The sequence below is a fragment of the Streptomyces sp. NPDC058231 genome, assembly GCF_042882275.1.
Taxonomy (GTDB): Bacteria; Actinomycetota; Actinomycetes; order Streptomycetales; family Streptomycetaceae; genus Streptomyces.
On sequence record NZ_JBHVWN010000012.1, the window covers coordinates 1 to 55726 of the forward strand.

The 55726-nt window shown below is 69.2% G+C and carries 53 protein-coding genes and 3 pseudogenes (1 of these 56 cut by a window edge); 27 read left to right on the forward strand and 29 right to left on the reverse strand.

What is annotated here, in order from left to right:
- Positions 1-202: 202 nt before the first annotated feature.
- Positions 203-931 (reverse strand): glucose 1-dehydrogenase, encoded by a 729-nt coding sequence (locus tag ACFVXE_RS11255; RefSeq protein ID WP_389670787.1) that lies wholly within the window; start codon positions 929-931, stop codon positions 203-205.
- 240 nt (positions 932-1171) lie between these two features.
- Positions 1172-1573, reverse strand: coding sequence for a nuclear transport factor 2 family protein (locus ACFVXE_RS11260; protein ID WP_389670788.1), 402 nt, complete (start codon positions 1571-1573; stop codon positions 1172-1174).
- On the opposite strand from ACFVXE_RS11260, the gene ACFVXE_RS11265 reads away from it, so the two are divergent.
- Together ACFVXE_RS11265 and ACFVXE_RS11270 are read left to right on the forward strand one after the other, a co-directional pair.
- A complete protein-coding gene (locus ACFVXE_RS11265) occupies positions 1572-2339 on the forward strand; it encodes a TetR/AcrR family transcriptional regulator (protein WP_389670789.1) in 768 nt (255 codons plus the stop codon). The genes ACFVXE_RS11260 and ACFVXE_RS11265 overlap by 2 nt on opposite strands.
- 71 nt (positions 2340-2410) lie before the next feature.
- Positions 2411-2695 (forward strand): hypothetical protein, encoded by a 285-nt coding sequence (locus tag ACFVXE_RS11270; protein WP_389670790.1) that lies wholly within the window; start codon positions 2411-2413, stop codon positions 2693-2695.
- Between the two features lie 68 nt (positions 2696-2763).
- Here ACFVXE_RS11270 and ACFVXE_RS11275 read toward each other — a convergent pair whose 3' ends face one another.
- Complete coding sequence (locus ACFVXE_RS11275; protein ID WP_389670791.1) at positions 2764-3684, reverse strand: SDR family oxidoreductase; 921 nt, start codon at positions 3682-3684, stop codon at positions 2764-2766.
- Between the two features lie 81 nt (positions 3685-3765).
- Here ACFVXE_RS11275 and ACFVXE_RS11280 point away from each other — a divergent pair, with 81 nt between their 5' ends.
- Positions 3766-4332 (forward strand): TetR/AcrR family transcriptional regulator, encoded by a 567-nt coding sequence (locus ACFVXE_RS11280; RefSeq protein ID WP_389670792.1) that lies wholly within the window; start codon positions 3766-3768, stop codon positions 4330-4332.
- 163 nt (positions 4333-4495) lie between these two features.
- Positions 4496-4774, forward strand: coding sequence for a hypothetical protein (locus ACFVXE_RS11285; RefSeq protein WP_389670793.1), 279 nt, complete (start codon positions 4496-4498; stop codon positions 4772-4774).
- 594 nt (positions 4775-5368) lie between these two features.
- Here ACFVXE_RS11285 and ACFVXE_RS11290 read toward each other — a convergent pair.
- On the reverse strand, positions 5369-5680 hold the full coding sequence (locus ACFVXE_RS11290; protein WP_389670794.1) for a hypothetical protein: 312 nt from the start codon (positions 5678-5680) through the stop codon (positions 5369-5371).
- A 221-nt stretch (positions 5681-5901) separates the two neighbouring features.
- On the opposite strand from ACFVXE_RS11290, the pseudogene ACFVXE_RS11295 reads away from it, so the two are divergent.
- A pseudogene (locus ACFVXE_RS11295) lies at positions 5902-6023 on the forward strand (IS5/IS1182 family transposase); the annotation flags it as partial.
- 160 nt (positions 6024-6183) lie between these two features.
- On the opposite strand, the gene ACFVXE_RS11300 reads toward ACFVXE_RS11295, so the two are convergent.
- The 4 genes and pseudogenes from ACFVXE_RS11300 to ACFVXE_RS11315 all read right to left on the reverse strand — a co-directional run bounded on the left by ACFVXE_RS11300 (position 6184) and on the right by ACFVXE_RS11315 (position 8862).
- Positions 6184-6957 carry an SDR family NAD(P)-dependent oxidoreductase gene (locus ACFVXE_RS11300; RefSeq protein ID WP_389670795.1) on the reverse strand — a complete coding sequence of 258 codons (774 nt, stop codon included), beginning with the start codon at positions 6955-6957 and terminating at the stop codon, positions 6184-6186.
- A gap of 56 nt (positions 6958-7013) precedes the next feature.
- The gene (locus ACFVXE_RS11305) at positions 7014-7586 is read right to left on the reverse strand and encodes a TetR/AcrR family transcriptional regulator (RefSeq protein WP_389670796.1); all 573 of its coding nucleotides are present in this window, start codon (positions 7584-7586) and stop codon (positions 7014-7016) included.
- Between the two features lie 69 nt (positions 7587-7655).
- Positions 7656-7901: pseudogene (locus ACFVXE_RS11310) on the reverse strand (IS5/IS1182 family transposase); the annotation flags it as partial.
- Between the two features lie 58 nt (positions 7902-7959).
- Positions 7960-8862, reverse strand: coding sequence for a transposase family protein (locus ACFVXE_RS11315; RefSeq protein ID WP_389670797.1), 903 nt, complete (start codon positions 8860-8862; stop codon positions 7960-7962).
- Between the two features lie 319 nt (positions 8863-9181).
- Between ACFVXE_RS11315 and ACFVXE_RS11320 the strand changes: the two genes are divergently transcribed.
- Both ACFVXE_RS11320 and ACFVXE_RS11325 read left to right on the forward strand, forming a co-directional pair.
- On the forward strand, positions 9182-9829 hold the full coding sequence (locus ACFVXE_RS11320) for a hypothetical protein (protein ID WP_389670798.1): 648 nt from the start codon (positions 9182-9184) through the stop codon (positions 9827-9829).
- A complete protein-coding gene (locus tag ACFVXE_RS11325) occupies positions 9819-10454 on the forward strand; it encodes a hypothetical protein (protein WP_389670799.1) in 636 nt (211 codons plus the stop codon). The genes ACFVXE_RS11320 and ACFVXE_RS11325 overlap by 11 nt, the downstream gene beginning before the upstream one ends.
- On the opposite strand, the gene ACFVXE_RS11330 is transcribed toward ACFVXE_RS11325, so the two are convergent.
- From ACFVXE_RS11330 to ACFVXE_RS11350, 5 genes are all read right to left on the reverse strand, one after another.
- Complete coding sequence (locus ACFVXE_RS11330; protein WP_389670800.1) at positions 10344-11141, reverse strand: IS5 family transposase; 798 nt, start codon at positions 11139-11141, stop codon at positions 10344-10346. The two genes, ACFVXE_RS11325 and ACFVXE_RS11330, sit on opposite strands and share 111 nt — an antisense overlap.
- A 649-nt stretch (positions 11142-11790) precedes the next feature.
- Positions 11791-12390, reverse strand: coding sequence for a DUF6058 family natural product biosynthesis protein (locus ACFVXE_RS11335; protein ID WP_389670801.1), 600 nt, complete (start codon positions 12388-12390; stop codon positions 11791-11793).
- A gap of 170 nt (positions 12391-12560) precedes the next feature.
- Positions 12561-13340, reverse strand: a complete 780-nt coding sequence (locus tag ACFVXE_RS11340) for a GntR family transcriptional regulator (protein ID WP_389670802.1) — start codon at positions 13338-13340, stop codon at positions 12561-12563.
- A gap of 130 nt (positions 13341-13470) precedes the next feature.
- On the reverse strand, positions 13471-14637 hold the full coding sequence (locus ACFVXE_RS11345) for an acyl-CoA dehydrogenase family protein (protein WP_389670803.1): 1167 nt from the start codon (positions 14635-14637) through the stop codon (positions 13471-13473).
- Positions 14634-15869: a CaiB/BaiF CoA transferase family protein gene (locus tag ACFVXE_RS11350; protein WP_389670804.1), complete on the reverse strand. Its 1236-nt coding sequence runs from the start codon at positions 15867-15869 to the stop codon at positions 14634-14636. Before ACFVXE_RS11350 ends, ACFVXE_RS11345 begins: the two co-directional genes overlap by 4 nt.
- A 211-nt stretch (positions 15870-16080) precedes the next feature.
- Here ACFVXE_RS11350 and ACFVXE_RS11355 point away from each other — a divergent pair, with 211 nt between their 5' ends.
- The 5 genes from ACFVXE_RS11355 (at position 16081) to ACFVXE_RS11375 (ending at position 21385) form a co-directional block, all read left to right on the forward strand.
- Positions 16081-16965: a MaoC family dehydratase N-terminal domain-containing protein gene (locus ACFVXE_RS11355; protein ID WP_389670805.1), complete on the forward strand. Its 885-nt coding sequence runs from the start codon at positions 16081-16083 to the stop codon at positions 16963-16965.
- Positions 16962-17774 carry an HpcH/HpaI aldolase/citrate lyase family protein gene (locus ACFVXE_RS11360; RefSeq protein ID WP_389670806.1) on the forward strand — a complete coding sequence of 271 codons (813 nt, stop codon included), beginning with the start codon at positions 16962-16964 and terminating at the stop codon, positions 17772-17774. Before ACFVXE_RS11355 ends, ACFVXE_RS11360 begins: the two co-directional genes overlap by 4 nt.
- A 49-nt stretch (positions 17775-17823) precedes the next feature.
- Positions 17824-18807 carry an NADPH:quinone oxidoreductase family protein gene (locus tag ACFVXE_RS11365; RefSeq protein ID WP_389670807.1) on the forward strand — a complete coding sequence of 328 codons (984 nt, stop codon included), beginning with the start codon at positions 17824-17826 and terminating at the stop codon, positions 18805-18807.
- A 224-nt stretch (positions 18808-19031) separates the two neighbouring features.
- Positions 19032-20552: an AMP-binding protein gene (locus tag ACFVXE_RS11370; RefSeq protein WP_389670808.1), complete on the forward strand. Its 1521-nt coding sequence runs from the start codon at positions 19032-19034 to the stop codon at positions 20550-20552.
- A 68-nt stretch (positions 20553-20620) separates the two neighbouring features.
- Complete coding sequence (locus tag ACFVXE_RS11375; RefSeq protein WP_389670809.1) at positions 20621-21385, forward strand: crotonase/enoyl-CoA hydratase family protein; 765 nt, start codon at positions 20621-20623, stop codon at positions 21383-21385.
- 204 nt (positions 21386-21589) lie between these two features.
- On the opposite strand, the gene ACFVXE_RS11380 is transcribed toward ACFVXE_RS11375, so the two are convergent.
- Entirely contained in the window at positions 21590-21844 is a 255-nt protein-coding gene (locus ACFVXE_RS11380) for a hypothetical protein (RefSeq protein WP_389670810.1), read from the reverse strand.
- A 184-nt stretch (positions 21845-22028) separates the two neighbouring features.
- Here ACFVXE_RS11380 and ACFVXE_RS11385 point away from each other — a divergent pair, with 184 nt between their 5' ends.
- Both ACFVXE_RS11385 and ACFVXE_RS11390 read left to right on the forward strand, forming a co-directional pair.
- The gene (locus ACFVXE_RS11385) at positions 22029-24674 is read left to right on the forward strand and encodes a Tn3 family transposase (protein WP_389670811.1); all 2646 of its coding nucleotides are present in this window, start codon (positions 22029-22031) and stop codon (positions 24672-24674) included.
- Positions 24649-25062 (forward strand): Tn3 family transposase, encoded by a 414-nt coding sequence (locus ACFVXE_RS11390; RefSeq protein WP_389670812.1) that lies wholly within the window; start codon positions 24649-24651, stop codon positions 25060-25062. Before ACFVXE_RS11385 ends, ACFVXE_RS11390 begins: the two co-directional genes overlap by 26 nt.
- A 72-nt stretch (positions 25063-25134) precedes the next feature.
- Here the strand turns inward: ACFVXE_RS11390 and ACFVXE_RS11395 are convergent, their stop codons facing one another.
- Positions 25135-26472 carry an MFS transporter gene (locus tag ACFVXE_RS11395; protein WP_267007765.1) on the reverse strand — a complete coding sequence of 446 codons (1338 nt, stop codon included), beginning with the start codon at positions 26470-26472 and terminating at the stop codon, positions 25135-25137.
- Positions 26469-27134 (reverse strand): ArsR/SmtB family transcription factor, encoded by a 666-nt coding sequence (locus ACFVXE_RS11400; RefSeq protein WP_389670813.1) that lies wholly within the window; start codon positions 27132-27134, stop codon positions 26469-26471. Before ACFVXE_RS11400 ends, ACFVXE_RS11395 begins: the two co-directional genes overlap by 4 nt.
- A 300-nt stretch (positions 27135-27434) precedes the next feature.
- Between ACFVXE_RS11400 and ACFVXE_RS11405 the strand changes: the two genes are divergently transcribed.
- Positions 27435-28052 (forward strand): recombinase family protein, encoded by a 618-nt coding sequence (locus ACFVXE_RS11405; protein WP_328921257.1) that lies wholly within the window; start codon positions 27435-27437, stop codon positions 28050-28052.
- Positions 28053-28095: 43 nt separating this feature from the next.
- On the opposite strand, the gene ACFVXE_RS11410 is transcribed toward ACFVXE_RS11405, so the two are convergent.
- Together ACFVXE_RS11410 and ACFVXE_RS11415 are read right to left on the reverse strand one after the other, a co-directional pair.
- Positions 28096-28710, reverse strand: coding sequence for a recombinase family protein (locus ACFVXE_RS11410; RefSeq protein WP_389670814.1), 615 nt, complete (start codon positions 28708-28710; stop codon positions 28096-28098).
- A 392-nt stretch (positions 28711-29102) separates the two neighbouring features.
- Complete coding sequence (locus tag ACFVXE_RS11415) at positions 29103-30221, reverse strand: FAD-dependent oxidoreductase (RefSeq protein WP_389670815.1); 1119 nt, start codon at positions 30219-30221, stop codon at positions 29103-29105.
- 53 nt (positions 30222-30274) lie between these two features.
- Here ACFVXE_RS11415 and ACFVXE_RS11420 point away from each other — a divergent pair, with 53 nt between their 5' ends.
- Positions 30275-30967, forward strand: a complete 693-nt coding sequence (locus tag ACFVXE_RS11420; RefSeq protein ID WP_389670816.1) for a TetR/AcrR family transcriptional regulator — start codon at positions 30275-30277, stop codon at positions 30965-30967.
- Positions 30968-31049: 82 nt separating this feature from the next.
- Here ACFVXE_RS11420 and ACFVXE_RS11425 read toward each other — a convergent pair.
- Positions 31050-34264 (reverse strand): annotated as a pseudogene (locus ACFVXE_RS11425) (Tn3 family transposase).
- A 355-nt stretch (positions 34265-34619) separates the two neighbouring features.
- Between ACFVXE_RS11425 and ACFVXE_RS11430 the strand changes: the two are divergent.
- From ACFVXE_RS11430 to ACFVXE_RS11450, 5 genes are read left to right on the forward strand one after another with little or no spacing between them, the layout of a single operon-like run.
- A complete protein-coding gene (locus ACFVXE_RS11430; protein WP_389670817.1) occupies positions 34620-35351 on the forward strand; it encodes a hypothetical protein in 732 nt (243 codons plus the stop codon).
- Positions 35345-35737, forward strand: a complete 393-nt coding sequence (locus ACFVXE_RS11435; protein WP_389670818.1) for a tyrosine-type recombinase/integrase — start codon at positions 35345-35347, stop codon at positions 35735-35737. Before ACFVXE_RS11430 ends, ACFVXE_RS11435 begins: the two co-directional genes overlap by 7 nt.
- Positions 35737-36072, forward strand: coding sequence for a helix-turn-helix transcriptional regulator (locus ACFVXE_RS11440; RefSeq protein WP_307679748.1), 336 nt, complete (start codon positions 35737-35739; stop codon positions 36070-36072). The genes ACFVXE_RS11435 and ACFVXE_RS11440 overlap by 1 nt, the downstream gene beginning before the upstream one ends.
- Entirely contained in the window at positions 36069-37535 is a 1467-nt protein-coding gene (locus ACFVXE_RS11445) for a tyrosine-type recombinase/integrase (RefSeq protein ID WP_389670819.1), read from the forward strand. Before ACFVXE_RS11440 ends, ACFVXE_RS11445 begins: the two co-directional genes overlap by 4 nt.
- A 41-nt stretch (positions 37536-37576) precedes the next feature.
- On the forward strand, positions 37577-38086 hold the full coding sequence (locus ACFVXE_RS11450; protein WP_389670820.1) for a hypothetical protein: 510 nt from the start codon (positions 37577-37579) through the stop codon (positions 38084-38086).
- A gap of 69 nt (positions 38087-38155) precedes the next feature.
- Here ACFVXE_RS11450 and ACFVXE_RS11455 read toward each other — a convergent pair whose 3' ends face one another.
- From ACFVXE_RS11455 to ACFVXE_RS11470, 4 genes are all read right to left on the reverse strand, one after another.
- Positions 38156-38584 (reverse strand): hypothetical protein, encoded by a 429-nt coding sequence (locus ACFVXE_RS11455; RefSeq protein ID WP_389670821.1) that lies wholly within the window; start codon positions 38582-38584, stop codon positions 38156-38158.
- Positions 38585-39307: 723 nt separating this feature from the next.
- Complete coding sequence (locus tag ACFVXE_RS11460; RefSeq protein ID WP_389670822.1) at positions 39308-40516, reverse strand: cytochrome P450; 1209 nt, start codon at positions 40514-40516, stop codon at positions 39308-39310.
- A gap of 51 nt (positions 40517-40567) precedes the next feature.
- Positions 40568-41512, reverse strand: a complete 945-nt coding sequence (locus ACFVXE_RS11465; protein WP_389670823.1) for an NAD-dependent epimerase/dehydratase family protein — start codon at positions 41510-41512, stop codon at positions 40568-40570.
- Positions 41513-41562: 50 nt separating this feature from the next.
- Positions 41563-43002, reverse strand: a complete 1440-nt coding sequence (locus ACFVXE_RS11470) for an aldehyde dehydrogenase (RefSeq protein ID WP_389670824.1) — start codon at positions 43000-43002, stop codon at positions 41563-41565.
- A 224-nt stretch (positions 43003-43226) separates the two neighbouring features.
- On the opposite strand from ACFVXE_RS11470, the gene ACFVXE_RS11475 reads away from it, so the two are divergent.
- The 5 genes from ACFVXE_RS11475 to ACFVXE_RS11495 all read left to right on the forward strand — a co-directional run bounded on the left by ACFVXE_RS11475 (position 43227) and on the right by ACFVXE_RS11495 (position 48094).
- On the forward strand, positions 43227-44345 hold the full coding sequence (locus tag ACFVXE_RS11475) for a TIGR03857 family LLM class F420-dependent oxidoreductase (RefSeq protein WP_389670825.1): 1119 nt from the start codon (positions 43227-43229) through the stop codon (positions 44343-44345).
- Positions 44346-44430: 85 nt separating this feature from the next.
- Entirely contained in the window at positions 44431-45501 is a 1071-nt protein-coding gene (locus ACFVXE_RS11480; RefSeq protein WP_389670826.1) for a phosphotransferase family protein, read from the forward strand.
- Between the two features lie 126 nt (positions 45502-45627).
- The gene (locus tag ACFVXE_RS11485) at positions 45628-46269 is read left to right on the forward strand and encodes a PaaI family thioesterase (protein ID WP_389670931.1); all 642 of its coding nucleotides are present in this window, start codon (positions 45628-45630) and stop codon (positions 46267-46269) included.
- A complete protein-coding gene (locus ACFVXE_RS11490) occupies positions 46266-47207 on the forward strand; it encodes an LLM class flavin-dependent oxidoreductase (protein ID WP_389670827.1) in 942 nt (313 codons plus the stop codon). The genes ACFVXE_RS11485 and ACFVXE_RS11490 overlap by 4 nt, the downstream gene beginning before the upstream one ends.
- A 29-nt stretch (positions 47208-47236) precedes the next feature.
- Positions 47237-48094 (forward strand): 3-carboxyethylcatechol 2,3-dioxygenase, encoded by an 858-nt coding sequence (locus tag ACFVXE_RS11495; protein ID WP_389670828.1) that lies wholly within the window; start codon positions 47237-47239, stop codon positions 48092-48094.
- An 83-nt stretch (positions 48095-48177) separates the two neighbouring features.
- Here ACFVXE_RS11495 and ACFVXE_RS11500 read toward each other — a convergent pair whose 3' ends face one another.
- On the reverse strand, positions 48178-49701 hold the full coding sequence (locus tag ACFVXE_RS11500) for a class I adenylate-forming enzyme family protein (protein ID WP_389670829.1): 1524 nt from the start codon (positions 49699-49701) through the stop codon (positions 48178-48180).
- A 162-nt stretch (positions 49702-49863) separates the two neighbouring features.
- On the opposite strand from ACFVXE_RS11500, the gene ACFVXE_RS11505 reads away from it, so the two are divergent.
- Positions 49864-51261, forward strand: a complete 1398-nt coding sequence (locus ACFVXE_RS11505) for an MFS transporter (protein WP_389670830.1) — start codon at positions 49864-49866, stop codon at positions 51259-51261.
- Positions 51262-51333: 72 nt separating this feature from the next.
- Here the strand turns inward: ACFVXE_RS11505 and ACFVXE_RS11510 are convergent, their stop codons facing one another.
- From ACFVXE_RS11510 to ACFVXE_RS11530, 5 genes are all read right to left on the reverse strand, one after another.
- The gene (locus tag ACFVXE_RS11510; RefSeq protein WP_389670831.1) at positions 51334-51636 is read right to left on the reverse strand and encodes a hypothetical protein; all 303 of its coding nucleotides are present in this window, start codon (positions 51634-51636) and stop codon (positions 51334-51336) included.
- Positions 51630-53150, reverse strand: coding sequence for a class I adenylate-forming enzyme family protein (locus ACFVXE_RS11515; RefSeq protein WP_389670832.1), 1521 nt, complete (start codon positions 53148-53150; stop codon positions 51630-51632). Before ACFVXE_RS11515 ends, ACFVXE_RS11510 begins: the two co-directional genes overlap by 7 nt.
- A 64-nt stretch (positions 53151-53214) precedes the next feature.
- Positions 53215-53985, reverse strand: a complete 771-nt coding sequence (locus ACFVXE_RS11520; protein ID WP_389670833.1) for an SDR family NAD(P)-dependent oxidoreductase — start codon at positions 53983-53985, stop codon at positions 53215-53217.
- A gap of 158 nt (positions 53986-54143) precedes the next feature.
- A complete protein-coding gene (locus tag ACFVXE_RS11525) occupies positions 54144-55547 on the reverse strand; it encodes a TetR/AcrR family transcriptional regulator (protein ID WP_389670834.1) in 1404 nt (467 codons plus the stop codon).
- Positions 55548-55717: 170 nt separating this feature from the next.
- On the reverse strand, positions 55718-55726 hold the 3' end of the coding sequence (locus tag ACFVXE_RS11530; protein ID WP_389670835.1) for a MaoC/PaaZ C-terminal domain-containing protein. It continues 420 nt past the right edge of the window; only the last 9 of its 429 coding nucleotides appear in the window; the start codon falls outside the window, past its right edge; the stop codon is at positions 55718-55720.

Here is a 55726-nt window from a genome sequence, read left to right on the forward strand (position 1 = left end):
TCACGGCAAGTTGGTCACGGGTCTCGTCCAGGATGCGCATACCACAACAACGAGCCACCGAACGGGAAGCAACACCTTGATTCCCTGCAAGCCCTTAGATTCCTGTCTTTGGTAGTGGTGGCCTGATCTGGCAGCTCTGCGCCCGCAGGCAGTCACGACGATTCGGTGAGATATGCGGAAATTTCAGATTGCGCGCTTGAGTTTAGATTTGTGCTCTGCCGCCGTCGACGAAAAGTTCGATTCCCGTGACGAAACTGGAGTCATCCGAGGCCAGGAAAAGCGCCGCCTTGGCAACTTCGTCGGGGTCTCCCATGCGACCCATCGGAATGGTGGATACAATGTTCGCGATGGCGACTTGAGGCTGCGCGGCCACAAGCGGCGTTTCGATCGGGCCAGGGCTGAGGACATTGGACCGGATATGGCGATCCTTCAGCTCTACCGTCCATCCTCGAACGAAATTTCGGATGGCGGCCTTGCTTGCGCCGTAGACCGAGAACGCGGGAGTTCCCTTGACGCTCGCAACGGAGCCCGTGAGAATGATGGAGGCGCCATCATTCAAAAGTGGCAGGGCCTTTTGTACCGTGAAGAGCGCTCCCTTCACGTTAATGTTGAAAATTTTGTCGAAATGCTCTTCCGTGACGTCTTCCAGTGAAGCGAACTCGCCTACGCCGGCGTTGGCGAAAACGATATCGATTCGTCCCTTCTCTTTGACGGTCTCATAGAGGTGGTCAAGGTCTGTCAGTTCTGCGACGTCTCCCTGAACACCGCATACGTTGCCGCCGATTGCCTCCACCGCTTCATCGAGCTCTTTTCGGCGGCGGCCCGTGATGAAGACATGGGCGCCCTCTCTGGCGAAGAGCTTTGCTGTGGCCAGTCCGATCCCTGTGGTGCCGCCGGTGATGACCGCTACTTTTCCCTGCAGCTTGCCCATAGTCGCTACTCCCGCTAATGGTATAGACGGCTGATCGGACGACCCAGGTTCCTGGATGGTGCAATCATCTCAATTCGGAAGGATCAGGTCGAGTTGAATTTCCCACGGCCAACGGTGAATTAATCGCCAAGCGGCGGTCCTGCCCAAAGTCCTGGAACCTGCAAACTCCAGCCGTTCGGTGGGCAGCGTCGGCCAGGGGTGCCCAAGGAAATGGCCGAAGTGCTGGCCGGCGGGTGCCGGTCACCTGTCAGGTGGGAACTGGTCGCCGAACATCGGCAGGCCGCTGGCGGACTCGGCGCGGGTCGCCTCATCCTGCAGGACGTCCCAGTGCTCGGCGAGTTTGCCGTTCTCGATGCGCACCACGTCGGCCGCGACCGAGGCGGCGGGGCTGCCGGTGCCGGTGAAGCGGCCGTAGAGCATGACGTAGTCGCCTTCGGCGAGCGCGAGCTGGTGCTCGTAGCGCAGCGTGCCAGGCAGGGAGCGGATCAAGTCGAGCAAGCCCGCGCGCCCTGCTGCGATGTGCGCGCTGTGCTGGATGTAGTGCTTGGACCAGAAGTCTTCGGCGGCGGCGTAATCGCGGTGGTTGAACAGCGTGTCGAACGCTGTCAGCACCAGTGTCCTGTTCTCTTCAGGTGTAGCCATGTCGGCCTCCACGAGGCAACCGATGCGTCCCTATCGAGCCCGTCACAATGTCAATCAACATTGTTTCTACGCCGTCATGCCCGCGATGTCAATGACGACCGACATTGAGATCTTCAACCAGGCTCGCTACAGTCCTCGCAGGAGCTGGGCTTGGGGGAAGACAGTGGGCGTCTCGAAACAGAAGGCAGCGGAGAACCGAGAGGCGATCATCGCCGCCGCGGAGGGCCTGTTCCGCGAGCGCGGCGTCGATGCCGTCGGCCTCGTTGAGCTGATGAGCGCGGCCGGATTGACGCGCGGCGGCTTCTACAATCACTTCGTCTCGAAGGACGCGCTTGTCGACGCTGTCGTCGCCAAGGCCATGGCAGACGGGTTCGGCAACCTCGACGAAGCCATCACGGCATCCCAGGCCCACGGCAGCGACCCGCTCACAGAGCAAATCGACTGGTACCTGTCGCCTGAACACCGCGCCGACATCGAGCACGGCTGCCCCAACACGGGCTTCGCGGGCGATGCCCGCCGGCTGGACCCGGCCAGCCGCGCTCGTTACGCGAAGGGTCTGGCGGCCAATCTCGACCGTTTCACGCAGATCGTCCAAGCAGTCGGGCTCGACGGAGGCGAGCGGCGAGCGCGGGCCATCGCGCTGTTCAGCGAGATGGCGGGCGCCCTGCTGCTGTCACGCGCCGTCGCCGATGCTGACCCGGCTCTCTCTGACGAGATCCTCCGCAGCGCGCGCGCTGACCTGCGCAGCCGTACCGGTACCGCGTAGGGTCGTGGATCACCTTCCGACGTGGTGAGGCCACCCAATCGGGTGCGAGTTGGCTATGGATTCGGTTGCCGGTGTCAGCGGTCGTCGAGCCGACCGAGGTCTATCTGAGGAACCTGGTGTCCGTTGCCGGTCTGGTACCGGTGCTGCGTCTTGCCAAACGGGCGGGCTCAACGGGTTTCGTTCAAGAACGTGGCGGGGCGAACCCGGCGGCGCGACCTGCCGAGAGTGCAACCCGCCGGCTGAGCTTCGACCGGATCGCTGAAAAGGCGTTGCTCATCGAGGTCGTTCAGGATCGTGCCCGCCAGCGGTACGGAACCGACGTCATCAAGCTCGCCGGCCTGACAGCACCGCTGTAGGGCTGGGTTGGCGACGGTCGTAGGAAGCGTCGGCTGAGATCCTCCTCAGAGGGCGTCTTTGGGGCCGGTCAGGTGGTGGCGGGGGTGTGGAAGTAATGGCCCTTGGCGAGGTCTTCGAGCAGGCCGGGGTGGGTGGGCTGCCAACCGAGCAGTTCGCGGGTCAGGGTGTTCGACACCGGGACGTCGAGGCTCATGAAAGGGCTCAGCCAGGTGAAGTGCTCCTCCGCGGCCTCGGGGGCCACAGAGGTCACCGGTACGTCGAGGTGGTGGCCGATCACCTCGGCGATGTCGTGGAGCGCGACGCCCTCCTCCGCGACGCCGTGCAGCGCCGATCCGGCGGGCGCCTTCTCGACGGCCAGGCGGAACAGCCGTGCAATGTCGAGGCGGTGGACTGCCGGCCAGCGGTTTGTGCCGTCGCCGATGCAGGCGGAGACGTTCTTGGCGCAGGCGGTGGCGACCAGGTGCGGCACCCAGCCGTAGTCCCCCTCGCCGTGGACGGTCGGAGAGACCCGCACCACCGATGAGCGGACGCCGCGCGAGGCAAACGCGAGCGCGGCCTGGGCGGTGGCTGACCGAATCACATACGGCGAGCCGTCGATGGTGGGCGCATCCCGTTCGGTCACCGTGCGCCCCGTCGGGAAGCCGATGAAGCCGGTGGCGAGGACGAGGGGGCGATCGGTGCCTGCGAGCGCATCGCCGAAGGTGTCGACGACGCGGCGATCGACATCGGCGGCGCCCTGGTAATCGCCGGTGAACGCGCGCTCGCCATTGAAGGCGAGGTGGATCACCCCGTCCGACGCGGCAGCCGTGTCCCGCAGGACCTCAAGGTCGTCGAGGGTGCCACGGACGACCTCCACGCCAGCGGCGGTGAGTGCGGCGGCGGAGGCGTCGGAGCGGGCGAGCCCGACGACCTGGTGCCCCGCGTCGATGAGCTCGGGAACGACAGCGGAGCCGATGAAGCCGGACGCGCCGGTCACAAAGATGCGCATGAGAAACCCCAACACTTGACTTCAGTTACTGCAATCACCTTACATCTGATTGCAGTCACTGTAATCACGTAGGATCTACCCATGGGTAGATGGGAGCCGAACGCGCGCGGGCGCCTGGCGACAGCGGCGCTGGAGCTCTACAGCGAGCGCGGATACGAGCAGACGACCGTGGCGGAGATCGCCAAACGCGCCGGGCTCACGGAGCGGACCTTCTTCAATCACTACGCCGACAAGCGCGAGGTGCTGTTCGCCACCGCCGGCGAGTTTCAGGACCGGTTTGTGGGGGCGGTCTCCGGCGCCCTGAAGTCCGTAGCGCCGATCGACGCTCTGGCCGCGGGCCTTGACGCGATCGCCGGGATGCTCGCCGACCAACGCGACTTCGTGCGCACTCGACAGGCTGTGATCATGTCGAACCCCGAGCTCCAGGAGCGCGACCTGATCAAGCTCGCCTCGACCTCGGCCGCGCTTGCCGACACCCTGCGCCAGCACGGCGTTACGGAACCGGGCGCGAGCCTGGCCGCCGAGGCAGGGGTCGCCCTCTTCAAAGTCGGCTTCCATCGCTGGATCGCGGCGGACGAGGAACGCGAGCTGTCGCTGTTGATGCGGGAGGCAGTGGACGCACTCAAGGCCGTGACTGCGGGCGGTTAGGGGTTTCTCAGGGATTGCCGCGCGGGCGTGCACGTGAAGTCGTACACCGACCTCTGCACATGAGGACGTACGCGGACGGGAGTGGTGGGCTGACCATCGAGATCCTTGATGGACGGGTATCGGAGCTGGCTGGCCTTTGACGTGGCGTGTGGAGGTGGGCGCCATGGTGTCGTTGCCGCAGGAACTTCAGGAGCGTGAGGCTGCAGCCCGGCGGCGGGTTGCTGAACTCCAGGACGGTATCGAGGAGTTGACTCTCCCACTGGAGAAGATCCGGGAGGATCTGTCCCGGTTGGTGATCGTGTGGGAGGCCGTCGTGGAGGTGCTCACGGATCTGTCGGCCGCGGAGGCGGAGCCGGAGCCGGAGATGTCCGGGGAAGGCGCGGTGGTGACGAAGGGTGCGGCGGCGCCTCGTGGGGTGGGAGTGATGATGGTCCCGCCGTGACGGGAGGGACTGTCGGCGTCCGTTTTGCCGGATATGTACCGGGATGTCGTGGAGGTCGTGACGGACGCGCCGGGGTCGGTGCAGGGCCAAGCAGGTTGTGTCGCGGATCGGTTCGGAAGCGACGACGGGGAAGATCGAGGGGACCGGGGGGAGCTGAAGCGGCTGGTGGAGCGGGGCCGGCCGGACAAGGAGGCGCCGGGGCGCCCCGACGTCCTGATCATGCTCAGTTTCCCCGGCGTCGCCCCCGCATCCTTGGCACAGCCTCGCTGTGGCTGCCGAGTGGGGCTCGGCATGGAGCGCGCTCATGCTCCTGACTCACTGATTGCAGGTGTAGAAGGTGCAGAGGCGTAGATCGACGACTCCTGGCAGCCGCAGGATCTGCTCCTTGAGCCTGTCCTGGCTCTGGCCTTCCGTGAAGCTGTCGGGCATCCCCACGTCGAGCACGAGCTGGCCAGGTCGCCATTCCGTGACCTCAACCTGTGTGGCTCCGAAGTCCCACAGCTGTTCCTTGCGCTGATTGAAGTCCTGGTCGTGATACCGGCTGGTGGAGTCGAGTGTCGCGCGGTAGTGAGGGGGTGGCTCGTTCTCCGGGTCTCACGGTGCGAAGAGGATCAGCGCCGGGATCACCGCGGCCGCCGCAGCCACGCAGAGTGCGCCCAGTAACCATCGCGCTCCGGGACGGTTGCCGCCGTCCGCGTAGGCTGCGACGAGGAACAGCACAGCCGCGGGTAAGAACAGGAACATGCCCATGATTGCGCCGACCGTCGCCCAGGCCAGCAGCCCGGCTCCTACGACGAGGCAGGCTTGGGCAAATCCCTTGGGGTGGTCCAGCATCGCGACCGGGATGGCGGCGGCCGTCATGGCGATGATGACAAATCCAACAAAAGGCGTAAACAGTACGGTCATGCCTACGGCCGCTACGGTCGCCGCCACGGCCCACCCCGACTGTCGGACCAACACTCTCTGACGCTCTGTCATCCTGACCTCTTCGTCTTGAACGTGTTCAACTGAACGCGTTCAACTTAGAGGTCGCGCGGATAGGCGCGGTTGGGAGATGCCGGCAGCAGAACGGGCACAGCTCCGGTTGATCATGGAGTTGCGACGCTCTGTGGTCATTGAGGAGACCTGTGCCCGCGCTACCGTCGTGGGTGGAGCGCTCTGAGGCCAATTCGCGGGCCTGCTGCCCGAGTGGCCGGGGTACCACCCGGACCGTCCACTCGGCTGCCACCGCCGACGCATCAGTGACCGGCGGCCGCGCTCGGGTGTGCGTTGACCCACGGGCCGGAAACGCAGGCGCTGTTGTTCGCGAAGGGGTGCAGGTCTCGCTGGCGTCGAGTGGCCCCGGTTCGGTTGCTGTCGCCGGCTGTGGTGCGCTGTTCGAATGGAGTGGCAGTGCGGCTCAGGATGACTCAGTGCGGCCAGGGGGCGGTGCCGCCGTCGACGCCGAGGGTCATGCCGGTGACGTAGCTCGCGCGGTCGCTGAGGAGCCAGGCGGCGGCTTCGGCGATCTCGTCCGGTTGGCCAGGGCGGCCCAGGGCGGCGAGGGAGCTGAGGTGCTCGACGATGCTCGGGTCGCGCTGCTGCCAGGAGACCATCATCTCGGTCATCGTGGCGCCTGGCGCGATGGCGTTGACGCGGACACCGTCGCGGCCGTATTCGGCTGCGGCGGCGCGGCTCAAGGCGATGACGGCGGCCTTCGTTGCCCCGTACACGCTCTGCCCGGCAGCGCCGAAGGTGCCTCCGATGCTGCTGATGTTCACGATCGAGCCGCCAGCGGCGCCCTCCGCGGTCATCGCCTGCAGTTCGGCGCGCATCGCCAGCCACACGCCCTTGAAGTTGGTCTCGAGGACGGAGTCGAAGGTCTCGTCGGTGACCTCCGCGAGGCGGCCGCCGCCCTGGGTTCGGCCGGCATTGTTCAGGGCACCGTCGAGGCGCCCCCACCTCTCGACCGCGGCCGCGACGGCTCGTTGCAGTTCGCCGGCGTCGGTGGTGTCGGCCTGAACGGCGAGGACGTTGTCTCCACCGGCGGCGATGTCCTTTGCGACACGGTCGAGTTCGGCTTTGCGGCGGGCTGTGATGACGACGTTCGCGCCTTCGCGGGCGAACAGACGCGCGGCGGATTCGCCGATGCCGGAAGAGGCGCCGGTGATGAGGATGGTCTTGCCTGCGAGCAGATCGGTCATGGGTGTTGCTCCATCGTGCGGGTTCTCGCTCGGTCCAGGGCCGGATCGGCGAGGAGTCAGTTATGTGCCCGGTCCCCGACGAGCGCATGGATGAGCGCGTTGCGGACGACGGCGGACGTCGCGTCGTTGTCGGGGTTCGCGGCGACGGCGTGGGCGACACCGCGCAGGGCTGCGCGGAGCGCGTTCGTCGCCAGCGCTGCGGTGATCCCAGGCCGGAGGGCGCCTGCCTGCTCGAGCTCGTCGAAACCGGCGCGCAGCAGCGCGCCGCTTCGTTCGACCTGGCTAGGCAGCGGGCCCGATGTCGGGTACATCGCCGGGTAGAGACCCGGGTAGGCGAGCGCGAATGCGATGTGCGCGTCCCATCCTGCGGCGACGCGGGCACGCGGGTCCGCGTCATCCACCGGGGTAGCGGTGTCCTTGCGGTGGAGGTACTCCTCGAACGCCACGTCGACGACCGCGCGGATCAGTCCCGACCGGTCGCCGAAGTGGTGGTAAAGCGACGGGGCCTGTACACCTGCGGCGGTGCAGACCGCGCGCGTGGAGACCGCGTCGACACCGTCGCGTGTGGCGATCTCGAAGGCGGCGGCGAGCAGTCGCTCGCGGGCGCCACCGGCTGTATTCTGTAGCATTGCTACAATGTAGCACCGCTATAGAAACTTAGGTAACATGACTCCCGGTGCATGGCTATAAGCGTGCAGTCATGGTCGGCGGTTCGGGCGTTCGTCCCAGCGGTGAGTCGTCCATGCCCGCCGGATCAGACTGCGCACGGTGATGATCGCGTCGGCGAGGTCGAAGAATGCGTCGACGACGGTGGCGCGCCGCTCGTAGCAGCGGGCGAGCCGGTGGAAGGCGTTGGTGCGTTCCACGTGCCAACGCTGACTGGCCTGGATGGGCGCCTTCTCCCGCTTGTGCGCGATGTGGCCGTGCAGGCCGCGTTCGTTAACGAGCTTGGGATCGATTGGGTTCGGGGTGTGCTGGCCTGGCGGGTCGGCTGGTGGGTGATCAGCGAGCGGCCGTACGGGCGAGCGCCAGTTCGGTGCTGGTCTTGTGGCGGGTCGCCCTGCGGGCCGAGCGGTCGGAGACCAGACCGGCGATGGCGAGGTGGGTCTCGGCGTAGGTCTCGCGGCGGCTGGTGAATCGCTGGAGTGGCCGCCACTGCTTGTACTCGGCGTTGGTGTGCTCGACGCAGATTCGCTTCGAGGACTGGCGGCGGCGCTGTTCGCGCCAGGCATGGTGCTCGCCGTGCCGGGCGTCGTCCTTCGGCTTCTTGGGTGGGGCGTCGATCTGGCCGGGGAACTCGTTGGCGAGGCCCCGGTATCCCTCGTCGACCTTCGCTTTGACCTCGGGGTGCTGCCTGAACTGCTCAGCGATCCCTTCGGTGCGCACCGCGGTCTGGTCGTGCATGCGGCCGGGCCGCACCACCCCGCTGAACAGGGTGCGGCCCTGGCCGTCGCTGAAGGTGGTGGTCTTGATGGTGTTCTGCTTCTTCTTCCCGGACACGAAGGCCTTGCGGCCGGGACGGCTCGCGCGGGGGCGGCGGACCTGGACCTCGGTTCCGTCGATCCGCAACTCGACGCGCTCGGCGTCGGCGTAGGCGAACAGATCCTCCATCGTGCGCAGCCGCAGTCCGGGCCGGTCGGGGACGGCGAAGCCCCGGGCTGCCAGCAGTGGGCGGACCTCGCGGACCGAGCCGGAGACGGTGGAGCGGTCCACCCCGTAGAGCTCGGCGAGAGCCGCGTGCGGCAGACCCAGGCGCAGGTGCACCAGCGTGACCAGCAGCCGGTCGATGAACACCAGCCGCCGCTTCGGCCCGGCGCCTGCCGACCGACGCCGGTCTCCACCGCGCCGCTCACGCAGTGCCGATTCCCGTGCGGCCTCCCACCGCGGAGCAAGTTCTTCGAGCAACTCGCCGAAGTGTGCGCGGGAGATACCGGACAGGGCAGGATGGGAACAGCCCGCACGGGCCCAGGCAAGCGTCACAACTCGCCCAACCCGTGCGGCCCCTTCTGCGTCACGGTGTCGGCGTACGCGGCAAAGTGCTCGGCCAGGTACACGGAAACGTGCTCGGCTCAGTGGTGCCGACTGGGCCGCAGGAGGCACAGGTCGGTGGTCCCCAAATTCGGGTGACATTGCTCCTTTCCATAGGCATGATCGGCCAGTTGCTCTGACACATCTTCTTCGGGGGTCCGCCACGTCCATCGATCTCGAACTCGTAGCCCGGTTGATGCCGTGGTCGGCGGCTGACCCGGATGGGAACGCCTTCGAGTGGAACGACGAGGAGGAGGCGTGGCTCACCGCGCAGCTCGTCTTGATCGCGCCCGCGGTCGACGCTGAGCAGGGGGAGAAGTCCCGCTTCACGAGCGAGGCCACGAGGCTCCTGGTGTCCCGATACGGCCGGTGGGCCTGCGGCTGGGACTGGGAGGTCCGCAACGGCGGCGCCGTCACAGGCTGGTGCTGCTCTTCGCACTCGGTCGGGGATCCGGCGGAGACTGCAGCGCGGGTCGTGGCCTGTCTGCTGGAGTGGCGGGACTGGCTGGAGGACATGGCCAACCGGTTTGAGCGCCTTGCTCCGCCACCAGAGGCGGACGCGGAGGACCGCAGCTGGCACCTGGAGCGAGCAGCGATCCGCCTGGTAACAACGGTCGTGGACCACACTGGTGCCGAGTCGGGGTGGCACAATCTCTGCTGCGCTGTGCTGACCTGGTTTTTGTCCTCCGCCGGCCTGGGACCGGAGGATGCGCAGAGGGCGGTCGAAGCGGCGATCGGCGGCCGGTTCCGAAGCTGGTCCGCGCCCACCCGGACCGTGCTGGATACGGTGGGTCAGGACCTGGCGGTCAGTCTGACAGGCCGCAGGCCCTACCGTGACTGGTGACGCACTGACCGTGTGGTGCCAGGTCAGGCAGCAGGTCGACTGGGCGTCGGCGGCAACCGCGACCCCGGCATCCGTGCAGCCTGCCGTCGACGGGCTCGCCGCCTGGTTCGACGGCCCGGTCCGACACCGCGACCCTGACCGTGCCGACCGGCTCCTCGCCGCGATGGCCCTGTCCCGCACCGCGGCAGCACGAGGAGAACCGCTCACCCCCGCCCTGCTCGACGACTGGCAGCGGCTGGTCCTCGGCCTGCCCGACGTGCGCTACCGCCAGGGCGACGCCTTCGCCAAGGGCGGCCGGGAACGATACGGGCTGACGGGGCACACCTGGCGGGACTTCGCCGCCTGCCTGAGCCAGAGCACCGACCCCGCGGTCTCCTTGCCCGCCCGCGCGGCCAGGGCGTACCTGGACGTCGCCTTCTTCCACCCCTACCCGGACGGCAACGCCCGCCTGGCCCTGCTGGCCCTCGCACACATTCTGGAAGTAGCGGGAGTGCGCCTGGACCAAGTGGGTCCGCTACAGACCACCCGCTATGCGGACGATCAAGCCGGCGCAGCGGACCTCGCGGTCCTGATCGCCGTCCTGATCCGCGTCGCCCACCGTCGGGCAGCCGCAGCACCGCGCTGACAGAAGTCGCCGCGCATTCTTCTGTACGCGGCTGAGCACGTTTCCGTGTACGCCGACACACGGGTCCGCCGCCACCCTCACTAACGCTCCCAAGCTCGTAAGCACAGCGCGGGTCTTGTCCGAGTCGTAGCCGGCGTCCAGGTGCACGGTGACGTCGACGGGCAGCGTCCCCAGATCGTCCAGGCGGTCCAGGGTCGGGGCGAGCAGCGGGGAGTCGTGCCGGTTGGCTCCGGCCAGGACACGACCGAGCGGAATGCCGTACCCGTCCGTCATGCCCGAGCGTTTCAGGCCCCGTTTGCCGCGGTCGACCGGGGAACGCCCGGCCACTTCGCCGCCTCCGGGTGCCTTGGTGATGGAGCCGTCCACGGCGATCTGGTCGAGGACGAGGGCGACGATCCGGTCGCAGGACTCCAGCGCGATCTGCTTGAGCCGGGCGAAGACGCCCAGTCGTATCCACTCGTCGCGGCGGCTGCGGATCGTGGTGACCGAGCAGGTCGTGTCGGCGATCGCCTCATAAGAACAGCCGAAGCGCAGCAGCTGCAGCATCTTGTCGAAGACAATCCGGTCGCTGATGCGCCGGCGGTGGCAGCCGAGCGGATGGTCCGGGTGGTACTCCGCCCGCCCGGGCAGCAGGGCCGCGAATTGGTCCCAGAGCGGTTCGGTGAGCCATGATGGCAGCGCGGGCACAGGTCTCCTCAGTGATCACAGAGCGTCGTAACTCCATGATCACCGGGACCTGTGCCCGTTCTGCTGCCGGTGTCCCCAACGCGCCTGTCCGCGCGACCTCTCATCAAATGCGCGAGGCGCCTGGGTAGGGTTCGAGGGGGCGGCTCAAGCTTGACCGGCGCCCCAGGGGGCTGTTGGCGTCGACTGTCAACTGACAACCCCACAAGCGGGATCTCGCCCACCGCCCCAGGCGCTCACCCGTCATGTGAAGGGCGCAGTCACACCGGTCTCGTAGCGGGCGGTCGGAGAGTCGGACGGCCCGGCCCCGCGCCACCGAAACCCGTACGCGGCAAGCGGGGGCGACGAGCCAGCCGGCGGACCCGCAGGAAGCGCCCCCTGCCAGGCCACGCGGCCCTGGTAGGACTTGGTGAGGTGTACGCACTGGTGGCGTGTCTTGGTAGCCGTAGGCGCGTTGATGGTGTGTGACACCTGAGAAGATGGATCAAGTCCGGGAGGACCTGGAGGCTTTCACGGTGGAGACGTCCGGGGCCCTTGGGTGCAGCCGTCCGTGCCGGAGCACGCTTCGAACGCGGCCGCCTCGTCGAACGTCCCGAAGTCCGCGCGGCATGAATGGCCGCAATCGATGCCGGCCATCAGCCAGGGCCTCAGGTCACGCGCGCGGGAAGCGGGCGCGCATCGCATCGATGCATGTGTCCCGGGACGTGGGTCCGCCGAACCGGAGACGGTCATAGGCGCTGAACGCCGGTTCCAGCGAGTCGAGTTCATCGATCAGGGCGTGCAGCCGCTCCGCCCACTGCGCTGAACCGGCATCCGGCTCGTTCGCTGCGGCACTGATCGCGGTCGTCAGGTAATCCTTGCGCTGCATGGAGGCCGGGGTCACCGAGTGCAGGCACACGTACCGTCCGCTGAGATAGGCATTCCACTCCGCTTTCCCGCTGACAGGGTCGGTCCAGCGAGCGTTGAACCACGCTTCGAGCTGGTCTACGCCGCCCGCTTCGTCGGCGAGAGCGAACAGGTCGACCGGCACCATCTCTGCACCGTCGGAGCGCAGATATGCCGGAAGCGGCAGACGCTGCCCCAGCATCAGCCGGCGGACCACGTCGCTATCGCTGCCATGGACTGCGCACAGGTTCTCCAGGTCAATGAACTGCGCGCTGACATACGCGTCGTCGGCATCGGTCATGGGATGGTCGCCGTTTACCTCGCGGAACCGCTCGACGAGCTGCTGCTTCAGGTCTGTCTCCGACATTGGGTGGTCCTCCGGTGTCACCAGCGCAGGCCTCTCCCACACAGGATTCCGCAAGCTACCGGCCGAATGGTTCGGCACTCACCGAACCATCGAATGAATCAGGGTGCCCGAGACACCCTCGCCCTCAGACGTACGCCCGTCCCCCGACGGAGCGACCCGTTCTCGCCCCGTCAGTTCGTGTTGCGACGCAGCCGAACGCGGTACGAGTAGTGCTCCGGCAGGAAGTAGCTCACGGAGAGCTCGACCGGCACACCGGAAGGGGCGAGGTACAGCCGGTCGATACGCAGCAGGGGATGCCCCGTGTCGCAGCCTAGCCGCGCGGCCACCTCGGGGCCGGCCAGCGAGACCGTGACGGACTGCGCGGCCTCCGCGATGGGTTCGGGGAGGCGGCCTTCCAGGAGGCCGATCACCGTGGCCCGACTGTGCTTTCCCTCCTCCGTCACTTCGGGGTGGTTGGTCAGCAATTCCCCTACGTCCGGTGGAAGATAGACGATCGTCAGGCAGAACGGGACGTCCTCGTGCAGCCGTAGGAAGGCCAGCCGGTCCACCCGGTCGGACGCCAGACGCAGTCGTCCGGCCGCGTCGATGTCCACCTGGCGCCGCAGGGGTGACACCAAACGCATCGTGGTGTCGAGGGACAGCGCCATGAGGTCTTCGATCGAGCTGAACTGTCGCGAGTACTGCTCCTCCTGGGGCGCTGCGAACGTGCCCCGCCCGGGGACCCGGCGGACGAGTCCTTCGGACACCAGGTCCTGGAACGCGCGCCGCACGGTCTGGCGACTCAGCCCGCGGGAGGCGGCAAGCTCGGCCTCTGTGGGCAGGCGCACCCCCTCGGGGTACTCGTTCCGCCGGATCGCCTCGCGCAGCTCGTGGGCCAGGCGCACATAGGCGCTGTCCCGCACGCCGGTGCGCCGCGCCTGCGCCTGTTGTGGTTGTTCCGCCCGTGCCATGTCGCCTGCTCACCGCCCTGTCCGTGCCTGAGTCTAATGGCCGTACAGGTGCAGAGGACCAGGTGCCGAACCGCGGGGAGAGCACGGCCGGGACGCGGCCCGGCCCGAACCGGATCCCGACCACGACTCCTCAGGTCTCCAGGCCGCCGCGTGAGACGAGCTGGCCCGCGATCACGTTGCGCTGGATCTCGTTGGTGCCCTCACCGACGATCATCAGAGGGGCGTCGCGGAAGTACCGTTCGACGTCGAACTCGGTGGAATATCCGTAACCGCCGTGGATGCGCATGGCGGTGAGCGCGATCTGCATGGCAGTCTCGGAGGCGAAGAGTTTGGCCATGCCCGCCTCCATGTCCACGCGCCGCCCCGCGTCCGCCTCACGGGCGGCATGCAGGGTGAGCTGGCGGGCGGCGGTCAGCGACGTCGCCATGTCGGCGAGGTAGTTGCCGATCGACTGGTGTTCGTGGATCGGCCGGCCGAAGGTCTCCCGCTCCTGGGCGTAGCGCAGTGAGTCCTCGAAGGCGGCCCGACCGACCCCAAGGGCGCGTGCGGCCACCTGGAGGCGCCCGGTCTCCAAGCCCTTCATCATCTGGCCGAAGCCCTTGCCCTCCACACCTCCGAGCAGTGCGTGGCTGGGAGTGCGGTAGTCGTCGAAGACCAACTCGCAGCTCTCGACGCCCTTGTAGCCGAGCTTGGGAAGATCGCGGGAGACGGTGAGCCCGGGGCCGTGCTCGGCGAGCAGGATCGAGATGCCGCGGTGCTTCGGCTCGGCCGCGGGATCGGTCTTGCACAGCAGTGCGATCAACTGCGAGCGACGGGAGTTGGTGATCCATGTCTTGCTGCCGTTGACAACGTAATCGTCGCCCTCGCGCCGGGCCGTGGTGCGCAGCGCCTGGAGGTCCGAGCCTCCGCCCGGTTCGGTCAGGGCCATGGTCGCCCGGACCTCGCCGGTGGCCATCTTCGGCAGGTATCGGTTCTTCTGTTCCTCGGTGCCGAAGTGGAGCAGCAGCTTGGAGACGACCGTGTGCCCGCCCATGGCGCCGGCCAGGCTCATCCAGCCGCGCGCCAACTCCTCGGTGATCAGGACGTAGCAGGGGGTCGAGACGGGGGTGCCGCCGTACTCCTCGGGTATGGCGAGACCGAAGATCCCCAGGACCTTCATCTGCTCGATGAGGCCCTCGGGATAGGAATTGGCGTGCTCCAACTCCCGTGCGACGGGCCGGACCTCGCGGTCGACGAAGTCTCGTACGGTGCCGACGATCAACTGCTCGTCGGGGGAGAGGTTGTCCAGAGTGCTCACTGTTGCGCCGTCTCCTGGTCATGGTCCGTGGCGTCGATGACGCCCTGGCCGCGCAGCCGCTCGATGTCTGCGCGGGACCGGCCGAGGCCGGTGAGGATGTGCTCGGTGTGTGCTCCCGGAGCCGGTACCGGGTCCATGCGCGGGCTGACCCCGCTGAGGCCGGCCGGCGGGAGCAGCGCCCGCACCGGGCCGGGGGCTCCGGGCACGCTGATGTCGCGCCATCGGTCGCGCTCGGTCAGTGCGGGGTGGTCGAGGAACTCGGCGATGGAATTGACGCCGGCGTTCGCGACGCCGGCCTTGTCCAGTAGTGCCAGGGCGTCGTCGCTGTCCAGTTCGGCGAACCGGGCCGAGATGATCGCCTCGAGTTCGTCGCGGTGGGCGACACGGTCGGCGCCGGTGGCGAAGCGCGGGTCGGCGATCAGGTCGCCGCGGCCGAGGAGGGTGTCGCACAGCGCGATCCACTCCCTCTCGTTCTGAACCGACAGCAGGACGTCCTTGCCGTCGGCCGCGGTGAAGGGGCCGTACGGCGCGATGGTGGCGTGCCGGGCGCCGACGCGCGGGGGCTGGGTGCCGCCGTAGCGTGTGTAGTACGCGGGCTGGCTCATCCACTCGGCGAGCGCGTCGAAGAGGGACACCTCGACCGCGGGTGCACGGCCCGTGGTGGCACGGGTGTAGAGAGCGGAGAGGATGCCGCTGTATGCGTACATCCCGGCCGCGATGTCGGCGACCGAGATGCCGACGCGTGCGGGTTGCTCCGCCGTTCCCGTGATGGACAGCAGACCGGTCTGGCACTGGACGAGGAGGTCGTAGGCCTTGCGCCGCGACCATGATCCGCTCGTGCCGTAGCCGGTGATCGAGCAGGGGATCAGGGACGGGTGGCGAGCCTGCAGGTCCGTGGCGTCGAACCCCATGCGGTCGGCAGCGCCGGGTGCCAGGTTCTGGACGAACACGTCAGCTCCGGAGAGGAGTTCCTCCAGGATCTCCCGCCCGGCCTCCGACTTGAGGTCCAGCGAGAGGGACTCCTTGGAACGGTTGAGCCACACGAAGTAGCTGGCCTGGCCGTACACGGTCGTGTCATAGCGGCGGGCGAAGTCACCGCCGCCCGGACGTTCGACCTTGATGATCCGTGCGCCGAGGTCGGCCAGCTGGCGGGTGGCGAAAGGCGCGGCCACGGCCTGTTCGAGGCTGACGACCGTGATGCCTTCCAGGGGCAGAGGGTGTTGCCGGTCCATGCAGTCCCACCTTCTTCGGTGCCGATCGTCCGCAGGCTATTTGTACGGCCAAATGAGAAGGCCGTCAATGAGGTCATCCACGGTTCTTGGCTGTGCAGTTGATAGGTGCAGGTTGACGAGGAGTGAGTGAAGGGGGACGCTGTCCGGGATTTGTACGGCACAAGCTTCCCGAGTCGGACCGCCTCGAAGACTGGACGCAACGGAGACTGGCATGGCTGACCCTCGACCTCCCGCCTCGGGCCTCGCGCGCTGGCTCGACCCGTGGAGCCCGGCTCCTCTCACCGCTCAGGACGGGCTCGCCGCCGCACCCGTCGCCGCGCTGAGCAATGTGCTCGACCTCGACGCGACAGCCGCCGGCGAGGGGGAGGTGCTGCCGCCCCTCTGGCACTGGCTGCACTTCCTGGAGTGGCCTCCGCACCGGGAGCTGGGTGCTGACGGGCATCCCGCGCACGGGCATTTCCTGCCGCCGCTGCCCGACCGCCGGCGGATGTTCGCCGGCGGTCGGGCCCGGTTCGCGGCTCCGTTGCAGGTGGGTGCGCCCGCGCGGCGGACCAGTGACGTCGCCAAGGTCGAGATCAAGAGGGGGCGTACAGGCGAGATGGCCTTTGTGACGGTCCGTCATGAAATCAGCCAGCATGGTGAGATCTGCGTCACCGAGGAGCAGGACCTCGTCTACCGCAGCGGTGCGGACGAGCAGCGGCGCGCCGGGTTCGAGCTGGACCTCGGCGACGCCGAACCGGCGGACACTGCCTGGCAGTTCGCGCTGCGTCCCACGCCGGCCCTGCTGTTCCGCTACAGCGCGCTCACGGCGAACGCGCACCGCATCCACTACGACCTGCCGTACGCCCGCGACGACGAGGGGTATCCGGGCCTCGTGGTGCACGGGCCCCTGCTGGTCCAGCTCATGCTGGAACTCGCCCGCCGTAACGAACCGCGACGGCAGGTCCGCACGCTGTCGTACCGGCTGCGCAAGCCGGTTTTCGCCGGGGAGCACGTGCGTGTCCTCGGTGACCCGGAGCCCGGCGGGTCTGCGCGGCTGCGTATCGCGACCCGGCGCGACGCGCAGCACGCGAGCGCAGAGGTGGCCTTCGCGTGACGCTAACCTCGGCGCGCCTTGCGGCCGCCCGCGCTTTCCTGTTCGTACCGGGCCACCGGCCCGACCGCTTCGACAAGGCCGCGGCGGCCCACGCCGACACGGTGATCATCGATCTGGAGGACGCGGTTGCCGCCGCGGACAAGGACGCTGCCCGCCGAAGCGCCGGCGACTGGCTGGCAGGCGGGGGTCGGGCGATGATTCGCATCAACGCTCCCGGGACCCCCTGGTACACCGAGGACGTGGATCTTGTCACGTCATACGGCTGCCCCGTGGTGATCCCCAAGGCCGAGGATCCCGTCCTCATCGGACGCGTGGGCGCCGTCTGCGCGGTCGTGCCGCTCGTCGAGACGGCACTCGGAGTGGAGCGCGCCCTGGAAGTGTGCCGCGCGCCGGGCGTCGTACGTGCCGCCTTCGGCAGCGTCGACCTCGCCACCGAGCTCGGCGTCGACCACGACGACACCCTCGCCCTGGCGTACGCACGCACCCGGCTGGTCGTCGCCTGCGCCGCCGCCCGGATCGCCCCACCCGTCGACGGTGTCACCACCGCACTCGACGACGCCGGCGCGCTGGATCAGGACATCCGGCATGCCCGGCGGCTCGGTTTCGGGGGCAAGTTGTGCGTCCACCCCAGGCAAATTTCTCGCGTTCAGGACGGGTTCGCCCCGACAGCGGACCAACTGAGATGGGCACGCGCGGTGCTCGCGGCGGGCGAGGCGGTCTCCGCCGTGGACGGGGTGATGGTCGACAGACCCGTGCGCGAGCGCGCAAGGCGGCTCCTTGCGGCCGACGGCGAGCCCGTGCGGCCTTGACCCGTCGACCCTGCGTGGACCCTCCTGCCCTGACGGAAAGGCTCTTCCCGTGCGTGCTGTCGTCTGCCGGGCCTACGGGCCTCCGGAAAGTCTGGTCGTGCAGGAAGTGCCCGCACCCCGCCCAGGACCCGGAGAGGTGGTCGTCGCAGTGCGGGCGGCAGCAGTGAACTTCCCCGACGTGCTGATCGCCGCCGACCGCTATCAGGTGACGATGCCCCTGCCCTTCGTGCCCGGCAGCGAACTGTCGGGCAGGATCGTGGAGACGGGGCCCGGCACTACGGAACTGAGCCCGGGCGAGCGCGTCTACGCGTCGCTGCCGACCGGGGCGTTCGCCGAACGAGCCGTGGTGCCTGCCGCCTCGCTCACCCGAATTCCCGGCGGCATGTCCTTCGCGCAGGCGGCGGCGGCCGGGGTCACCTACCGCACCGCCCACCACGCGCTGCGGTCGATCGCGCGGGTGCGGCGCGGACAGTGGGTCCTGGTGCTCGGCGCCGCGGGCGGGGTCGGCTCCGCCGCGGTCGACCTGGCTCGCCACTTCGGAGCGCGCGTGGTGGCCGCTGCCTCTGGGCCGGAAAAACTGGCCCTGTGCCGGGCGCGTGGTGCCGAACACGCCCTGGACTACACGCAGCCCGGCCTGAAGACCCGTATCAAGGAGTGCACGGAGGGCGGCGCGGACATCGTCCTGGACCCCGTCGGAGGTCCGTACGCCGAGCAGGCTCTCCGCGGAATGCGGCGCGGCGGAACCTTCGTCACGCTCGGCTACGCGGCGGGTGACATCCCCACGATCCCGCTCAACCTCGTCCTGCTCAAGGGTGTGGCCATCCGCGGTCTCGAGGTGCGTACCTTCGCCCAGGACGCACCCGAGGAGTCCCGCCGCGACATGGCGGAACTGCACGCGCTGCTCGCGCAGGGGCGGATCGCCCCGCACATCGGCGCGCGGTACCCGTTGGAACGTGCCGCCGAGGCGCTGCGGCTCGTCGCGGACCGCTCGGCGCTCGGCAAGGTCGTGCTCGATGTGAGCGAGGACGACTGAACACGGTGACGCCGGCGGGGCGGATCGGCGCACCGGCGTCGACATAACCCTTCCCCGTTGAGTGACGTGAGAGTCAGAAAAATATTGAACGGTGAGGGCTGCACTCGCGTTTTCCGCGTTACGATCAGCAACGCATTCGTCAGATCGTAACGTTCGCCCTTGGGGGTGCGGCAGGCGTGGCGGGTGCGGCCATGTGGGAGGCAAGCGGGGAGACCGGAGGAAGCATGCACCTGACGGACATCGCTCGACGTCACCCGGACAATCCCGCAGTCGTCGCCGCAGCGACAGGGGATGTGCTGACCTACCGTGAGCTGGACGAGCGCTCGGTGCGCCTGGCCCGGCTGTTCGCCAACCGCGGCATCGGTCATGGTGACCACGCGGCGCTGCTCTTCGACAACGTTCCCGACTTCCACGTCGCGGCCTGGGCCTGCCAGCGTGCCGGCCTGCACTGGACCCCTGTCGACCGCCACCTGAACCCCGACGAGGCGGCCTACATCGTCCGCGACTGCGGAGCGCGACTACTCCTCGCGGCGCACGGGGTCGCCGAGTTGGCCGAGGCGGTCGCCGGAGGGGTGGACGCGGTGGAGACCCGGCTGTCCTTCGGCGGGCCCGTGCCCGGGTTCGAGCCGGAGCGTGAGGCCTCCGCCGGATTCCCCGCCGAACCGGCAGGCGACGAGCGCGAGGGCAGCCCCATGTTCTACTCCGCGGGCACAACCGGCCGGCCCAAGGGCATCCTGAGACAGCTCTCCGGCGAGCCCTTCGGCACCGGACTGCCCCTCGACCAGGCGCTGACGGGCCTGGCCGGACTGGGCCCCGGCACGGTGTATCTGTGCCCCGCACCGCTCTACCATGCGGCGCCGGCGGGCTGGACCCTCGCGACGATGCGCCACGGCGGCACGGTCGTCCTCATGGACCGCTTCGACGCCGAGCGGACCCTGCAACTCGTGGAGCGCCACCGGGTCACCCACGTTCAGTTCGTGCCGACGATGATGGTCCGCCTGCTCAAACTGTCTCCCGGGACACGCGCCCGGTACCGCACCGACAGTCTGCGCTCCGTGGTCCACGCGGCCGCGCCGTGCCCCGTCGAGGTCAAACGGGAGATGATCGACTGGCTCGGCCCGATCGTCCTGGAGTTCTACTCCGGCAGCGAGGGCAACTGCTTCTTCTCCATCGACTCCATGGACTGGCTCGCCCACCCCGGTTCCGTGGGCCGGGCCACGCTCGGGCGGGCCGTCGTGACGGATGACTCCGGCAGGGAGTTGCCGGTCGGCGAGGTGGGAACCCTGTGGTTCGAGGGCACCCCGGACTTCCGCTACCACAACGACCCCGGCCGGACTGCGAGCGCCCACGACACGAAGGGCCGCTCCACCCTCGGCGACCTGGGACGGATCGACGCCGACGGCTACCTCTACCTGGCCGACCGCCGGGTCGACCTGATCGTCAGCGGTGGTGTCAATATCTATCCGCGGGAGATCGAGGACGCGCTGACCATGCACTCCGCGGTCGCCGACGTCGCCGTGGTGGGCGCACCCGACCCCGAGTTCGGCCGTCGGGTGCGCGCGATCGTTCAGCCGGCCGATCCGTCGGCTGCCGGGCCGGGGCTGGAACGCGAGCTGATCGACTACTGCCGCGAGCGACTGGCCCCCTACAAGTGCCCGCGCTCCATCGAGTTCACCGAGCGGTTGCCGCGCACCCCCACCGGCAAGCTGCTGCGGCGACTGCTGTCCGACGGGCTCGCCGCCTGAGGCAGGTCCCACCGATCGGTCCGCCTGCCGGGCAGACCGTGAGCACACTGAGAGAGGAGCACGATTTCATGTCCGACGAGGTGCTGGTCGAGCACGCGGACGGCGTCACCGTGATCACCATCAACCGCCCCGACGCGAGGAATGCCGTGAACCGGGCGGTCAGCGAGGGTGCGGCGGCCGCGTTCGAGGAGTTCGAGGCGCGCAAGGACCTCACCGTGGCCGTCATCACCGGTGCGGGCGGCACCTTCTGCTCGGGGATGGACCTCAAGGCGTTCGTCGCCGGTGAGAATGTCATCCACGAGACCCGTGGCCTGGCCGGCATCACCCGGCAGCCCCCGCGCAAGCCCGTCATCGCCGCTGTGGAGGGCTACGCGCTCGCCGGCGGCTGCGAGGTGGTGCTCTCCTGCGACCTGGTGGTCGCCGCGGAAAACGCTCGGTTCGGGATCCCCGAGGTCAAGCGCGGCCTGGTGGCGGCCGGCGGCGGCCTGCTCCGACTGCCCCGGCGCATCCCGTACGCGGTGGCGATGGAGCTCGCGCTCACCGGCGACTTCCTCAACGCGCCCGACGCCCGCGCCTACGGCCTCGTCAACCGGATCACCCCGCCGGGCGGCGCGCTGGACGGCGCACGGGAACTCGCCGCTCGCATCGCGGCGAACGGTCCGCTCGCGGTCGCGGCCAGTAAGGAGATCCTCGCCCGGGCCGTCGACTGGCCCGCGGAAGAAGCGTTCGAACTCCAGGAACCCCTCATGCGCCCGGTGTTCGCCTCGGCCGACGCCCGGGAGGGCGCGGTCGCCTTCGCCGAGAAGCGCCCTCCCGTCTGGCGCGGAGAGTAGCACACCACCGGCCGGCGGGGAGTGTCATTCGACCGTGCGGCATTCCCCGCCGATCCGGTGCGCATGACGGGGCATCAGAGGCTGTCGCGGCGCCATGTGTACTGCCACGCCGCGCCGAGGAGGATCTCCTCGTCAAAGGGTAGCGCCGAGGTAAGCCCAAAGGCCGCCAGTACTTGATCTTGGTGGGTGTGGTGCTCGGTCCGTTCAACGCAGGCCGGCAACCGGGAGCGCGTTGACGCGGTTTTCGTACTCACGGCGGGCCTTGCGCTGGGCCGGGACCGCCATGGTGCCGTCGAGGGGCTGGCAGCGGTCGAGGAGTTGGCGGTGGACCGCGGGCACGGCAGTGACGCGAAGGGTGTAGCCCTGGCCGCGCCGTACGGTCACGCCCTGGTCGAGCGTGACGCGCTCGACGGGCTCCAGCTCGGCGGCGCGGAGGAAGTCGGCGACCTTGCCCGGCATGTCGAGGACGACCGGCAGTTCCGGGGCCGGGGCGCCTGGGTCGGCGGGCGTGTACTCGGGGTGCCGGTAAGAACGCTGTCACCAGCCGCAAACGGCAGTGATCTTGCGACGGTGTGACCCGTGTGGGTGAGTCCTGGGTTGTACGGCTGCGGTGAGTGAGGCCCCACGAGGACGATCGGCGATCGTGGCCCGTACTCCGTTGGACCTGGATGAACTCGTCGAGCACTGGACGCTGCTGAAGGACGAGCAGGCGCTCGTGTCCGGCAAGCGCGGAGCGACGCGACTGGGCTTCGCCATGCTGCTGAAGTTCTATACGCAGTACGGCCGGTTCGCCCGGAACCGGGCAGAGCTGCCGGGCGAGGCCGTGGAGTTCGTCGCCCGGCAGGTGCAGGTTCCCGCCTCGGAACTGGAGTCCTACGACTGGGCAGGCCGCACGGTCGAGTACCACCGCGCACAGATCCGGGAGCACCTCGGCTTCCGCGAGTGCAGCGTCGCGGACGCGGAGAAGCTGACGGCGTATCTGGCCGAGCACGTCGCGCACAAGGAGCGCAGGCCCGAGCAGGTCCGGGTGGAACTGCTGGTCCGCTGCCGCGCGGACAGTGTCGAGCCTCCCACGTCGGGACGGTGCGACCGGATCGTGGCGGCTGCTCTGCGGGCGGCCGAGGAGTCGCTGACGGCCCTGATCTCCTCTCGGCTGACCGCGGAGAGCATCGAGCGGATCGTGGCTCTGGTGGCCGGCGCCGACCAGGACGACGACGGACCCGCGGGCGGCGGCGCGGAGGGTGAGAACGCGCCGCCGGTTCTGGCGAAGGTCAAGGAAGCGCCGGGCAACGTGAGCCTGGAAACAATGCTCACCGAGATCGACAAGCTCCTGGCGGTGCGGGCGATCGGTCTGCCACGGGATCTGTTCATCGACGTCGCGCCGAAGGTGGTGGCCGGCTGGCGGGCGCGGGCCGCGGTGGAGTCGCCTTCCCACCTGCGGACGCACCCGGTACCGCTGCGGGTGACCTTGCTGGCCGCGCTGCTGCACGAGCGGGAGCGGGAGATCACCGACACGCTGGTGGAGCTGCTGATCTCCACGGTGCACCGGATCGGGGCACGGGCGGAGAAGAAGGTCACCGAGCAGCTGATCAACGCGTTCAAGAAGGTGTCGGGCAAGGAGAACATCCTCTTCAAGCTCGCCGAGGCGTCGCTGGGCACCCCGGAGGGGACGGTCCGCCAGGTCGTGTTCCCGGCGGTGTCAGGGGGCGAGGCGACGCTGCGGGAGCTGGTGCACGAGTTCAAGACCCGGGGGCCGGTCTACCGGCGTACGGTGCAGACCACGTTGAAGGCTTCGTACACCAACCACTACCGGCGTGGGCTGATCAAGCTGCTGGACGTGCTGGAGTTTCGCTCCTCCAACCACGCCCACCGGCCGGTGATCGAGTCCCTGGCGCTGGTGGCCCGGTACGCGAACGCGGGAAACACGACGTACTACCCGCTGGGCGAGACGGTGCCGGTCCACAAGGCGATGGGCGGGGACTGGGCGGAGGTCGTGCACCGCACCGACAAGCGGGGCCGGTGCCGGGTGGTGCGCATGGTCTACGAGGTCGTCGCCTTCCAGGCCCTGCGCGATCAGCTCAAGTGCAAGGAGATCTGGGTGGTCGGCGCCGACAAGTGGCGCAACCCGGATGAGGACCTGCCGCAGGACTTCGATGCGAGGCGGGCGGAGAACTACCGGGAGCTGCGCAAGCCGCTGGACGCCGCGGTGTTCGTCGACGAGCTACGCGAGCAGATGACGGCCGAACTGACCCTCCTGAATGACCGGATGCCGAAGCTGCCCTGGCTGGACATCGCCGAACGCAAGTCCGGGGCGATCCGGCTCACGGCGGCCGAGGCCCAGCCCGAGCCGCGCAACCTACGCAGGGTCAAGGCCGAGGTACAGAGGCGTTGGGGCATCGTGCCGCTCGTCGACATGCTGAAGGAAGCGGTGCTGCGGACCGGCTGCCTGGACGCGGTCACCTCCGTCTGCGGCGGCGGCAGCCTCTCGCCGGAGGTGTTGGCCGAACGCCTGCTGCTGGTCATCTACGCGTACGGCACGAACACCGGGATCAAGGCCGTGGCCTCCGGCGGCCACGGGCACACCGAGGATGAGCTGCGGTACGTGCGGCGCCGGTACCTGTCCGCCGAGGCCGCCCGCGCCATCGCCGTCCAGATCGCGAACGCCACCTTCGCCGCCCGTAGCACCGAGTTGTGGGGCCAGGGCTCGACCGCCGTCGCCTCGGACTCCACTCACGTCAGTGCCTACGACCAGAACCTGTTCACCGAGTGGCACTCGCGCTACGGCGGCCGCGGGGTGCTCATCTACTGGCATGTGGAGAAGAAGTCCCTGGCCATCCACTCCCAGCTGATCAACTGCACCGCCTCCGAGGTCGCCGCGATGATCGAGGGCGCCATGCGGCACGGCACCACCATGGACGTCGAGGCCAACTACACGGACTCGCATGGCCAGTCGGAAATCGGGTTTGGTATCACGAGGCTGCTGAACTTCGACCTGCTACCGCGTATCAAGCGGATCAACAAGGTGAAGCTGTACCGGCCGGTGGCCGGTGAACCGGACGCCTACCCGCAGCTGACCCCGGCGCTGACCCGCCCGATCCGCTGGGAACTCATCGCCCAGCAGTACGACCAGGTGATCAAGTATGCGACGCTATCCGCACGCGGACCGCGTCGACCGAGGCGATCCTGCGCCGCTTCACCCGCAACGCCTCCCATCCCACCTACGCGGCGATGCTGGAGGTCGGGCGGGCGCAAAGACCACCTTCGTGGCCCGTTACCTGCGGCTGCGTGACCTCCAGCGGGAGATCGAGGAAGGTCTGAACGTCATGGAGTCCTCCAATGGCGCCAACTCCGTGATCGCCTACGGCAAGGGCGGGGAGATCGCCTCGAACCGGCGGGACGAGCAGGAGATGTTCGTGCTGTGCCTGCGGATTCTGCAATCGGCCCTGGTCTACGTGAACACCCTGATGCTTCAGGACATCCTCGGCGAACCGGAGTGGGCCGGGCTTCTCACGCCCGCCGATCGGCGCGGCCTGACCCCGCTGTTCTGGTCGCACGTGCGTCCGTACGGGGAGGTCAACCTCGACATGGACACCCGCCTCGACCTTGCTGCGGTCAAACTTCCGGGCCCCCGAGTTCCGACGGACGCCGCCGATCAGCAGTCATCTGAGCGTGCGTGAAGCGTGGGCGAGGTCAGAGGGAGCGGTGGGAGGGAGAAGGAAACCAGATGGTCCACCTCCCTCCCGTAAACGTCATGTCGCTACATTCGCACTGCCTTGTGAGGCGTCTTCCTTGGAATGCGGCTTCCGGACGCCCCGCCCACGCGTACGGTCCATCTCCCGCCACTCCGGCCGCAGTCCCGCCAGATTCGTGGTGAGGAAGTACGCGGCCCCGCAGACGAGCAGCACCGGCGCGAGTCCGACAGCGGCCACCGCCGACCCGGCGAGCAGGCCGCCGAGAGGGATACCGGCCCAGGACAGAGAGTCACCGAGGGCGTTGACCCGGCCCAGCATCCGGCGCGGCACTCGCTCGAAGAGGACGGCCCCCAGCACGGGGTTGATGAAGCCGGCACCGAATCCGCTGACCGCAAAGACGGCCAGTACCGCCCCCAGCGGGGCATCGAAGGCGAGGATCAGGAACCTCGGTGCCCCGGCCAGCAGGAACCCGGCGAAGAACACCATCCGCCGCCGCAGCCGGTGCGCGACCGCCGCGGCGATCAGGCTCCCGCCGACCGCCGCGGCCCCCATCACACTGCCCATCAGACCGATCGCGGCCGGCCCGTTGCCGGACTCTCTGGCCCAGACGGGGATGAGCACCGTGGTGATCGCCGCGTTCAGCAGGTTGGTGATGCCGATCGTGACAATGACGGTGAGCAGCAACGGCTCGCCGCGAAGGAAGGTGAAGCCCTCGCCGAATCGTCGCCAGTAGCCCGGTTCCGTTTCGTCGGCCTGTGACGGGGCTTCCACGGTTGGGTGCCCCATGCCGTGCGGCAGCGTGAGTTTGATGATCACCGATCCGAGGGCGAAGCAGCCCGCGTTGACGGCAAGTCCCGTCAGAGGACCGAGCAGCGCCACCAGGGATCCGCCGACCGCCAGGCCGATGGTGGAGGCGAGCCGTTCGGTCACGCCGGACAGGCCGGTGGCCCGTTCCAGCGGCACCCGGCCGTGCTCGGCCGCTTCCGGGACCATCACCTCCTTGGCCAGGTCGCCGGGGCCGCGGGCCGCGCCGATCAGCGCGACCAGAACCAGCAGGAGGGGAAAGGACAACAGGTGCAGGGCGTGGAGCAGGGGAACCGCGGCGGCGGCGGTCGCGCTGGCCAGATCGGTGGTCCAGGAAACGGCCCGGGGGCCGATCCGGTCCACCAGTGGTCCGGTGAACGCCTTAACCAGCACGTAGGGGGTCATCTCACAGAAGGCGACCAGTCCGGTCTGGGTGGCGCTGCCGGTCGTGACGAGGACGAACCAGGGCAGTGCCACGACGGAGATCCGTGTACCGGTGAGCGACACGGCCATGGCCGCCAGTACCCCGGCCAGCGGCCGTAAGGACCTCTTGCCGGGTATGCCGCCGGCCTCCGAGGCGTCGTCGGTCATGACGTCGGGCTTCCTTCCGCTTCCTGAGGGCCGGTAGGGAGCGACGACGCGGCAGGCACGTCCAGTTCGGGCAGGACCTGCGTGATCACGGCGACCCGCTCGGCTCCCTCGGGGGCACTCGCCGCCGCCTCTGGCGTATCCCGCCGGTAGCGGGCGATGACGGCCCTCAACTCCTGGCGCAGGGCGACGGCTTCTTCGGGCGTGAGCCGCAGGGCCCAGTCGCTCATGTCGAAGGTGCCATGCCACGCACGGGGCATCGTCTGCAGCTCGTTCAGCGTCTGCTGAGTGCGAAGGGTGTAAGTGGCGGCGACGGACTGCAGATACGCCAGCGCGGCCTCGGGCTCTTGATCGGCCAGATCCCGGTCGTTGATCTCCGTCGTCTGATGTACCGAACGCCACCAGCGCTCTCGCGCGTTGCCGCGTTCGGCATCCTCCTCGACGAAGCCGGCCGCGCCGAGCTGGCGCAGGTGGTAGCTAGCCGTCCCGGAATTCACGCCCAGCCGCTCGGCGAGGCGGGTAGCCGTCGACGGGCCGTACTTCCGCAGCAGCTCCACCAGCTGCACGCGCACCGGATGTGCCAGGGCACGCAGCCCCTTGGCATCCAGCACAATCGAGTCTTCTTCAGCCCTCGGGCCATCCGGATTCTTCGATGCGTCGGTCATACCGCACACGTTAGACCGCAAAGAGTTCTTCGTAAAGGTTCCTTCGCGAAGAAGTCTTTGCGATTTGCCCTGCAAGGTGCCACTGCTCATCAACCGACCGATTGATGAGCAAGATCGGCAAGCGGCGGTGCGCGGCCGGATCGGCGCCGGATCATGCCCATAAAACGGTGTCAGAAAGTCGATGTGCTCAAAAACTTGAGGAACACCGTTTTCTGTACGATCTGGCGGGTGCAGCCACCCCAAGATGACGACACCTCCGATCTCCTCGCCCCCGTTCCAGCCGTACGGACCGGCGGCCTCGTGGGATACGCACGCGTGTCCACCAAGGGGCAGTTGCTCGACCGGCAGATCCACGCACTCACCGAGGCAGGGTGCATCCGGATCTTCTCCGACAAGAAGTCGGGCAAGAACGCCGAACGCGAGGAACTGTGGAAGGCGCTCGACTACCTGCGCGAGGGGGACACCCTCGTCGTCCCGTCACTGGACCGGCTCGGCCGCTCCATCCAGGACCTCATCGCGATCGTCTCCGGCCTGCGTAAGCGCGGCATCGGCTTCACCTCGCTGCACGAGGCCCTCGACACCACCACGCCCGGTGGACGCCTGGTCTTCCATGTCTTCGCAGCGCTCGCAGAGTTCATCCGCGAACTCATCGTCCAGGGCACCAACGAGGGTCTGGACGCTGCCCGCGCCCGAGGCGCCCGCCTCGGCCGCCCGCCGGCCATGACCGAGGAACAGGTGCGTCACGCCCGCGACCTGCTCGCCCGCCCGGAGAACACCGTCACCTCAATCGCGAAGCTCCTCGGCGTCTCCCGCAACACCATCTACAACTACGTGCCTGAGCTGAAGGGCGGCCGTCTCGCGCTCGCCGAGACGACGAACACGGCAGAACTGCCCCGGCCCTCCAGGTCAGAGGACTGATCACCGCCGTTTGCGGCTGGTGACAGGATTCTTACCAGCACCCCTACTCGGGCAGGAGGTCCACGACGGCAGTGCGGATGGCGCCGCGGCTGACGTCGTGCTCGCGGGCGAGGGCCGCGATGGACCGGCCTTCCAGGTACGCGGTGCGTACGGCGTCGGTCTTCGCGGCCGGGACGGCGGGGCGGCGCCCGCCCTTGTTGCCCTTCGCCTCGGCGGCCCGCAGCCCGTCGTAGGTCAGTTCGCGCTGGAGGTCGCGCTGGAGTTCGCCGGCGGCGGCGAGGGTCTGCACCATGAATTTCACGGTGGACAGCAGCTCGCCGGTACGCGGGTGGCGGGCGGTGAGGTCCATCGCGGAGAACGCGCCATCGTGGATGCGCAGGGCGAGGCGGTCGCGGTGCAGGACGTCAAGCACGTCGAGGATGTGCCCGGTGCCGCGCACCAGGCGGAACATCTCGGAGATGTGCACAGCGTCGCCCGGCCGCGCGTACGCGAGCAGCTCGCCGAACTTCGGCCGCTCCAGCGGGTGAAGGCGGCTGGAGGTCCCGGCCTGTTCCTCGAAGACAACCGGGGCCTCGATCCCGGCCTCGTCCAGCACCAGGTTCTGGCGGTCGGTCGACTGCTGGTCGGTCGACACCCGCTTGTAGACCAGGTTGGCCATGCCGCTCCCCGTTGTGGTGGTCGCATTCGACCCTAGCTGTCAGCAAACCCTGTCATCAGCCGTCATCGGATCTGATTGGATCTGCGCCGCCGTCGGGCCCCGGAAAGCCCGGGTTCATTGGACGCCCGCCGCGCCTGTCGTCATTCGTTCGTTTGACGACACGGAGGAGGGCCAGGACGTCCCTGCCGGAGCCCATCACTCTTCGCGCACCTGGTAGTTATGTGTGCGAGGAGGATCGGACCGGATTCGCGGTAGCGGGCTGAGGGCTGCGTTCGGTACAGGCGTCCGTGCGTTCGTCTAACGGTGGTTTTGCCGGAAGGGACCGCGACGGTGCCGTACCTTCCCGTGAAGCCGTGGCGAGCTATTAATACTGGTGCTCTCGCGCTTGGCAGTCAGGATGGCTGGACTTGGTCGAAGAGGGCGAGGGCTTCGGCAGGGTCCGGGCTCACGAGGCGTTCCAGACCGGCCGTCGTGATCTTCGCCCACCTGCCGGCCCGTGCCCACATCTGTTCCTCGAAGGCGCGGACGGCCTCGTCCAGATCTCCAGGGCCGGTGGCGATGGACTCGGCGAGTTCGGCGCCTTCCAGCAGCGCGAGGTTCGCGCCCGCCCCCAAGGGGGGCATCAGGTGGGCGGCGTCGCCCAGTAGCGTCACCCCGGGCACGTGGGCCCAGGTGTGGGACACGGGTAGGACGTAGAGGGGGCGGTGGACGAAAGCGGTGCCGTGGCGGAGGAGGTCAAGGACGGGAGCGGCCCAGCCGTCGAACAGAGCCAGCAGGCTCGATCGCACGGCGTCGACGTCGGCCAGGTCCAGGTTCGTGTGCCAGTCCAGCGGCGCGCGGAACTGGGCGTACACCTTGACGTGGCCGCCGCTGTTGCGCTGGGCGACGAGAGCTCGGTTCACACCGTACACAGCCACGGAACCGTCGCCGATCAGCCGGGCAAGGTCAGGGTGGCGGGTGTCGACGTCGTCGAGGAAGGTCTCGACATAGGTGACGCCGGTGTAGTGCGGTGTCGCCGACGAGACCGCCGGACGGATCCGGGACCAGGCGCCGTCCGCGCCGACCACGAGGTCGAACGTCTCCTGCCGCCCGTCCGCGAAATGGACCAGTACGCCATCCCGGGTCCCCGGCACCACCTCCGTCACGCCCCGCCCCCACTGAACGTCCAGAGGCCCGAGCAGCAGGTCACGAAGTTGCCCGCGGTCGATCTCGGGATTGGCCCGGTCATCTGGACGGGGTTGCCAGTCGCGCAGGACGGTCCCGTCCGCGTCCAGGATGCGCATGGCCTGTCCCTCGGGACGGGACAGCTCCTGGAACTCCGCCAGCAGCCCCGCCTTGTCCAGCGCGAGCTGGCCCAGCCCTTCGTGCAGGTCCAGGGTGCCACCCGGGGGGCGGGCGTCGGGGGCGGGATCGCGTTCGAGGACGGTGACGGGGTGGCCATGGCGGTGCAGGACGCGGGCGAAGGTAAGGCCGGCGGGGCCGCTCCCGACTACAGCGATACGGTGTCTCATATCGATACACTGTATTTGCTCATTACGATGCATCGCAACAGTTCGGAGTGACCATGACCGTGTGGGACCGGCCGGAGCCGCCGACTCGCCCCGTGCCGCTTGACCGGGAGCGGATCGTCGCCGCCGCCATCGCGCTGGCCGACGAGGGCGGCCTTGCGGCGGTGTCGTTGCGCAAGGTCGCCGCCCGGCTGGAGGCCGGCCCGATGCGGCTGTACGGATATATCTCCACCAAGGAGGAGCTGTTCGACCTCATGGTGGACGAGGTCCAGGCCGAGATTCTGCCCGAGGAACAGCCCGGTGACTGGCGGGAGGCGCTGCGCGTCCTCGCCCACCGCACAAGGCAGGCCGCCCTCCGTCACGAATGGCTGGCCGACCTGCTCGGCGGCCGCCCGGCCTTCGGCCCGAACGGCCTAGCCGTGGCCGAGTCGACCCTGTCCGCCCTCGACGGCCTCGCCGACATCGACACCGTCATGCGCGCCGTGGAGACGGTCAGCGCCTACTTCACGGGCGCGATCAGGCGCGAGATCACGAATCTGCGGGCCGAGCGCACCACGGGCCTGTCCAAGCACGACTGGCAGCGCGCCCGCGGCCCGCACCTGACGAGAATGCTGGCCACGGGCCGCTTCCCGGCGCTGACTAAGGCCGTGTACGAGGGCACGGACGTGGACGCCGAGGCATCCTTCGCGACCGGCCTGGACTGGGTCCTCGACGCCGTGGCCGCCAAACTCGCCCGGCCGCCGGCGTGACGCTCAGCTCCTGCCGAATGCGAGCGAGGCCGAGGGTCGTACTGCTCAACGGGCATGACAGGGTCCTTCACAGAGGTGACGGTCAGGCGGCTGTGCTGAAGCCGGAGGCGGCCGGGTCCTGGTCGCGAAGCTGGGTGAAGTCGACGTCGAGTTTCGGGTCGTACGCCTCGGGCTGGATACCTAGTTCGTGGGTGGAGTACTCGCCGAATCGTTTGATGTGCGCGGTCAGGTACGGCGAGATGTGGGCCAGGTCCTCCGGGTCGATCTCCCAGCCCTCCTCCAGGGGCTGGCGGACGATCTCCGCGATATCCAGGGCGTTGTGGAAGATCACCGCGTTCGTGAGCAGGGCGTTGAACTTCATCGCCTTCTCCTGCTCGATGGGGTCGTTGTCGGCGAGGACGCCCTGATTGCCGAAGCCGACCCACTGGGAGAACCGGTTGAACGACTCGACCTTGTTGGTCGCCGCGGTCACCCGCCGGCGAAGCGGCGCGTCCGAGAGGTAGCGCAGCAGCTGCACCGTGCGGATCACGCGGCCGACCTCACGGAAGGCGGTGTAGGTGGAGTTCTTGTGCGAGCCCGACCGCAGCCGCTTGAGCAGCGTCGAGGACGAGATGGCGCCCTCCCGCACGGACACGGCCACCTTCATCAGGTGCCGGAACTGGGACTCGATCAGATCCCAGTCGATGACGTTCTTGCCCGGTTCGCCGAACAGGGAGTCGATGTGGACGTACTCGCATCGCTTGGACGGACGGTAGAAGGTCAGGCCCTTCCAGTTCCTGATCCTGGGCATCAGATCGAAGCCCAGCAGATGCGCCAGGGCGAAAACGGGCACGCTCTGGCCCTGGGTGTCGGCGTGCACGGTGGTCGGCTTGACGTCGGAGGTGTTCTTGAGGAGGCCCTCGATGATGTAGACGGCCTCCCACACCCCGCACGGGATGAAGTGCGTGAACAGCGCGATATAGGTGTCCGAGATGTGGTGGTAGGCGATCCCGCCCGCCTTGCCGTACCGCACGCTCGTCTCGGCGAGCAGGTTGTTGAGGTACGTGTCCATGTGGGTGCCGTCCGCCGCCACGGCGGTGCCGTCGCCCCACGCCTGGGAGATGTCGAGGCGGGCGTGCGCGTTGACCAGGTCGGCGACGGCCTCGTTCAGCAACGCGATGGAGACTGCCTGTTGGCCACGTACGACAGCTCGTGCCCAGACACCCCGGGGATGTGCTTGGCCGCCTCGTACGGGCCCATGTTGGTGCCCTTGACGAAGGTGGTGAGCACGTACCGGCCGAACGGGTCCTTCAGCTTCGGGTCGTTGCCCGAGGGCGGACCGAAGCGGCGCCACCACTCCACCCAGTACGCTGTGCGAGCCACGATCCCCATGAGCGTGCGCTCCGGCATCCGGGCCTTGACCTCCTGCTCCAGGCGCTTCGCCGAGGGCCGCTGCCCCTCGGAGCGGTGCGGCTTGAGTGACGGGATGCCGGTCTCGGGGTCGATGACCAGGCCCTCGTTGTCCGGGTACCCGGCATCCGCCGCCGCGGCAGCGTTCCGCAGCTTGTCTTCCAGCTGCCGGCGGAAGGACGCCGCGTCGAAGGCACGGGCCTCGCCCTCCTCGCACAGCCCGACCTCCACCAGGTAGTCGGCCAGTTTCTCCTGGATGTCCTCCCACGCGAGCAGCTGCTCGGACCAGTCGGCGTACTCCTCCGAGCCGACCACCGCGACGTCCCCGGTGCGCAGCTCCTCGGCGAGGTGGGTGAAGACCATCGCTTCGAAGTGCTTGCGGACGAACCGGCCCGGCCGCGTCTTGTCGAGTACGGCCTTGCGCCAGTTCTGCGTGGCGAAGGAGATGTCGATGGTCTTGCCGTTCTCGCCGAGCGCGGTGATGTACTCGCCGCGGGCGCTCACGTGCCGCATCGCATGCGCGAGCGCGGTCAGCACCCGCCCGTCCTCGGACGTGGTGGTGAACTCCAGCTTCTCCGCCAGGTCGAACATCACCGACCGGTCCCGGCCGAGCTGTCCGTACAGCAGCACTTCCCAGAAGTTGCCGTGATGCGCGGAGACCTTCTCGATCTGCTCGTACTGCCCCGCGAACCCGCCGAAGCCCTCGACCGCCTTGGTGACCGCCCCCAGGCCCCCGGCCTGCACCAGCTGGGCCTTGGCCAGGGCAAGCACGGTCGGGGAGACCTCCCCGCCCAGGCGCCGGGCAACCTCCTCCACCGGCGCTGCCTCGTCCAGCCCTTCCAGGGCCTTCACGGCCTCGGCAGTCATCGCCGCGGCCTTCGCCAGCGCCTCCTGGGCGGGGCCGCCGTCGTCGAGGTTCTTGAGCACGGTGCGGTAGTTCCCGATCAGGGCCTCGACGATCTCCCGCTCGGCGAGCCGGATCTCCTCCAGCTCCTCCTTGGCCTTCTTGATCTTCATGGCGACCCGCTTGCAGAACATCGTCGCCAGATCGTCCCGTGCCCGCATCCGTGCCTTGTGGGCGAGGCAGGCCAGCAGCGCGATCCGCTTGACGGGCGCGTAGTCCCGCAGTTCGGAGGCGTCTGCCGCGTCCGCTTCCCCGGCGAAGTCGGTGACCTTCGGCGCCGCGACGCCGTCCACCCACACCGCGGTGTCGCCGAGCTCATCCAGCCACTCCAGGTGCGTGAACAGGCGCTTGAAGTGCGACCAGCTCGGGCCCTGGGCGGTCTGCTTCAGCCGGTTGAACTGCGTGGTGCCGTCGCTGTCGCGCTCTTCCAGCAGCCGCAGCATCCCCGCCTGCTCGGCGAGGCTCATCCGGTCGTGGATGCCGCAACAGATCGAGGCGTTCACCTCGGTGCGGATCGTGGAGGTCATCGTGTCGAAGGTGGAGAACGCCGGCAGTTCCAGCCCGGCCGCCACCACCTTCTCCAGCGCGATATTGATCAGGTCGGCGGGGCGGTTCTTCGTAGCGGCCTCCTTGCGGATCGCCGCCTCAGCGATCTGCCGGGCCTGGGACTGCTGGTACTTCGTCCCCACCCGCTGGCGCACCTCCGTACGCTGCCGCTCAGCGGTGCGGCCCGTCTCGTACAACGGGAGCGTGCCCTCCGGCAGCTCGACCGTACGGCGGACGAAGTCGACCACCATCTCCGGATACTCGTCCGGCTTCGGGAACCGGCCCATCCGCTGATACGACTTCAGCGTCAGCAGCAGCGCGAGCTGATGCCCGTCGGAGTCCATCCGCTCAGCCGCCCACGCAGCTTCCTCCCGCGTCGGCGCGAAGAAGAGATGCAGCTCATGCGCGGTGATCAGCCGCTTGAACCGCGGGTACGCGGTCCGCTCGATCGAGGTCACAAGTCCCGCCCCAGGCCTAGAGATCAGTCAGTATCAGCACCAACGACTTTCGGCCGAATGGGTGACGGCCACTACTGCACAGGGCGCCAAGATCAAGTACTGGCGGCTTTTGGGCTTACCTCGGAAGCGACCGCAATTTCATCTGATGCAGCACTGCGGTTGGGCTGCACACCGGAGGATCTGTCACTCATCGACGCAGGCCAGGGCCTCAGTGCATGCGGTCTCTCCAGCCGGGCAAGTCGATTCCGTAGCCCTCAACGCGACCAGGGGCAGGCTTCCTACCTGCACGTTTGCGATCAGCTTTCATCTGATGAAAGATTCCTTCGCCTGATGTAAGTGACGGAGAGTGCTTTTGATGAGCAGAAACAGCCTCGCACCGGGGGCAGCGGGGCTGCATCTGGTCAGCGATCTGCCGCTGCTGCGGCCCGACGAGCAGGTCTTCACCGCGATGCTGGACGGCTGGCGCAATCAGCAGCTGGCACGCAACTTGGCGTTCTCCACGATCGAGGGCCGGGAGAAGACGGTGCGGGCGTTCGCCCGGCATGCGGATGCCTTCCCGTGGACCTGGTCGCCGCAGATGCTTGACGAGTGGATGGGCGATCTGCGAGCGGTCCGCGGGCTGAAGCGCTCCACGCTGCGCAACTATCAAGGCGCCGTACGCTCGTTCTGCGAGTTCGCCGTCGACCCCGCCTACGGCTGGGCGGCGACCTGCGAAGAACGTTTCGGCACCCATCCCATACAGGTCGTGCACGAGTGGAATGCCGCGGTGCACGTGGAGGACGCCGAAGCCGACGCGGCGAAGTGGCCCTTTACCCAGGACGAGTTGCAGGCGTTCTTCGATTACGCCGACGACCAGGTCACCAAGGTTCGCGGCCGGGGCCGCAAGGGCTGGCTGCCCGCGTTCCGTGACGCAGTGCTCTTCAAGACCGCGTACGCCTTCGGCCTGCGTCGCAACGAGACCCGGATGCTGGACACGGTCGACTTCGGCCGCAACCCCGAGGGCCCGGAGTTCGGCGACTACGGCGTCTGCTACGTCCGCCACGGCAAGGCGAAAAAGGGCTCGCCCCGAAGCGCCGCAGCGTGTTGACGGTCTGGGACTGGTCGGCGGAGATCCTCCAGCAGTGGAACGAGGAGGTCCGGCCACTGTTCGCCACTTCCGGCACCGGGGCTCTGTGGCCTTCGGAACGCTCGGCCCGCATCGGCTTCTCCCAGATGAACACCCGCTTCGCTGCCTACCGGGACGCGCTCGGCCTGGACGAGGGACTGGACTTCCACTCCTTTCGAAGGTCGTACGTGACCCACCTGATCGAGGACGGCTGGGACGCCCGGTTCGTCCAGGAACAAGTCGGTCACGACTACGCGTCCACGACCGCGATCTACACCTGCGTATCCTCCGACTTCCGCACCCGCACCCTGCGCCGAGCGCTGGACGCGACGATGGAGGCCGCCCTGCGGCCGGCAAGGAGAGCCTGATGAAGCGCCAGGTCAGCTACCAGTGGCGGCTGCGCGAGGTGATGGCCACGCGCGGCATCTTCGTCGCCTCCGACCTGTCGCCGCTACTGGCCGACCGCGGCATCGAGCTGTCCTCGGTCCAGGTCTGGCGACTGGTCACCCAGACCCCCGAGCGGCTGTCCCTGCCCGTCCTCGCCGCCCTCTGCGACATCCTCGACGTCACTCCCGCCGAGTTGATCGCCACCAAGGCGGAGAACGCGGCCCCGCGCCGCACCGCAGCTTCCGGCGGCGCCGACGTGGTCGACCTCGCGGCCACGGTCCGTCCCAAGCGGGCACGGGTCCGCCCCGAGAAATGAGCCGCACCCGCATCCGGCCCGAGGACCTGTTCTGCGCACGCTGTCACCGGGCCGTCCGTCTCGGAGCCGCCCACTGGCCCGAGGGCTACCTGTGCTCCGCCTGCTACGACCACGCGCTGGAAACTTACGGGCAGTGTGTCGGCTGCGGCGTCGACCGTCTCACCCCCGGCATCGCACCGGACGGCGGCCGGTGGTGCACCAACTGCGCGGGCGGCCTGGGCGAGTTCCACTGCGAACGCTGCGGCCGCGAAGCCCGCCGCTACCTGCGCGGAGTATGCGGGAACTGCGTCCTGGCCGAACGCCTGGAAGAGCTCCTTGACAACGGCGCCAGCCGCGTCCGGCCCGAACTTGTTCCCTTCTTCGAAGAGGTCAGGTCCGTGCCCCGCCCCAAGGCAACGCTGACCTGGGTCGGCAAGCCACACGTCCAGCAAATCCTGCGCGCCCTCGCCCTCGGCGAAGTGCCCCTCACTCACGAGGGATTGAGCACGCTGTCGCCCTGGCGGTCGGTCGCCCACGTCCGTGACCTGCTCATGCACACCGGCGTCCTGCCGCACCGCGACCGGCACCTTCTGCTGTTCGAACGCCGACTGCCCGAATGGCTCGACACCATCGAGGACGTTGAACACCGTCAGCTCCTGAACCGCTTCGCTGCCTGGCACCTGTTGCGCAAGCTCCGGGCCACCGCCGCCAAGCGGCCCCTCGGCCCCGGGGCCGTCACCTCCGCCCGTGCCCGGCTCATCCAGGCAGCCGCCTTCCTCACCTGGCTCGCAGACCGAGACCGCGCCATCAGCGAGTGCACCCAGGCCGACCTCGACGCATGGTTCGCCGAGAAGGCCACTGTCCGCCGCGTCGTCCAATCATTCCTGCGCTGGAGCATGGACCACCAGGTGATGCCCCGGTTGAAGGTCCCCACGATGCGCACGGAGAACCCGGCCCCGATCAGCCAGCACCACCGCATCGCCTTGATCCGCGAGGCCATGACCAGCGATGACCTCCCGCTCATGGAACGGGTCGCAACCGCCCTGATCCTCCTCTATGCCCAGCCGGTCCGTCGGCTCGTCCGGCTTACCGTTCATGACGTTCAGCACGACGTTGACCAGGTCGTACTCCGCCTCGGCGATCCGCCCACACCGGTCCCCGAGCCCTTCGCCGGCATGCTCCTCGACTACCTACGCACCGGACGGCCGAACCGGCCAGGCGGCACTCTTCCCGCCAGCGACTGGCTCTTCCCCGGACGCCGGGCCGGGCAGCCCATGGACCCCGCCGCCCTCGGCAAGCGACTCACTGCCGCAGGCATCCCCACTCTCCACGGCCGGACCGCCACCCTGAGGCAGCTCGTCCTCCAGGCGCCGCCATCGGTGATAGCGGGGATGCTCGGCTACCACGCCGTCCACACCGAGGCCGTCGCCGCCCAAGTCGGAGGGGCCTGGAAGAAGTACGCCCCCGGCGACCACACCCGATGAAACGATCCGCGCAGAACCTCACCGGAGGAGAGGGCAGTCCGATGTCCGCCAAACGCTCACTCACGCGCGCACTCACCGAATTCGCGTGGCCCTTTGGAAGCCGCAGTGGCCAGAGGCCACGTCCGCTTGACCTCTTCCTTCTGGAAGGCACCGCGCCCGAAACAGCGCGGATAGTCGTTGAAGAGGTGATCCGGGAGGTGGCACCTGACGCGGCTTCGACGGACATTGATCTCATTTCCGACCTCCCCTGGCCTTCGGATGCCCAGGCCGCCCTCGCCGCCATCGTCGATGCGACGGGGGCTCGGGAAGGGGAGACTGCCGTAGTCCTGGACCTGACGGACGAACGGCAGCGCGAATGGTTCATCACCCTCGTGCCGCACACCATCTCCGCAGAGATCTGGGGGCCGACGGGATCCGGAGTCTCCTTCTCCGCAAGCGACACCGGAACGGTGATCGGGTGGAGGCTGCCTGCTGAGCGGTGGGAGAGGGTCCGCGCGCGGCTATGGCACCGAGACATCGACCCCGACACCGCAACACAAAGGGCTACCTGAGGCCGCCCTGACAGACGGTAATCGGAAGCAGCGCAAGCCCTCGATTACAGGTCACCTGATCACAGACTCCTACCAGTACGCTACCCCGTCAAGGGAGCCGGGCTGCGCCGGGCCAAGGCGGCGGGCGGCTTCCACACACCGCTCGTCGTTGTGGAGAGCGAGCCCGTCCGTTTCCCTGGTCGACCAGTCGGTGAAGATGTCCAGGGCCGGGCCGGCGAACGGGTCCTCGTCGCTGTCGTCGAAGAGATGGGTCAGCCGCAGCACTTCGGCACCGAACAACCGGCGGGATGGGTCCGGATGCGTGCACAGCGCCGCGGCAGCCGTCCAGGTCTCCTGATCGCGCCGGTGGGCCAGCAAAAGGGTGGCATTGCACCACGCGGTGTGGTCCTGGTCGGGGTACGTCAGGGCCCGGTCCATGAGCTCCTCGAAGGAGGTACGGATACCGAGCAGTTCCTCCAGGCGTGTGAGGATCGCCGCGTGCCCGTCCCGCACGGTCAACCCGCCGAGGGCGAGCTAGTCGACGCCGCTGAACTCGGCGTCCTGAATCCGGGTACGGACGACGGCATCCCGGGTCCCCGCGCGCCGCCGCAGTTCGGCTTCGACCCCCGTCTCGTGCCAATGGCGGGCAAGGTCCCGCGCCTCCAGAAGCTCGGTCTCGCGTACCGCCCACGGACCCTGCTGTCCACAAGCACCTCGACCAGCGCCGGCCGGGCCGAATCGACCGCCTCGTACAGCGGTAACACGTCCGGCCCGCACTGCCCGGGATCGGCGCCGAAATCGAGCAGCGGTTGGGCGCTCGACGCGGAGTACGACCCGACGGCAAGCCAGAACGCGAGCGTTCCGTCGGCGTCGCGCACGTCGGGATCACTGCCGCCCAAAAGTAGGCTCTCCACCAACTTGGCGTCCCCGGCCCGGACCGCGGAGATCAGGGGCGGCTCCAAGCCCGGGGCGCGGCTCACACCCGTAACCACGCCCATGTCCCTGCTCCCCCGTCGCATTCTCGCAGCGCGTGAAGTCCAGGGCCGCCGGTCCGGTCCCGCCGGCGGCGGAGCTGCTGCGCAACCCGGCCGGCCGGCGCGAGGAGCTGGTGTCCGGCCCCGGCACCATGGACCGGGCTGATGCTGGACCTGCGTCAGGACGCGGACGGACCGCTGTCGAGTGCCTGCGGGACTCGTGGAGCGACAGAGTCGACGCCGAGTTCGCCCCGCCCCTTCCACCGGCTCAGCGGCCGCCGAACCGGACCGGTAGGTCGTCCACCATCGACACGAGCGTGGAACCCCGCTTGTGCGGTGCCCCTACCACTTCGAAGTCGGGGAACCTGGCGAGGAGTTCGCCGAAAATGACGGCGGCCTCCATCCGGGCGAGCGGCGCACCGACGCAGATGTGCGGCCCGAAGCCGAAGGCCACGTTGCGCTTCACCGGCCGGGTGATGTCGAACTCCTCGGAGCGCTCCCAGACGTCCTCGTCGCGATTGGCGCTCTGGTAGAGCATCACGACGTAGTCGCCCTGGGCGATGGACTGCCCGCGGATCTCGGTGTCGGCCGTGGCGGACCGGCCGAAGGCGACCACCGGACTGACCATGCGCAGCATCTCCTCGACGGCCGGAGCCATCAGCTCCGGCTGCCGGACGAGCAGCGCCCGCTGGTCGGGGTGCTCGGACAGGAGTTGCAGGCCACCGGTGACCAGCCCGCGGGTGGTCTCGGTGCCGGCGCCCAGGAGCAGCTTGCAGAAGGTCAGCAGGTTGACCTCCGACAGAGGCTGCCCACGGAACTCCCCGTGCACCAGGGCCGATACGACGTCGTCCTTCGGATCGGACCGGCGCAGTGCGCACAGTTCGCGGAAGAACTCCAGCAATTCGGCGATGTTGGACGCGTGTTCAGGTTCTGTGCGGGCGTCCGTCTGGAGCATCGCGCTGTTGGTCCACCTCCAGAACTCCGGCCACCGGTCGCGGGGTACACCGAGGAGTTCGGCGATCACGTAGGTGGTGGCCGGAGCGGACAGGGCCTCCACTGCATTGCTGACCCTGTCGGCGTCGATCCCCTTCAGGAGGTCCCGGACGATTCGGCGTGCCTTGTCCGTCATGGCAGCGACGGCCTTCGGGGTGAAGGCCCCGGAGACGAGTCTGCGCAGCTCGGTGTGGTCGGGCGCGTCGCTGCGGATCATGTGGGAGGCGCCGGGCATGTGCGGGCCGTTGCCGTCGCGGTCGTGCGCGTCGGAGATCAGGGTGCCGCGCGTGGACGAGAAGAGGGTGGTGTCACGTCCGACGGCGCGGACGTCCTCGTACCTGGACAGGGCCCAGAAGTCGCCCTGCTCGCACCAGTGCACAGGAGACTCGGCCCGCAGCCGCGTATAGGCGGGATGGGGGTCGCCGGAGAAGAAGTCGGGGGCGGTCAGATCGGGCTGGAAGGCGGGGGTGGTGGTGATCGGCATGGCTGGCTCCAGCGGAGGCGGTTCAGGAGGTCACGGTGGTGCAGGCCACGTTCACCAGGAGATGGGACCGAGGCCCGCCTCGCGGCGGACGCCGTCGATGTGCAGACGGACCGAGTCGTGGACGGACCTCAGCTTCCAGTCGAACTCGGACACGGCACGACTGTTGTCGAAGACCTGTGCGTAACTGGGGGCGCGGTCCGGGTTCGCCGGGTAATCGATGACCCCACTGGGAAGCAACTCACCAAGAAGCGCTACGAGTTCCGCCATCGACACGTTGTGTCCGCAGGCGAGGTAGGTGTCGTGGCGGAGTGCGGGCCGAGTCAGCAGCTCGGTGAGCAGGGCGGTCAGGTCCTGGACCGCGATGACGTTGTCCCTGGCCTGCGGGCCGTACGGGGCGAGACCGGTCTCGCCCACGGCGAGCCGTTCGATCAGCCGGGACGGCCAGATGGTGCTGCCGGGACCGAGGATCGACGACGGCCTGACCTTCACCACCTCCATGCCGTGGACCTGTGCGTAGCGGTCGGCGACCGCCTCGTTGAGTGCCTTCATCCGGCCGTACATGCTGCGCGGGGCGAGCAGATCGTCCTCGGTCACCGGGCGGTCGCCGTACAACTCCTGGGGGCCGTAGGTGCCCACCGTGCTGGCCAGCAGCAGCCGGCGCACCCCGGTGAGCCGTGCCGCCTCCAGTACGTTCGTGATGCCTATGACGTTGATCTGCGAGGCGAGCAGGAAGTCGGAGAAGTCCGGTGACATGAGCGGACCCATGACGTACGACAGGCAGGCCACCTCGGAGATCTCGTGGCGTTGCATCAGGTCGACCATCTGGTCGAGGCGGGAGATGTCACCGCGCGCGTATGTGATCGACTCACCGGCACGGCCCTCCGCGTCGACGGGTGCGGTCACGTCACAGGCCACGACGTGGTGGCCGGCGGCGGCGAGGGTGTGCACGAGCTCGCGGCCCACCAGGCCGGAACTTCCCAGAACAAGAATGGACATGTGCTGTCTCCCGATGGCGGCGGGCCGCGAGGCCCGCCGGGTGAGGCCGCTCAGGCGCGGACGATGGTCTGGAACTCGATGTAGGCGTCGAAGCCCTCGGGGCCGCCCTCGCGGCCGAGGCCCGACTGCTTGAACCCGCCGAACGGCCCGAAGGGGTCCAGCGGGGACGGTGAGTTGACTGCCACGGAGCCCGCCAGGAACCGTCCGGCGACCTGCTCCGCACGGTCGGGATCGCTGCTCCACACGGCGCCCGCCAAGCCGTAGTCGGAGTCGTTGGCGAGCGCAACCGCCTCGTCCTCGTCGTCATAGGTGAGGACCGTGGCGACGGGCCCGAAGATCTCCTCGCGGGCGATGGTCATGTCCGGCGTGACCTCGTCGAAGAGTGTCGGCTCGACGTACCAGCCGCGGTCGAGGCCCGCACGGGAACCGCCGTGCACCAGCCGGGCTCCCTGCGAACGGCCCAGTGAGACCAGGCGTTCCACCCGGCTCCGCTGGCGCTCGGAGATCACCGGGCCGATCTGTGTGGCGGTGTCCTGCGGGTCCCCGACCCGCAGCGCCGCGACCGCTTCCGCCAGGGCTTCCACGGTCTGCCGGTGGCGTCGGCGGGGCACCAGGATGCGAGCCTGTGCGGCGCAGATCTGGCCGCTGTTGGCCATCGCCCCCATGACCAGGGCCTTGGCGGTGTCGGCCGTGGGCTCCAGGTCGTCAAGGAGCAGCGCCGCCGACTTGCCGCCCAGCTCCAGCGTGCAGCGTCGCAGGTCGTGGCCGCACAGTTCGCCGATTCGGCGGCCCACGGAGGTGGAGCCCGTGAAGCTCACCTTGTCGACGTCCGGGTGGCGGATCAGGTGCTCGCTCACCTCGGCCGACGCGGGGACGATATTCAGCACCCCGGGCGGCAGACCCGCGTCGAGGGCGCACTCCGCGAGCAACTGCGCGTGCAGCGGGGCCTCTTCCGATGGCTTGAGGACGATAGTGGCACCCGCGATCAACGCCGGGGCGAGCTTGAGGGCGCTGATGAACAGCGGCGCGTTCCACGGCACGATGGCGACCACCACGCCGACGGGCCTGCGGTGCACGCGCAGGGTGCGTCCGCGTGAGCCGTCCCGGGTCTCGGCCCACGGATAGCGTTCGGCGAGCTCGGTGTACGCCGCGAAAACCCCCTGCGTCTTGGCGATCTGACCGGCCGGAAGGGTAGCGCGGGGCAGGCCGACCTCGGCCGTGAGTACGTCGACGAACGCGTCGGCGCGTGCCGTGACGGCGTCCGCGAAGCGGCCGACGGCTGCTGTCCGCTCCTTGACGTCCAGGCCGGTCCAGCCGCCGTCGTCGAAGGCGCGCCGCGCCGCGGCGACGGCCCGGTCGGCGTCAGCGGCCGAGGCCAGCGGCACACTGCCGATCCGCTCCTCGGTGGCGGGGGAGTACACCTCCAGCCGTTCCGTGCTCCCTGGGGTGGTCCACGCACCGTCGATGAAGAGCTTCTGATGGTCCTGCACGAAGAGATCCTCGCTTTCGCGGGTACGGCTCGGTCCCGGCGTGAGCGACACAGCCGATACGGTGGGTGAAAGATAACTTCGCTGTCAGATATGGGTCAACGTCCATGTCGCGAATAATTGCGTGAGAGAGCCGACGGTCCGCTTTGTGGTTGAAAATCCTGGTGGACTGAGAAGCCAAGCCTGCTTCGTCCATTGCGACAGTGATGTCAGATGTATAGCTTTCCATGCAAGCAGAGTCGCATCCTCGGGAGGCAGTCATCAGCAACCACCAGCTCCGTCGGACGGCCGGGGGACTCGGCTGTTACGTCCTGCCCGGCGGCGTCGACGACCCCCGTGAGGGGCTGGCGCAGGCCCGGGCGGCCGAGCGCCTCGGCCTGGACGCCGTATGGATCGGCGAGCGGTACGACAGCAAGGACCTGCCGTCCCTCGCGGGCGCGATCGGACAGATCACCTCGCGGGTGCGGATCGGGGCGGCCGTCACCCACACCGGGCTTCGCCACCCCATGGTGCTCGCGTCCATGGGGCAGACCCTGCAGTCGCTGACCGGGGGCCGTTTCGTCCTCGGGTTCGGCCGCTCGGCGAGCTGGCGTTGGGACTCCTACGGCGTACCGGCGCCGACCCTGCGCTCCCTCGCCGACACCGCGGACATCCTGCGCCGGCTCTGGGCCGGTGAGACCGTCTCCTACGACGGACCCGCGGGCAGCTATCCGGGTCTCCGGCTGCCCCGGCGCCCCGATGTCGCACCGCCGCCCCTGCTGCTCGCCGCGGTCGGGCCGCGCACCCTCGAAGTCGCCGGAGCCTCCTACGACGGGGTGATCCTCCACCCGTTCCTGACGGTCGACGGGGTGCGGGAATCGGTTCGGCGAGTGCGGGAGGTCGCGGCACGGGCCGGGCGGGACCCCGACGCGGTGCGCTGCGTCGCCACGGTCGTCGTCGCCCCCGACGCTTCGCCGCCCGAGGAGGATCTGGCCGTCCGGGCGCGTGCCGCCGGCTACTTCTCCGTCCCCGGGCTCGGGGACGCACTGGTCCGTGCGAACGGCTGGGAAGCCGCCGACCTGGCCCGCTACCGAGACCAGCCCGCCCTCACGGCGCTCGGCGGGCTTCCCGCGGACAAACACCTCGGCCGCCCCGAACTCATCGCCCTGTGCGCGGGCATGCCCGACCACTGGATCCCGGCCTCCGCAGCACTCGGCGACGCGGACGACTGCGCGCGCAGGCTCGCCGACTACACGGCGGCGGGCGCCGACGAACTGATTCTGCACGGCATGGTCGGGGAACAGGTCGCCGCACTGTCGGCCCGCTACTCGGCGGTGTGGGGCGGGAGCACCGGTGCGCTCCGCTGAGGCCGGGCGGACGGACCCGGTCCTGCGGGCTCGTCTCGGACCGTGGCTGGCGGAAAGACTCGGTCCGGGCGTCCACGACGTGCGCGTGGGCGAGTCGCGTCTGCCCGGCGCCGGGCAGTCGGGCGACATCCTCATCTTCGACGTGAAGTGGGAGCAAACCGAAATCCCCCGGGAGGACGCCTTCGTGATGAAGCGTCAGCCGCCCTCGGACGGGATCTTCCTGGAAGCCGACGTCCTCGACGAGTACCGGACGCTGCGCGCGCTCGCCGGTACCGGGGTACCGGTGCCGAAGGTGATCGGAGCGGAGGAGGACCCCGCGGTGCTCGGGGCGCGCTTCTTCGTCATGGCCCGGGTGCCGGGGACCGTACCGACGGGGAAGCCGTCGATCCACACCGCCGGCTGGCTGCCGACGCTCACGGCGGCCGAGCGGCACCATGTGTGGGGCTCCGCGCTGGACGCACTGGCCGCCGTGCACCGTACCGACTGGCGGAACGCTCTCACCTTTCTGCCGGGTGCCGACGAGGCACTGCAGGCGGGGGAGCCGGGTCACAGGGCGGCGGGACGGAGAGCGCTCGCCGCGCATGTGGGCCGTCTCGGGCGCTGGTACCGATGGGCCACACAAGGCCGGCCCTTCCCGGTCACCGACGCGGCTTGGGAGTACCTGCAAGCACGGCTGCCCGAGGTACGGGGGAGTGAGCCGGTGCTGCTGTGGGGTGACGCCCGCCCCGGCAACATGATCTTCGGCGCGGATCTCTCGGCCGCCGCCGTCATCGACTGGGAGGTCGCCGCGATCGGGCCCGCGGAGATCGATGTGGCGCACTGGCTCGTCTTCGACGAATTCGCCACCCCGGAAGGGGTGGCACGGCTGCCCGGCTTCCCCGGCCGGGAGGAGATCCTCGACCGCTACGCGCGAGTGTCCGGCCGCACCCCGTACTGCCTCGACTACTTCGAGGTGCTGCAGAGCTTCTTCCTCGCCACCACCCTGATCCGGCAGGCCGACCTCGGCGTGAGCGCGGGCCGTTTTCCCGCCGGCACCGACATGGGGCGCGGCAACGCCGTCACCCGGAGTCTCGCCCGGCGTCTGGGCCTTCCCGTGCCCGAGCTCTCGCCGGACTATCTGCGCCATCGCACACCGTCCGGACCTGCCTCGCGCTGAACAGCACCCCGGCTTCCCGGCCGATGCTCCGACGGCCCCGGCAGTCCCGGCTTCCTGGCCGCTCCGACAGGAAGAACCCGCACCACCCACGGAAAACGCTCCGAAGGACAAGGACACTTGACGAATATGTCGCACACCGTCGTCGACACCGAAGCGGCCCTGCCGCCCGAAGGGCCCGTCCCGTGGAGGCACAACCCGGCCTGGGACACACCTGACGCCGAATCCTTCGGCGAGCTGCTGGGAGCGCTGCGGCGTGTCCACGCCACCGCCGCCTTCAGCGCGCCGCCCGCCGACCTCACCTCGGCACTCGTCGGTCCCCTGGAGGAGATCGCCGACCACCTCGCCGCCCACCGGGTCGGCGAGGACGAGCGCCTGGCCGGCGGTTCGGCCTCCGGCGGTCCCGGCCACCCGCTGCTCATCCCGTACGAGATCATCTCCTGCGAGGACCGCACCCTGCGCGCCGCCGTGGAGTTCGGACCCGCACACGTCGGCGGCAACGGCGCCGTGCACGGCGGCATGCTTCCGCTGCTCTTCGACGACGTGCTCGGCGTGTTCGTCGCCAGCCAGGAGGAATACCGCTGCCGGACCGCCTACCTCCATGTCAACTACCGCAGGGTCACTCCCATCCACCGGCCTCTGCGGATCGACGCCGTCATCGACCGGACGGAGGGCCGCAAGACCTACGTCACCGGCCGGCTCCACGAGGGGGATTCTCTGCTCGCCGATGTCGAAGCCCTCTTCGTCAGGCTGCTCCCGGGCCAGCCGTGAGCACCCATCCGGCACCAGGCCCGCCCCAGTTCGGGCTGTACGTCCCGCAGTTCCGGACGGACGTGGACACGGTGAGGTCCCTGGCCGTCGCCGCCGACACCCACGGCTTCGACTCGTTCTGGCTCATGGACCACCTCCTGACGCCGGGCGCCCCGCCCACCGACGTCCTGGAGAGCTGGACGCTCCTGACCGCGCTGGCCACCGCGACCCGCCGAGTGCGCCTCGGCCACCTCGTCGGCTGCAACCCGCTGCGGCCGCCGGCGCTGCTGGCGAAGATGGCCGCGACCGTTGACCACATCAGCGGCGGCCGGCTGGACCTCGGCCTGGGCTGGGGCTCGGTCGACGAGGAGCTCGTCGCCTTCGGGCTCGGTGACAGGTCCCGCGGTCGCAGGTCACGGGAGCTCGGGGAGACCCTGGAGATCCTGGCGAAGATGTGGACGGGCCAGCCCTTTGACCACATCGGTGAGACGTTCACGCTGCGTGGCGCCTACGGGCTGCCCACCCCTGTGCAGGGCCGTATCCCGGTGCACATCGGTGGAGCGGGACGGGCCCTGACGATGCCTCTGGTCGCCGCGCACGCCGACTGGTGGAACTGCCCCGGATCCGCCCGCCACCGGCTCTCCCGACTCGCGCCCCTGCGCGGCGGCGCGCGCATTTCCGCCCAGTACGCCGTGGGGCTCGTCGCTTCCGGGGCCGACCGGGCACAGGTCGAGTCCGCGGTCGCACGGCGGATGCCGGAACCGTCATGGGGGCGGCCCTTCGTGGGTACCGCAGGCGAACTGGTCGAGCTGTTCCACGCGGAGCGGGCCGAGGGCGTCGAACTGTTCGTCGTCCGCCTCCACGATCCGCGCAGCACCGAGGCCGTGGCGCACTTCGCCCACGAGGTCGCCGCGAAGGTCCGGTCCCGCACGGCCGGCGACGCACGAGCCACCCACTGAATATCCATGTCGACGACGAGGAGGACACGATGACGACAGGCCGACGACTGGTGGTGTGCGCCAGTCACAGCCCCGGTATGGAGCGGGACACGGAGAAGGCGCAGGGCAGGGAGTTCCGCGACGGGCTCGCCCGAGCCCGCGAGGAGGTGGCGGCGTTCGACCCCGAGCTCGTCATCCTCTTCGGCGGCGACCACCGCAGGGCCTTTCGCCACGTGGTCCCCGCCTTCGCGATCGCGCTGTCCGCGGGCGTCATGGCCGAGGCCGGGCACCCCGCGGCGACCCTGGACGTTCCCGGGGACACCGCCCGGGCGATGAGCGAGCACCTGCTGCGTTCGGGAATCGACGTCGCCGTGTGCCGGAAGATCGAGCTCGACCACGCCTTCGCCCAGCCGCTGCGCGACCTGCTCGGCGGCCTCGACCGGACGCCGGTGATCCCCCTGCCGGTCAACTGCGCGACCCCGCCGCTGCCCCCGGCCGAGCGGGCCCTCGCCTTCGGCCGCGCCGCGGGTTCCTTCCTGGACGGCCTGACGGAACGGGTCCTCGTCATCGGCACCGGCGGTCTCTCCCACTCACCGCCCAGCCTGGAGGTGGACACCTTCGAGCTCGCCGACGAGGAGCGCGCCCGGCTCATCGCCGTCGGCGCCGAGGACGCCCGCAAGAAGATCAATCCGGAGTGGGACGCCGCGTTCCTGGATGCCGTGGCCGCCTGGGACGAGCCCGCTCTCGTGAAACTGACCGGCGAGGCGACCGAGCGTGCCGGCGTCGGCGCGAACGAGGTACGCACCTGGCTCGCAGCCGGCGCGACCGGGGGCGGGGGACTGCGGACCCTGCGCTACCAGGTCGTGGAGGAGTGGATCACCGGGATGGCGGTGGCCGCGACGGGGTGAGGGAACCGCCCTCGCCGGGCCCACCTGTCCCCAGGGCCTTCGGCGGGCCGGCAGCGTCGCCGGCCCGCCGTGGGACCGATGCCTCAGCCTGCCGCCGCACTCGTCCGAAGGGCGCGACGGTCCACCTTGAGCATGGGCGTCAGCGGGAGCGCGTCGACGATCACGAGCCGGTCCGGTGACTTGTAGTCGGCCAGGTGACCGCGGGTGAACTGCCGCAGTTCCGCCAGGTCCGGAGGGGCGGCCGGGTCGCGCGGCACGACGAAGGCCACCCCGATCTCGCCGATCACCGGTGCCGCGGTACCCACGACGGCCGCCCGCGCGACTTCCGGATGCTCGCTCAGCACGTTCTCCACCTCCAGAGGATGGACGTTGTAGCCGCCGCGGATGTAGACGTCGGAGGACCGCCCGGTGAGTACCAGGTGACCCGCCTCGGTGTAGTGGCCCACGTCACCGGTATGCAGCCACCCCCCGGCGTCCAGCGCGGCCGCGCTCCGCTCGGGATCGCGCCAGTAGCCGCGCATCACCGCGGCTCCACGTACCCGCACGGCGCCGGTCCCGCCGGGCGGAAGCGGATGCTCCTCCTCGTCCACGACCCGTACCTCGACGCCGTTCTGCGGGCGCCCCACCGTACGGAACTGCACCTCGGGCGGGTCCTGTGGCTCCGTGCCGCTGATGCTGGGCGACTCCGTCATGGCGTAGCGCACGACGAGGGGCACCCCGAGGACCTCGTTGACCCTGCGCACCAGTTCGGGCGCGGCTGGGGCGGTGGCCGAGATCCCCAGGCGCAGGTGCGGCCACGGAGCACGCGCCGAGTCCGGGAGCTCGAGCAGCTTGGTCCACTGGGTGGGCACCCCGCCCGCGACAGTGATTCGCTCGGCGCCCAGGATCTCTGCCATCTCCGCGGCCTTCCACGGTACTTGGCCGATGACGAGGGTCGCCCCCCAGGCGAGCTGGTCCCAGACCTTCGCCATGTAGCCGGCGTGCGCGAAGGGCGTCGCGACGAGCTTGCGGTCGAACGGCGTGCTCATCACACCCGAGGTCCGCACCGCGGCCTCCAGGCCTGCGTGGTCGTACCAGGCACCCTTGGGGGTGCCCGTCGTCCCGCTCGTCCAGATGATCACCGCGGGGTCCGCCCGGGTGAGCTGGGGAAGAGCGCGCGGACGCGTGCCTGCGTGCCGTGCGGTGTTCAACGCCTTTGCGGAAAACACCGGTTGCGTGACGTCGGGGAGGAGGCCGTCCTCCTCGTCCCGGATGACGAGCGCCGGGCGGCAGCGGTCGAGCACGGCGTGCGTCTCGCGCGGGCCGAGGCGGGTGTTGAGCCCGGTGACGACGGCGCCCAGGCGCACCACCGCCGCGTAGGCCACCGCGTAGGCGGCGCCCGAGGGCAGCATGAGCGCGACGACGTCGCCCCGCTCCACGCCGCGCGTGGCCAGCTCACCGGCGACCGCGTCCGCCTGCCGGTCCCACTCGGCGAAGCTGATCCGCTCGCCGCCGTCCACATAGGCCTCGCGGGAGCCGAACTGCGCGGCCGCAGCGGTCAGCGCCTCGCCGAGGGAGGCGTACGAGCCGCGCAGCACCGGCGCGGGGAGCTGAGGGGTATCTGTCATCCCCACAACATATCTAACTGGAACGTCATTTGTGGAGAGGGGCTGCATCGGGAAAACGCTGCTGATGTGCACGGGTCTTGCTCGGCCGTCCCGCGCGAGGCTATTTTCTGCACGCAGCGCACTTCTGACTCTGTGTGTTCTTTTCTCTCGAAGGGAAGTGTCATGCCAACCGGCTCCGCACCCCCGCACTACCGCGCGCTGACCGCGGCCCGACTCGACCGCCTCCCCTATGGCCCGTTCCACCGCCGCGTCCTGGTCTGCGCGGTCGTCGCCTTCCTTTTCGAGGTCGGCGACCAGACCGCCGCCGGCATGGTCGCCCCTTCGCTGCCCGAGCGGCTCCACACGAACCTCGACGGCGTCGCCTTCGTCATCTCCTCGATGTACCTCGGTCTCCTCGTCGGCTCGATCATCGCCGGGCGGGGCGACCGGTACGGCCGACGGCAGATGCTCACCTGGGGCATCGTCCTGATGTCGGTCTTCTCCGGACTCAGCTCGCTCTCGGTCAACGTGCCGATGCTCGTCGGGATCCGCTTCATCGCAGGGATCGGCCTCGGGCTCACCTACATCAGCATGATTGTCTACCTCGCGGAGGTGTTCCCTCCGCGCCGCCGGGCGTTCGGCCTCGGCCTGGGAATCGGCTGCGGCGCCGTCGGCTCGATAGGGCTGACCCACCTCGCGCGCGCTGTGATCCCGATGGGCGAGAACGGCTGGCGCGTGATCTTCGCCGTCGGCATCCTCGGGCTGATCGCGTTGCCCGCGATCCGCGCGATCCCCGAGTCCCCGCGCTGGCTCGCCGCCGAGGGCCGCGAGGACGAGGCGGAGGCGGTGCTCGGCGCCATCGAGCGCGACCTTGAGCGGCGCAAGGGAGCCCCGCTGCCTGTCCCGGTGCCCGCACCGCTCGAGACGCCGGAGGCCGAGGGGGACGGCGGGCCCGGCGAACTCTTCCGGGGACGGCTGCTGTTCGGGATGGTCATGGTGATGATCGTGTGGGTCTGCCACTCGCTCGGCATGCAGATCATGAACAGCTGGACGCCCTCCCTGCTCGGCTTGCGCGGCTTCACCCCGGACGAGGCGCTCTCGATGTCCTCGACGATGCTCTACGGGACAGTGCTCGGCTCGACCGTCACCGTCCTGTTCGGGCACCGCTTCCCGCGCCGCGCGGCCATCGTCGGCTTCATGTCGGTGGCCGCCGTCGCCATGGCCGTCTTCGGGCTCTCGACGAACCAGGTCGCGATTGTGCTCGCGGGCGCGGTCGTCCAGTTCACCGTGGGCACGGGGCTGCCGATGATCGCCGCGTACGCGGCCGAGCAGTTCCCCACCGACCTGCGTGCGCGTGGCAGCGGCATCGGCTACTCGGTCGGACGGCTCACCAACGTCATCGCACCGTTCACCATCGCGAGCGTTCTCGGGGCGCTCGGCACCAACGCCATCGGGTGGCTGGGCTTCCTCGCCTGGGGGCTCATCTCGGTCGTCGTCCTCGCGCTCGGCGGGCGCAGCGCGACGGCGATCCACAAGCCGGTGCCCACCGTTGAACCGGAGGCCCCGGCGGCGGTCGGCTGAGCGCGCCCACGCGTGAGCGCGGGCCGGGAGTTCTCCTCCTGGCCCGCGCACGCGCATCTTCCGACGGGGGAGTCAGTCGCTGGACGGCAGCGGCTTGGCGGTCTTCTGTACGAGGGTGAGGGCCCCGAGCGACAGGGAGCCTGCCCCCGCGTGGGTGACGAGGAGTTCGAGGTTCCCGTCCGGGTCCGTGTACCGCTTGCCGAGGGCGCTGCCCGCGGTGAACGCGGAGTGGAGGACGAGCCCCTGGGCGGGCGTCGCTGTCAGGTCGATCATCGGGTGCCCGCCGCACCGGACCTCCGGGTCGCCGGCCACGCGGACGACGATGACCTCGGTCGCACAGCACTGGCTGCGCAGTCGGACTCCGGGCTTCAGCACTGGTTCTCTCCGTTCTTTGCCGCGGCGATGAATCCCACGACGATGTCCTTGCGAAGGATCTTTCCGGTGGCCGTCGTCGGCAGTTCCTCCCGGAAGACGATGTGGTCGGGGGTGCGTGAACCGCGCAGTCGCGCGCGGACGTAGGCGCGTAGCTCCTCCGCCTGCGCCACGGCCCCCGGAGCGGGCACCACGGTGGCGAGGATCGCCTGGCCCCACTGTGCGTCCGGCACCCCGACGACGGCGACGGAACTCACCTCCGGGTGCTCCACCAGGACGTCCTCGATCTCGGCCGGGGCGATGTTCTCGCCGCCGCGGATGATGGTGTCGTCGGTCCGTCCGACGACGAACAGATAGCCCTCCGCGTCCTGGTGGGCGAGGTCACGGGTGGGGAACCAGCCGTCCGCGTCCAGAACCGACCCCGTACCGAGGTACTCACCGGAGATCTGTGGGCCGCGCACCCACAGTTCGCCCTGCTCCCCGGCGGCGGCCGGCGAGCCGTCCGGCCGGCGGATGAGGGCCTCGACCCCCGGTACCGTCAAGCCGATCGAGCCGAGCCGCGCCCGCACCGCGGGGTCGTCGCTCTCCATTGCGGCCCGGTGGTCCTCGGGGCCGAGCAGCGCGATGGTCGAGCTGGTCTCGGTGAGCCCGTAGGCGTTGACGAAACCCACGTCGGGCAGCGCTTGCAGCGCGGTCTCCAGGAGGGGACGCGGCATGCGGTCGCCGCCGTACGAGAGGGACCTGAGGGTGGGGATCACCGCGGGAGCCCCGTCCAGGTGGCGGACGATGCGCTCCAGCATGGTGGGCACCACCATCGCGGACGTCGCCCCCTCACTCCGGGCGAGGCCGAGCCAGCGGCCGGGCTCGAAGTCCGGCAGGTACACCAGGCGGCGGCCCGCGTACAGGTTGGTCAGCACCGTGCCCGTACCGGCGACGTGATAGGGCGGCACGCTGATGAGGGCCGCGTCGCTCTCGTCGGCCGAGTCGAACTCGACCGTGCCCATCACGTAGCTCAACAGGTGGCTGTGGCGCAGCACGACGCCCTTGGGCGCGGAAGTGGTCCCGCTGGTGAACAGAACCACCGCGGGATCGTCGGGGCCGACGTCGGCGGCGGGCAGGGGGTCCCTGGCCCGGGCGACAGTCCGGTCCCGGAACTCGTCCAGCGTGAGGACCGGGGCCCCGGCATCCGCCACGGCGGGGAGATACCGCGGATCGACGATGACGACGGCGCCCTCGATGCGGCGGATCAGCGACGTCAGCTGTTCTTTGCCGAGGCGATAGTTGAGCGGCGAGAACGGGATGCCCGCGTGGGCCGCGGCGAACAGCACCGTGGCCTGTTCGACCCCGGACCCGGCCAGGAAGACGGCATGGCGGGCGCCCTGGTCGCGCAGGACGCTTCCGGCCCCGGCGACCGACTCGGCGAACTGCTCGCAGGTCAGGGTCACATCGTCGGCGGTGACCACCGGCCGGCCGGGATGGCCGGCGAGGGCCATCTCGAGGATCAGCGAAATACTCATGGTGTGGTCGTCCGATCGCGGCTGCTCGAAGCGGAGTGATGGGAGCGGACGGGCGGCACGGCCGTCACTTCGGCCCGAAGCGCAGCGCTCCGTCGAGGCGGATGACCTCGCCGTTGAGATAGTCGTTGGAGGCGATGTGCGCCACGAGCGCGGCGTACTCGGAAGGGCTTCCCATGCGCTGCGGGAAGGGGACCCCGGAGCCCCAGCGCTGCTCGGCCGTCTCGCGGTCCATGCGGAACGCGGGGGTGAAGAAGGTGCCGGGAGCGATGGCCATGACCCGGACACCGGCCTTCGTCAGGTCGCGGGCGGCCGGAAGGGTCAGCCCGACGACACCGGCCTTGGCGGCGGAGTACGCGGTCTGGCCGATCTGGCCCTCGTAGGCGGCGATGCTCGCGGTGTTGACCACGACACCCCGGTTGCCCGCCTCGTCGGCGGGGTTCTTCGCCATCGCCGCCGCGGTCAGCCGCAGCACGTTGAACGTGCCGTTGAGGAACAGATTGACGTACCACTGGAACTGGTCGAACGAGGCGGGTTCGCCGTCTTTGCCCACCACGCGGGAGGCGCCCGCCCCACCGCCGTGGGCGTTGACCGCGATACCCAGCGGGGCCATCTCCTGGGCCGCGGCGATCGCGCCGCGCACGCTCTCCTCGTCCAGGACGTCCGTGCGTACGTAGACGGCCCGGTCGCCCAGGTCCGCCGCGAGGGCCTTGCCGCGGTCGTCGTCCAGGTCCGCGACGACGACGGCCGCGCCCTCGGCCGCGAGCCTGCGGACCGTGGCCTCGCCGAGGCCGCCGGCGCCGCCCGTCACGAGTGCCGATACCCGACTGATGTCCATGTCGGAATTCCTCTCCCGCGCTCGAGTCGCGAAGATGACAGCTCTGTCAGAAAGATGGAAACACGTTGATCGCGTGGTGTACAGGGGTGCGACAAGAACAGGTGGGAGTCGCTGGTGTGATCCCCCGTCGCGTGAACCATGCGAAGTTATCGAAAGTGTCAGATGGGTGGTGCGGTCAGGTGGCTGAAGAACCCCCGGCGCACACTGAAGACGAGCAGATCGACGATCTGCTCCTCGCCCATGGGAATCTCGGTCTCCTCGCGCATGGCCTCCGGCACGCGGGTCAGCAGGGCGCGGAACAGCAGTGTTCCGGCGAGCGGATCGAAGGGGTAGTCACGCCGCACGGAGGTCAGCACCTCCAGCAACGCCCGGTCCAGCACCCCCTGGGCATGTGCCCCCAGGGCGACGATCACCCCGCCCTCCGCCAGCCGCTCCGACCACACGTCCACCGAGCCCCGGTAATGGTCCAGGAAACGCACGAAGTCCCGTAGCCACGGGCGCAGGGCCGCGTCGTCGAAGACGTCGACCCGGCGCAGCCGGCCGGCCAGTTCGACCGTCGCGGCCGTCGCCTCGACGCACACGGTGTGCAGCAGGTCCTGCTTCTCGTGGAAGTACTTGTAGAAGGTGCCGCGCGCGAGGCCCGCCGAGGCCACGATGTCGTCGACGTTCGTCCGGTGGTAGCCCTTCGCGGCGAACTGCTTCGCCGCCGCCACCACCAACCTCTCGACCGTCGCGACCGCCCGCGGGCTCAGCCCGCGCACCCGTGTGCGCAGCGAGAGCGCCTCGCACTCGGGCGGCGGGGGAACGACCGGCGTGTACGGCGTGACGGTGGAGAGGAAGGGGAGCAGTACCTCATTTGGGGTGTCCGGGAAGAGCACCAGCTGGAGGAAGACCGACAGGGCCTGCGTCAGCTCCTGGCTGTCGGCCTCGTACACCCGGCCGGTGTGGCGGAACAGGTGCAGCCGGTGCACCACCGCGGTCATCGCCACGGCGGCGGACTCCGGGTCCACGCCGGACACGTCGGCGGCCTCCAGGCGCGCGGCCATGCGGTGGTTGTAGCCCTCGACGAAGTGGATGACCTCGGGTCGCACCGCAGGGTCGGCCGAGGCCACCAAGGACCACTGCACGAACATCGTCCGGTACTTGTCGAAAACCCAGCTCCACTCACCCAGCCACCAGTTGAGGTTGTCGAAGCCGATCTCGGTGGGTCCGAGCTCACCGATCCGCCGCGCGACCCGCACCAGGGCACGGGCACACTCGTCCATGAGCTCCAGGAAGATCTGGTCCTTGCCCGGGAAGTACTGGTAGAGCGTGGCGCGGGAGACTCCGGCGGCGCGTGCGATGGCCTCGACGGAGGTGTGGTGGAGGCCGAGCTCGTCGAAGAGGCCCAGTGAGGCGTCGACGATCCTGCGCCGGGTGTGAGCGCCCCGGGCGCCCACCTCGGGACTGGTCGGACCGTAGCTGGTGCGGCGGACGGCGGATGCAGGGCCGGGCAGGGTGGGCGCCCGGGGCTGGAGCCCTCTGCCGGGGCCGGGCGGGTGCGGCGGTGTCGGTGACGGCATGGCGGTCTAGGGCCTTTCGTTTGGATCAGGCTGGATCAGGGAGCGGGGTCTGGTGCCGTGCATCGCAAGGCGGAGGAGGGGGAGTCATGGCGGAGCCCTGACGACCGACGACAACGCGGCGAGGTGCGGTGCCAGATCCCGCGAGCCCAGCCTGATCCAAACGAAAGGCTCTAGGAGCC

Coding starts and splice junctions, on each gene's coding strand:
- ACFVXE_RS11255 (WP_389670787.1), bottom strand. CDS start 931: ATGGGCAAGCTGCAGGGAAAAGTAGCGGTCATCACCGGCGGCACCACA.
- ACFVXE_RS11265 (WP_389670789.1), top strand. CDS start 1,572: ATGTCGGCCTCCACGAGGCAACCGATGCGTCCCTATCGAGCCCGTCAC.
- ACFVXE_RS11260 (WP_389670788.1), bottom strand. CDS start 1,573: ATGGCTACACCTGAAGAGAACAGGACACTGGTGCTGACAGCGTTCGAC.
- ACFVXE_RS11275 (WP_389670791.1), bottom strand. CDS start 3,684: ATGCGCATCTTTGTGACCGGCGCGTCCGGCTTCATCGGCTCCGCTGTC.
- ACFVXE_RS11280 (WP_389670792.1), top strand. CDS start 3,766: ATGGGTAGATGGGAGCCGAACGCGCGCGGGCGCCTGGCGACAGCGGCG.
- ACFVXE_RS11285 (WP_389670793.1), top strand. CDS start 4,496: ATGGTGTCGTTGCCGCAGGAACTTCAGGAGCGTGAGGCTGCAGCCCGG.
- ACFVXE_RS11290 (WP_389670794.1), bottom strand. CDS start 5,680: ATGACCGTACTGTTTACGCCTTTTGTTGGATTTGTCATCATCGCCATG.
- ACFVXE_RS11300 (WP_389670795.1), bottom strand. CDS start 6,957: ATGACCGATCTGCTCGCAGGCAAGACCATCCTCATCACCGGCGCCTCT.
- ACFVXE_RS11305 (WP_389670796.1), bottom strand. CDS start 7,586: ATGCTACAGAATACAGCCGGTGGCGCCCGCGAGCGACTGCTCGCCGCC.
- ACFVXE_RS11320 (WP_389670798.1), top strand. CDS start 9,182: ATGCCGTGGTCGGCGGCTGACCCGGATGGGAACGCCTTCGAGTGGAAC.
- ACFVXE_RS11335 (WP_389670801.1), bottom strand. CDS start 12,390: ATGTCGGAGACAGACCTGAAGCAGCAGCTCGTCGAGCGGTTCCGCGAG.
- ACFVXE_RS11340 (WP_389670802.1), bottom strand. CDS start 13,340: ATGGCACGGGCGGAACAACCACAACAGGCGCAGGCGCGGCGCACCGGC.
- ACFVXE_RS11350 (WP_389670804.1), bottom strand. CDS start 15,869: ATGGACCGGCAACACCCTCTGCCCCTGGAAGGCATCACGGTCGTCAGC.
- ACFVXE_RS11355 (WP_389670805.1), top strand. CDS start 16,081: ATGGCTGACCCTCGACCTCCCGCCTCGGGCCTCGCGCGCTGGCTCGAC.
- ACFVXE_RS11370 (WP_389670808.1), top strand. CDS start 19,032: ATGCACCTGACGGACATCGCTCGACGTCACCCGGACAATCCCGCAGTC.
- ACFVXE_RS11375 (WP_389670809.1), top strand. CDS start 20,621: ATGTCCGACGAGGTGCTGGTCGAGCACGCGGACGGCGTCACCGTGATC.
- ACFVXE_RS11380 (WP_389670810.1), bottom strand. CDS start 21,844: ATGCCGGGCAAGGTCGCCGACTTCCTCCGCGCCGCCGAGCTGGAGCCC.
- ACFVXE_RS11395 (WP_267007765.1), bottom strand. CDS start 26,472: ATGACCGACGACGCCTCGGAGGCCGGCGGCATACCCGGCAAGAGGTCC.
- ACFVXE_RS11400 (WP_389670813.1), bottom strand. CDS start 27,134: ATGACCGACGCATCGAAGAATCCGGATGGCCCGAGGGCTGAAGAAGAC.
- ACFVXE_RS11410 (WP_389670814.1), bottom strand. CDS start 28,710: ATGGCCAACCTGGTCTACAAGCGGGTGTCGACCGACCAGCAGTCGACC.
- ACFVXE_RS11415 (WP_389670815.1), bottom strand. CDS start 30,221: ATGAGACACCGTATCGCTGTAGTCGGGAGCGGCCCCGCCGGCCTTACC.
- ACFVXE_RS11420 (WP_389670816.1), top strand. CDS start 30,275: ATGACCGTGTGGGACCGGCCGGAGCCGCCGACTCGCCCCGTGCCGCTT.
- ACFVXE_RS11430 (WP_389670817.1), top strand. CDS start 34,620: ATGAGCAGAAACAGCCTCGCACCGGGGGCAGCGGGGCTGCATCTGGTC.
- ACFVXE_RS11440 (WP_307679748.1), top strand. CDS start 35,737: ATGAAGCGCCAGGTCAGCTACCAGTGGCGGCTGCGCGAGGTGATGGCC.
- ACFVXE_RS11445 (WP_389670819.1), top strand. CDS start 36,069: ATGAGCCGCACCCGCATCCGGCCCGAGGACCTGTTCTGCGCACGCTGT.
- ACFVXE_RS11450 (WP_389670820.1), top strand. CDS start 37,577: ATGTCCGCCAAACGCTCACTCACGCGCGCACTCACCGAATTCGCGTGG.
- ACFVXE_RS11460 (WP_389670822.1), bottom strand. CDS start 40,516: ATGCCGATCACCACCACCCCCGCCTTCCAGCCCGATCTGACCGCCCCC.
- ACFVXE_RS11465 (WP_389670823.1), bottom strand. CDS start 41,512: ATGTCCATTCTTGTTCTGGGAAGTTCCGGCCTGGTGGGCCGCGAGCTC.
- ACFVXE_RS11475 (WP_389670825.1), top strand. CDS start 43,227: ATGCAAGCAGAGTCGCATCCTCGGGAGGCAGTCATCAGCAACCACCAG.
- ACFVXE_RS11485 (WP_389670931.1), top strand. CDS start 45,628: ATGTCGCACACCGTCGTCGACACCGAAGCGGCCCTGCCGCCCGAAGGG.
- ACFVXE_RS11495 (WP_389670828.1), top strand. CDS start 47,237: ATGACGACAGGCCGACGACTGGTGGTGTGCGCCAGTCACAGCCCCGGT.
- ACFVXE_RS11500 (WP_389670829.1), bottom strand. CDS start 49,701: ATGACAGATACCCCTCAGCTCCCCGCGCCGGTGCTGCGCGGCTCGTAC.
- ACFVXE_RS11505 (WP_389670830.1), top strand. CDS start 49,864: ATGCCAACCGGCTCCGCACCCCCGCACTACCGCGCGCTGACCGCGGCC.
- ACFVXE_RS11515 (WP_389670832.1), bottom strand. CDS start 53,150: ATGAGTATTTCGCTGATCCTCGAGATGGCCCTCGCCGGCCATCCCGGC.
- ACFVXE_RS11520 (WP_389670833.1), bottom strand. CDS start 53,985: ATGGACATCAGTCGGGTATCGGCACTCGTGACGGGCGGCGCCGGCGGC.
- ACFVXE_RS11525 (WP_389670834.1), bottom strand. CDS start 55,547: ATGCCGTCACCGACACCGCCGCACCCGCCCGGCCCCGGCAGAGGGCTC.